This window comes from Micromonospora coerulea (assembly GCF_016598485.1).
GTDB lineage: Bacteria > Actinomycetota > Actinomycetes > Mycobacteriales > Micromonosporaceae > Micromonospora > Micromonospora coerulea.
On record NZ_JAEMUW010000033.1, the window covers coordinates 1 to 50511 of the forward strand.

Sequence of the window (50511 nt, forward strand, 5' to 3'; positions counted from 1 at the left end):
GTGGGCGTTGGGTGCCGTTGAGCGTTGGGTGCCGGTGGGCGTTGGGTGCCGTTCGGTGCCGTTGGGTGCCGTTGGGCGTTGGGTGCCGTTGAGTGCCGTTGGGCGTTGGGTGCCGTTGGGTGCCGTTGGGTGCAGTTGGGCGCCGTTCGATGCAGTTCAGCGCCGTTCAGCGCAGCCCGTTGCTCCCAGCCCGCTCCCCCATCAATCATCGGTGGACATACGGCGAGCGCCAACACGACCGCCGTCGGCCGTTGAGGTCCTCCATCCCACCTCGCCCACGCGCTCGTCAACGAGCAGCGTCAGATTCCGTCCGCTAGTGCAGGGGCGATTCCGCCGGTAGGCGCCGTTCGTCTGCCGTTACCCCGGCGGCAGCCCGGGCGAACGCCCTACCTCGATGGCGTGACCGGTCACAGCTGTTCGACGGCCTGCCTCAGTTCCGGGTTGAGTGTCCAGCCGTGCACCCCGAGCAGCCCGCGCAGCTCGGCCAGCGCGGAGCGCGCCGGTATGCCGGTGGCCAAGGTCGTGTAGCGGGCAGCGACCGCCGGCGTGCGACTCTGACCGGCGGCGCAATGCAGCAGCACCCCCCGGCCCTCCTTACGCAACTCGAGCACCATCCGGGCGGCCTGATCGACCACGACGTGCGGCTGCGCATTGGCGCCGGGCTGGTCGACCAGCCACGCCGACACCCGGTTGACGACGGCCACGTCGTCAAAGTCGTCACAGCCAACGCGACACAGGGAGACCACCGCGCCGGCGCCCTGCCCTTTAGTACGGCGGTCAGCGGCTCCAAGTGCCGGGCCAGCCGAAGAGGACCCGCGTCGACGCCCGGTTTGCCGGTCACCGTCGCGGCGAGCTCGATCACCCGCTGCTTGGCCTCGGTGTCGTCGCCACACACGAGGACGTCCTCGTGGTCGAGCATGTCTGCCTTACGGATGAGCGTCGCCGCTGAGAGGTGGTGGATGCGCCCACGACGTGGGAACTCGGCAGTAGGGCCTGGGCGCTCTCGGCGGCCGACGTCGGACCCAGGTCGAGCCCATACGGGCCTCGCTTGTCGAAGCCGAGCGGGTTGACGCAGCTGATCACTACCTTACCGCCCAGCTGTGGGGCCAGCGTGGCGACGAGGTCGTCGTGCCCGTCGTACGGGACGGCAAGGAGCACCAGGTCAGCCGTCTCGGCGGCGTCCGCATTGGTCGCACCGCGAACCGAGCCGGCCCCGCTGACGCGCTCGTCGAGCACGGCGGCCGCGTCGACGGCGCGCTCCTCCGAGCGCGACCCGAGGATCACGTCGTGCCCGCCCTTGGCGAACCGGTAGCCGTAGGTGGATGTCGAGCCGCTCCCGCTGCCGCCGTCACTGTGGCCGGCGTAGGCGCGCGCCCGCGCCGAAGCCGACCTCCACGCGAACGTACGCAACAGCCCGCGCCGGATGAGCCGAGCAGAAATCACGAGCCTGGTGACGGCGCTCGGCGACATCGCCGCCGCGCTCCGCAACGCCGACCCCGCCGACAAGTCCGAGGTCTACCGGCAACTCGGCCTCCGGCTCACGTACCAGGCTGAAACGCAAACGGTGCGCGCCGCATTGGATCTCAGCGCGCACCGTGGGGTAATGGTTTGTGTCCGAGGGGCGACACCGACCATTACCCCACCGCCGATGACGATCGGCAAGAGTTTGAAGCTCATGTAAGCAGAGCCGCCTTGGTGCCCCCTTCGGGTCCACGAAGGGGGCACCAGGCAGGAGGCCCGGCGGCGGCCCGGCCCGGCAGGGCCGGGCCGGGCCGGGCCGGGCCGGGCCGGTTGGTCGTCGCCGGTAGCGGCTCGGCCCGGCCATCGTCCGCGCGCGCTGGTTGGCCGGGTCGTAACGGGGAGAGGGTCCGGACGGCGGCGCAGGGTCGCCTGCGGGTGCCTGAATGCGGTCCGACGCGCCGCACCGGCTGAGAGTCTGACCCACCGGGAACGTCCTTGCCACCGGTCGTCACCGGTGGGCCCCATCAAAGCGTGTCCCCGCTGCCCGTGGTGGCGACTTGCCGGAGGAAGCGCACGCACGGGCGAGGGAGCCGGCCGTCACCGGGCCGGACCCCGCGGCGTCCTCAGACGCCCTCCATCGCGATGAAAATGGCTCACTGATTGGCCGAGACCAGCTGGCGCCAACGCCGACCCCGACGGCAGCGGCGGAAGGGATTTGCCACCAATTGCATAGCACCATGTCGATACCCTGTCTACCCCGTCCGACCTGGGAATACACGTCGGACGCAAACACAGAAGATCGAGGTCAGCCAAACAATCGACACCCGGCGACCTTGCCAGCGTCAGGGGTGGTCGCTACGATGATGTCGCTTCGGACGCGTGACGTCCGCATAGGCGAGCGACGCTCTGCACGGGGGTGCATTTTGGTTCAGATTCTGGGAATCCCTATACGGATGCTGCGGCTCAACGCAGCGCCTGCCGTCTCGTTCGACCATAGCGAGCCGATCGGCGGAGTTTAATCCCGCATTTCCTGCGTCGGCTCCCCGAACGATAATCTCGCCCTGCCTGCTTTCCTGCCTGCCTGCCGATAATTGGTGTCTCCGCGCGCCCGGTCCAGCATCGCGGCCCGGCCCACTCGCGCGACTTCGACGACCGGCATCCGGCGACACAGTTGACCTCTTTGGAGCAGAGAGCGAGGGTGGCGTCCGCACGCAACCCGGAACCGAACCCACGAGTTCTGAACAGTCAAAGGAATTCGAAGTATATGAGCGCGCTCTCGTCCAGAAAGTCATCGCCGCCCTGGCTACTCCGGGATCCTTCGGATTCCGCCCGGGCTCGGCTGTTCTGTTTCCGCTATTCCGGCGTCGGCGCATCCATGTTCTCACAATGGCCGCGACTCGTAGGCGACATCGAGATCTGCCCGATCCAGCTACCCGCCAGGGAGAACCGGCTGCGCGAGCCGCACTTCGGCACCTACGAGGAACTAGCCCGCAGCATCATCGATCCGCTGCTGCCCTACCTCGACCGCCCCTTCGCGTTCTTCGGGCACTGCGCGGCCGCCCTCCCGGCGTTCGAGGTAGCGCACCGGCTCCACGAGGAGGGCCTGCCGACCCCCGATTCCCTCGTCGTCTCCGCCCAGGTCGCCCCGCACCACTGCCCCTTCGACCGGTATCTCGAACTGGCCGACGAGCAGCTGCTCGTCGAGCTGGGAGCGCTGGTCCAGGCGCGGGGCGGCAAGCCACACCCGATGCTTCTCGGCATGATGCTGGACGTGCTGCGCCAGGATCTGGAGTCGAACCGGGTCTACCGGCGACCCAAACCGGTATCGCTGCCGACCCGGATTGTCGCGCTCCACTGGGAGTCCGACGTGGAGATCCGGCAGGACCAGTTGCTGGGCTGGTCTCAGTACGCCGAGTCGGTCTCCTTCGAGGTGCTCGACGGTGGGCACTTCGACTTCCTCTCCGCACCGGCCGAGCTCATGGACGTGCTGGCCCGCTCCCTCGGCTCGACCGCGAGCAGCATCGACGAGCCGGCGATGGGCTGACGACATGCCGGAGATCAGCGCGTCGGCCGCGCCACTCAAACCCACCCTGCCGCACCTGCGGCACACGTTGGGCCATTTCCCGACCGGCGTCACCGTGGTCACCACAATTGATGACGGCAAGCCGGTCGGAGTCTGCGCAAATTCTTTCGTGAGCGTTTCCCTCGAGCCGCCACTGGTCGGCGTCTTCCTGAAGAACACATCACGGACGTTGTCCTCCCTGCGACGGTCGGGGTCGCTGGTCATCAACATTCTGGCGGACCGTCAGGAGCACATCGCACGCGCATTCGCCGCCCCGGATGGCGACCGTTTCGCCAATGTCGATTGGCGCGTCTCCAGTCTTTCCGGCGCGCCCGTTCTCGACGGCGTCTGCGCCTGGCTCGATTGCCGCACCGATCGTATGATCATGTACGGCGACCACTATCTCATGCTAGGTTGTGTCGTGGATTCCGGATTCAACACCGACAGCATGCCCCTGCTGTTCCACCGCTCCCGGTACGTGAACATATCCGGCTGAGCAACCCGCGACCACCGAAGAACGAAAGCCTTCGTCAATTGCGCGCTACATCGCGTTCATGCAGCGCGCAATGAATCAGACCAATAAGGATTAGTGTGCTTACGCGGACCCCGGTGTCGTCTGATGACCTCGCGGATCTGAATCTTCTGGATCCGTCCCTGCACAGCAATTACGACCTCACTTCACTGTGGCGCAGATTGCGCGCCGAGGCACCTGTCTGGCGCCATCCGGCTGTCGGCTGCGCGCCCGGCTTCTGGGTGCTAAGCAAGCATGCCGACGTGCTGGCCGCCTACCGGAACAGCAAGCAGTTCACCTCGATGAACGGAAACATGCTCGGCACCCTGCTGCGCGGCGGCGACTCCGCTGGCGGGCGGATGCTCGTGGTGACCGACGGCGGACGGCACTCGGCGCTCCGCCGGCTCATGCAGACCGGCTTCGGCCCGCGCATCCTCGGAGTCGTCGGCGAGTTCGTCGAGCGCGCCACCGCCGAGGTGCTCGCGGCAGCGCTGGAACGCGGCGATTGCGACTTCGCCGCGGACGTCGCCTCCGCCATCCCGCTCGCCGCCATCTGCGAACTGCTGGCCGTGCCGGTCGCGGATAGGCCACGGATCCTCGATCTCACTCGGTCCGCCCTGGAGTCCGAGCACGACGCTCAGCCGTCGATCCGGTCCCGGCTGGCGCAGAGCGAAATCCTGCTGTACTACGCCCGGCTCGCGGCCAAACGGCGGGGCGACCCCGGCACCGACGCGGTCAGCATGCTCGCCACCGGCCTCGTCGAGGACCGGCCGCTGACGGACGAGGAAGTAGTGCTCAACTGCTACAACCTCATCATCGGCGGCGACGAGACCGCGCGGCTGTCTATGACCAGCGGGGTGCTGGCGCTCATGGAGCACGGCGGCGAATGGGAGAGGTTCAGCCGCGGCGAGGTCGCGGTCCCCGACGCTGTCGAGGAGATCCTGCGCTGGACCACCCCGGCGATCCACGTGGGGCGGATGGCCGGCACAGACGTGGAGGTCCGAGGCACCACGATCCGGGCCGGCGAGGTCGTCACGATGTGGAACGTGTCGGCCAACCGCGATGAAGACGTCTTCGACCGCCCGGACGAGCTGATCCTGGACAGGACGCCGAACCGGCATGTCACGTTCGGGCACGGACCGCACTTCTGCCTCGGCGCTCACCTGGCCAAAGTAGAGCTCCGGGCCCTCCTGGCGTATCTGCAACGCAATGTGGCGGCCATGGAGCCGAACGGCTCCGGGCACTGGCTCAGCTCCAACTTCCTCAACGGGGTGGAGAGCTTGCCGATAACGCTGAAAGCACGATGACTTCGCACCGGACACGGGGGTTCCAGTAGATGTTCGCCAGCAGGTCCCACACCGCCGGATCTTTCGACCCGGCGCTGACGGTGCCCGGCGCGTTTGACGCGGTCGCGGCGGCGGTTCCGGACAACGTCGCGCTCGACGGCGTCGCCGGCCGCCTGACGTACGCTCAGCTCCGCGCGCGCAGCGAGGTGTTGTCCGCTGCGCTGGGGCGGCGCGGCGTCGGGCTCGGCACCGTCGTCGGCGTCCACCTCGAGCGGTCCTTCGACTCGCTCATCACGTATCTCGCCATCCTCAAGGCCGGCGGCAGCTACCTGCCGCTCTCGCCGGAGTATCCCCCGTCCCGGCTGAAGCTCCTGCTGAGCGATGCGGGTGCGGTGTTCGTCGTGGCCGCCGAGCTACCGCCGTGGTCGGCCGAGGTGGACAGTCCGGTGGTCACGCTGGCCCGGCTCCGCTCCGACGGCGGCGGCAGCGGCGACGAATCGGCCGCCAGCCACCCCATGCCGGTTACCCCGGAGGACGTGGCCTACGTCATGTACACGTCCGGCTCCACGGGAACGCCGAAAGGAGTCCTGGTCACTCATCGCAACATCGTGCAGCTCGTTCGGGACCAGGATTATCTGGACTTCGGCGCCGGAGAGGCGTTCCTGCACCTGTCACCGACCGCGTTCGACGCTTCGACGTTCGAGATCTGGGGCGCGTTGTTGTCCGGCGCACGGCTGGTGCTCGCACCTTCCGGGCGGTCGGCTCTCGCCGATCTGCCGGTCCTGCTGCGGGAGCGCGGGGTCTCCGCGATGTTCCTGACCACGCCGCTTTTCCACGAGCTGATGGACAGCGACCCGGGCGCGCTGGATCCGGTCCGGCAGGTGCTGGTCGGCGGCGAACCCATGTCCGTCGAGCGTGCCCTGCTGCTGGCTCGGAGGCGCAGCGCAGCAACCGGCGGCACGGCACCGGCCAGCGTGGCCGCGAACGTCTACGGCCCGACCGAGACGACGACGTTCGCCACCGCGTTCCGGCTGGACCAGTTGGACGGCAACGACAAGAGCGTGCCGATCGGCCGGCCGCTCAGCCACACCAGCGTGTATCTACTGCGCGAGGACGGCTCACCCGCCGCCGAAGGCGAGTCCGGGGAGATCTACATCGGCGGCGCCGGGGTATCCCGGGGCTACCTGGGTCGTCCGGCGCAGACGGCGGAGCGCTTCCTGCCGGACCCGTTCTCCGGCGTACAGGGCGCGCGGATGTACCGGTCGGGGGACGTCGGTCGGCTGCGGCCAGACGGCGCGATCGAGTTCCTCGGTCGAATCGACAACCAGGTCAAGATCCGGGGGTTCCGGATCGAGCCGGTGGAGGTCGAGGAGGCGCTGCTCAACCACGCGGGCGTACGGGAGGCGGCGGTTGTCGCCGTGCCGGTACCGGACGGGGTGCGGCTGGCCGCGTACGTGGTGCCCGGGGCCGGTCAGAGCGCGGAGCTCACCCCGGTCGCGCTCGCGACCTACCTGCGCGGCCTGGTGCCCGGCTTCATGGTGCCGTCGTGGTTCGTCACCCTCTCCGAGCTGCCCCGCACCGTCACCGGCAAGCTGGACAGACGCGAGCTGCCCGCGCTGGACGAGGCGGATCTGCCCCGCTTCTCCGGTGGCCCCACTGGCGGGCCCGGTGACGAGGACGGCCCGCTGAGCCCGACCGAGGAGCGGCTGGTCGAGATCTGGAAGCAGATCCTCCAGGTGGAGACCGTCGGCATCGACGACGACTTTTTCAGCCTGGGCGGCGACTCGATCCGCATCCTGCGGGTCCTCGCCGAGGCCGAGGCTCGCGGCTTGGAGCTGAGCCTGGTCCAGCTGTTCGAGCACACCACGATCCGGGAGCTCGCCGCCTCCGTCCAGTGACCCCGCAGCAGCCGGACGACGTCCGCCACAGGCGGACGCCCGGAAGACCGCAATTCTCCCGAAAGGAAACGCAATGACGGACGCCATCAACTTCTTCGTAGTGATCAACGACGAGGAGCAGTACTCGATCAGCCCGACTCACCTGCCGATGCCCGCCGGGTGGCGGTCGGTCGGCGTCGAAGGCGACAAGCAGACCTGCCTCGACTGGATCGAGCAGAACTGGACGGACATGCGCCCGGCCAGCCTGCGACGTCGGATGTCCACGTCGGCCTAGCCAGCACGTCACCCCGAGCGAAACACCACCCCGGACGGAGTCACTGATGGCTGAGCCGAAGAGGCACGGCGCACGCCAGGACCTGCTGGCGAAGATGCTGGGCGAGCTGGGGCACGCCTCGGCCGCCGATGGGCGGCGGCGTCCGGCCACGATCCCCCGGGTCCTGCGGAGCGGGTCGCTGCCGTTGTCGTACGCCCAGGAACGGCTGTGGTTCTTCGAGCAGATGCGGCCCGGAACGGCCGTCTACCACATCCCGATGGTGTTCCGGCTGACGGGCCGGCTCGACGAGCCGAGGCTGCGCGCCGCGTTGTCCACGATGGTCGAGCGACACGAGGTGTTGCGGACCGTCCTCCGGTCGTTGGACAGCCGGGCTGCGCAGACCGTCCGGGATGCCATGGACCTCCCGTTCGAGACCGGCGAGGCGCCGACCGTGGCAGCCGCGCTGGAGCGTGTGCTGGCAGTGGCCAGCGCACCGTTCGACCTGGCCGACGGGCCGTTGCTGCGCGTGGTGCTGCAGCGGGTCGGGCCCGGCGAGTGGGTCCTTGGGGTCGTGCTGCACCACGTCGTCTTCGACGGCTGGTCGATGGGCGTGTTCGTACGTGAGCTGACCACCCTTTACCAGGGCGGTCAGCTCGACCCTCTGCCGATCCAGTACGGCGACTACGCGGTCTGGCAACGGGACTGGTTCGCGTCCGGCGTCCTGGACGAGCAGCTCGACTATTGGCGCCAACGGCTGGCCGGCGCGCCGGCGGCCCTGGAACTGCCGACCGACCGTCCCCGCCCGCCGGTGCAGTCCTTCCGGGGTGCCCGTGAACAGGTGACGATCCCGGCGCACCTGACCGCCGCTGTCCGGCGGCTGTGCCAGGACGAGGGTGTCACGCCCTTCATGCTTCTGCTGACCGCCTTCAAGGTGCTGATTTCCCGGTACACCGGCCAGACCGACATCGTGGTGGGCGCGCCGATCGCCAACCGCGCTCGGGTCGAGACCGAGGCGCTGCTCGGCTACTTCATCAACACGGTCGTGCTGCGCACCGACCTGTCCGGCGAACCCACCGGCCGGGAGCTGCTGGCGCGGGTCCGCGACACCGCGTTGGGCGCGTACGCCCACCAGGATCTGCCGTTCGAACGCCTCGTCGACGAGCTCCGGCCGGAGCGGGACCTCAGCCGCTCCGCCCTGTTCCAGACCCTGTTCGTGCTCCAGAACGCTCCCACGGGCAGGCTGGATCTGCCCGAGCTCGCCGTCGCGCCGCTGGCCGTGGACACCGGCATCGCCAAGTTCGACCTGACCTTCGACCTGCAGGAGGCCGGTGACCGGATCACCGGCGAAGTCGAGTACAGCACCGACCTGTTCGACCGGGACATCGTCCGCGGCCTCTTCGCCGCCTATATGACCCTGCTGACGGCCTTGACGGCCGACCCCGGCGCGCCGGTCTCCCGTCTCCCGGTTCTCGACGAGGGGGCCCGGCTGCGGCTCGACGAACCCAACGCGACCGAACGCGAGTGGACCGGCGCGCGGCTGCTGCACGAGCTGGTCGAGGAGCAGGCGGGCCGTACGCCGGAAGCCACAGCCCTGATCTGCGGCGCCGAGCGGCTCACCTACCGCGACCTGAACTCCCGGGCCGACCGCCTCGCCCACCGGCTCCGTGAGCGGGGAGTCGGGCCGGACGTCGTCGTCGGTCTCTGCGTGGAGCGCTCCGCCGATCTGGTCACGGGGCTCCTCGGCGTGCTGAAGGCCGGCGGCGCGTACCTGCCCATGGATCCGGATTATCCCACCGACCGGCTCACCTACATGGTCGAGGACTCCGGCACCCGGGTCGTGCTGACCGACTCCGCACACGCCGGCCGGTTCGCCGCCCCGCACGTGACGCTGCTGGACGACCTGCTCGACGGGCCCGCCGGGCCGGAGCGGCGACCGGCAAGCGGGGCCGGTCCGGGGAACCTCGCCTACGTCATCTACACCTCCGGGTCGACCGGCCGGCCCAAGGGCGTGATGATCGAGCACCGGACGATCGTCAACCACCTGCGCGGCACCATCGCACAGATCGGGTTCACCGCCGGGGACCGTCTGCTCGCGGTCACCACGGTCTCGTTCGACATCGCCGGCCTGGAGATCTTCGCACCGTTGTCGGTGGGTGCCACCTGCGTACTCACCGCGCCCGGCGAGTCGGCCGACGCGGCGGCGCTGATGCGGTTGCTGGACCGGCACGACATCACGCTGATGCAGGCCACTCCGGCCACCTGGCGGCTGCTGCTCGACTCGGGCTGGGCCGGCCGGCCCGGTCTGCGGCTGCTCTGCGGCGGTGAGGCCTTCCCGCCGGACCTGGCCGCCGAGCTGACCGCCCGCACCGCCGAGGTGTGGAACATGTACGGCCCCACCGAGACCACCGTGTGGTCACTGACCACGTGTGTCGAGCCACCGGGTCCGGCGACCACCACCGTACCGATCGGCTCGCCGATGGCGAACACCCGGGGTTACATCGTCGACCGGCTCGGCCGGCGGGTGCCGCCCGGGGTCACCGGCGAGTTGCTGATCGGCGGGCACGGCGTGGCCCGCGGCTACCTCGGCCGTCCAGGGCTGACCGCCGAGCGCTTCGTCCCCGACGTCCACGGCGGCCGGCCGGGTGAGCGGCTGTACCGCACCGGCGACCTGGTCAGGCAACGTCCGGACGGCCGGCTGGAGTTCCTCGGCCGCGTCGACCATCAGGTCAAGCTCAGGGGCTTCCGGATCGAGCTCGGCGAGATCGAGGCCGCGTTGAGCCGGCAGGAGCACGTCCGCGCCTGTGCGGTCGTGCTGCGTGAGGACAAGCCGGGCGACCGGCGCCTGGTCGGCTACCTGGTCGGCGACAACGTCGATCTCTCGGTCTCCGCCATCCGCGACGACCTCAAGCGGCAGTTGCCCGACTACATGATCCCGTCCGCCCTAGTGGTCCTCGACGCACTGCCGTTGACCGCGAACGGCAAGGTGGACCGCACGTCGCTGCCCGCACCGGCTACCGGACGCGACCAGCTCGGCACGCCGTTCACGCCGGCTGTCACCGCCACCGAACGGGTGCTGGCCGGGATCTGGGCGGAGGTGCTCGGCGTGCCCGCCGACCAGGTCGGTGTGCACGACAACTTCTTCGAGCTCGGCGGCAACTCCCTGCTCGCGGTCGCCTTGGTGTCCCGGATCTCGACGGCGGTGGACGTCCGGGTACCGCTGCAGGATCTCTTCGCGCGGCCCACGGTCGCCGCGGTCGTCGCAATGCTGGCCGCACGGCCGGGTGGGGCGGAGGAGGACGTCCCCACCGCCGCGCAGTGGAAGGCCGGCACCATTGCGAGGGTGCCTCGGGACGGGTCCCTACCGCTGTCGTTCGCGCAGGAGCGGCTCTGGTTCTTCGAGCAGTTGCGGCCGGGCACGGCGGTCCACCACGTCCCCGCGGTCTTCCGGCTGCGCGGCAGGCTGGACGAGCGGAAGCTGCGAGACGCACTGGCCGGTGTGGTAGCGCGGCACGAGGTGCTGCGCACCGTCTATCCGGCGGTGGACGGCAAGGCCGGACAGGTGATCCTGGACGACGTCGACCTGCCGTTCGAGACCGACGCTCTGTCCGGTCTCGGCGTGGCAGCGTTCGACGCCGCGCTTCGGCGCACGGAGTCGGTTGCCGCGGCCGGCTTCGACCTGACGACCGGTCCGCTGCTGCGCGCGCTGCTGCTCCGGATAGGCGCGGAGGATCACCTCTTCGCGGTCGTCATGCACCACATCGTGTTCGACGCCTGGACCATGGGTGTGTTCGTCCGTGAGCTGACCCAGCTCTACCAGGGCGATCGGCCTGCGCCGCTGACCGTCCAGTACGCGGACTACGCGGTGTGGCAGCGCCGTCTGCTTGAGTCCGGCGAACTGGACGCCGAGGCGGCGTACTGGCGGGAGCGCCTGGCTGGGGCACCCGCCCTGCTGGAGCTGCCCACCGACCGGCCGCGTCCGCCGGTGCAGTCGTTCCAGGGTGACCGCCGGACGTTGGTCCTTCCGACGCCACTGACCGCAGCAGTACGGCGTACGGCGCACAGCGAGGGCGTGACCACCTTCATGCTGCTGCTGACCGCGTTCAAGCTCGTCCTGTCCCGCTACAGCGGGCAGACGGACATCGTGGTCGGGGCGCCCATCGCCGGCCGCACCCACATCGACACCGAGCCGCTGATCGGCTTCTTCATCAACACCCTGGCGCTCCGCACCGATCTGTCCGGCGACCCCACCGTGCGAGAGCTGCTGGCCCGGGTGCGGGAGACCACGCTGGGCGGCCTGGCCCACCAGGAGCTGCCGTTCGAGCGGCTGGTCGACGAACTTCAGCCACGCCGCGACCTGAGCCACTCACCGCTCTTCCAAGTGCTGCTGAACTACCAGGACGAGGCGGAGATCGACGTACAGGCCGGGGGCGTGCACTGGTCCGTCGAGCCGGACTCGACCCGGGCGTCCAACTTCGACCTGACCCTGTACGCCCTGGAGAAAGCCGCCGGGCTGGAGCTGGCCGTCGCGTACAGCGCCGACCTGTTCGACGCCGACCGGATCCAGGTGCTGCTCGGCCACCTGGTGGAGGCGCTCCGGTTCGTCACCGCCGCCCCGGAGAGCCCCGTCTCGGCCCTGCACCTGACCGGGCCGGCCGGGACGGAGAACGCCCCGGCGGCCGGCGGCGAGGAGCTCGCGGCGGCGTTCGCGCGGCAGGCCGGCTTGCATCCCGGACGCGTCGCGCTCGTCGACCGGTCCGGCCCGCGCACCTACCGCCAACTGGCCGGTGACATCGAGGATCTGGTCGCCCGGCTCCGGGAGCTGGGCGTCGGCCGCCGCGATCGGCTGCGGATCACCTGCCGCCGCGACCACCGCATGGTGGTCGGCCTGCTGGCGGCCGCCGGCATCGGCTGCACAGCGGTGCTGGTGAGCGACAGGCTGCCGGACGGCCGGCTGGAGCGCCTCGACGCGGCCGCCCGCCCGACGGTCCGCCTGCTCCCGGACGGCGACTCAGGGCTGCGTATCGAACCGGCGGACGAGCGGGTGCCCGGTCCGGAGGGCTTCGGTTACGTGCTCTTCACCTCCGGCAGCACAGGCATGCCGAAGGCCGTCCTCGCCGACGGCTGGCCGCTGTCAGCGTTCCTCGACTGGTATCGCGAGGAATTCGCCCTCACGGACGCCGACCGGTTCGCCGTGCTCTCCGCCTCGGGTCACGACCCGCTCCTGCGTGACGTGCTGACGCCCCTGGTGGTCGGCGCCACCAGTTACTGGCCGGAGGAGGAGGTGCTGCGGGACCCGGCCCGGCTGCTGTCCTGGCTTGCCGGGCACGGCATCACCGTACTCAATCTCAGTCCCGCCCTGGGCGGCATGCTACGGACCGTCTCGGGCGCGCACCCGGTGCCATCGGTACGCCTGGTGGGCAGCGGGGGCGACGTCCTGACCGCTCCCCTGGTCCAGGATCTGCGCCGGCTGTTCCCTGCGGCAGAAGTAGCGAACTACTACGGCGCGACCGAGACACCGCAGGTGGTCAGTTGCCACCGCGTGCCCGGGGACGCCGCGACAGGCTCCGTGCCGCTGGGCCGTGGCGCCAACGGTGCGGTGCTGGAGATCCGCCGCCCCGACGGGGTGCCCGCGGGCACCAGCGAGCTGGGCGAGATCCATGTCCGCAGTCGGCGCCTGGCCCGGGGATACCTGGAATCCACCGTGGATGGCCTGGTCGTCCGCCCACTCGGCACCGCCGGAACAGACAGCTATCCGACCGGAGATCTCGGCAGGTACCGCCCGGACGGGCTCATCGACTTCCACGGCCGGCGTGACCGGCAGGCGAAGGTGCGCGGCTATCGCATCGAGCCGGCCGACATCGAGGCGGCGCTGGCCGCACTGCCGCACGTCGCCGAGTCGGCGGTGGCCGTCGAGCCCGGCACCGATTGGCTCTTCGCCTGTGCCGTGCTCGACCACCGACCGGCGGACGTGGACCGGCTGCGGGATGAGCTCCGCAATCAGCTACGGGCCCAGCTGCCCGAATACATGCTTCCACAGTTGGTGCTGACGCATGATCCGCTGCCGCGGCTGGCCACCGCAAAGGTGGATACCGCGTCGCTGGTCCCCTTCGCCCGGGAGCGTTTCGCCGCGGGCCGGGCAAAGGCCGAGCCGGGCAGCCCGCTGGAGCTGATCCTCGCCGAGGTGTGGACCAGCACGCTCGAGGTCGCGCCCGCGCGGCTGGACGAGAGCTTCTTCGACACCGGGAACTCGCTGCTGCTCACCCAGTTCGTGGCACGGGTCAACGCGGTTCTCGGGCCGCACCTGGCGGTGGCCGACGCGTTCCACAACCCCACCGTCGCTGCGCTGAGCAAGCTGCTGGCCGGCACCCCGGCCGAGCACGCCGCCCGGGAGCTCCTCGCCGACGTGCAGGCCGAACTGAAGCAGGAAGAGGGATCACCGCTATGACCGACCTTCGCCCCGACCGGACCGTCGCCCCGGACCGGCTGCGCGGAAAGCTGGCCGACCGGCTCTCCCATCTGATGGCCTCGGGCGGGCCGGCTCGGATCCCGCGCCGCCCCGCCGGGGCAACGCCACCGCTGACCAGCGGGCAGCGCCGGCTCTGGTTCTTCGAGCAGTTGGACCCCGGAACCGCCGCCTACCATATTCGGCTGGTGCTGCGGTTGCGCGGCGATCTGGACGAGCCGGCGCTGCGGGCCGCGCTGGACGGCGTGGTCGCCCGGCACGAGGTGTTGCGCACGACGTTCCCGGCGGTTGACGGAAGCCCGGTGCAATCCGCGGCGGACAAGGCCGACGTCCCGTTCGACGTAGCCGAGGTGCGGTCGGCCGAGGACGGGCTCGACTGGATTAGGGTCACCGCGGCGGAGCCGTTCGACCTGGCCACCGGGCCGCTGCTGCGCGCCCTGCTGGTGCGGGTGACCGGCGACGAGTGGCTGTTCGCGGTGACGATGCACCACATCGTCTCCGACGGCTGGTCCATGAGGCTCTTCGTCCGCGAGCTGACCGCCCTGTATGGGGGCGGCAGCCTGGAGCCGTTGCCTGTTCAGTACGGCGACTACGCCGCATGGCAACACCAATGGCTCGGCTCGGGCGTGACCGACCGGCAGCTCGAGTACTGGCGCAGCCAGCTGGCCGGCGCACTCGCCGTCCTGGAACTGCCGACCGACCGGCCGCGCCCGGCGGTGCGGTCATACCGGGGTGCCCGGGAGCCGGTCGAGATTCCCACGGCTTTGACGGCGGCCGTCCGGCAGCTGTGCCAGGACGAGGGGGTGACCGTCTTCATGCTGTTGCTGGCCGCGTACAAGCTGCTGCTGTCCCGCTTCAGCGGGCAGACGGACGTGGTGGTCGGCGCGCCGATCGCCGGACGGGCCCAGGTGGGCACTGAGTCCCTCATCGGCTTCTTCGTCAACACCCTCGTCCTGCGAACCAGCCTGGCCGGCAACCCCACCGGCCGGGAGCTGCTGGCCCGGGTCAGGAACACCGCGCTGGGCGCGTACGCGCACCAGGATCTGCCGTTCGAACGCCTCGTCGACGAGTTGCAGCCGGACCGCGACCTGAGCCATTCCCCCTTGTTCCAGGCACTGTTCGTGCTGCAGAACGCCCCCGGTGAGACACCGCAGCTGCCCGGCCTCGCCGTGGAACCGGTTCCGCAGGACGGCGGCACCGCCAAGTTCGATCTCAGTCTCGACCTGCAGGAGATCGGCGACCGGATCGTCGGCAGCCTCGAATACCGCACCGATCTGTTCGAGCGCGGCACCGTGCAGAACCTGCTGGCCTCCTACCTGACCTTGTTGGCCTCGCTCACCGAGACCCCGGACACGCCGGTCCTCCGGCTCCCGATCATCGAGCCGGGCCGGTACGCCGAGCTGACCGCCGCACCGCAGGCCCCGGCCCTGCCGGACAGGTGCCTGCACGAGGTGTTCGAGGAGCAGGTGGACCGCGCGCCGGAGGCGGTCGCCGTGGTATGCGGGAACGACCGGCTGACGTACCGAGAGCTGGACGACAGGGCGAACCTGCTGGCCCATTGGCTGCGCGAGCGGGGCGCCGGACCGGACACTCTGGTCGGGCTCTGCGTCGAACGTTCCGTCACGATGGTGGTCGCGGTGCTGGCCGTTCTCAAGGCCGGCGCGGCGTACCTGCCCATGGATCCGGCGCACCCGGCCGACCGGCTCACCTACACGGTGCGGGACGCCGGTGCCCGCCTCGTGCTGACGGAGGGGCACCTGGCCGGCCGGTTCACCGGATGTACGCAGGTCACCGTCCTGGAAGAGCTGCTGCCCACGCTCCCCGAGCAGTCCGCACGGCCGGCCGGGCAAGCGACCGCGGACAACCTGGCGTACGTTATCTATACCTCCGGGTCGACCGGCCGGCCCAAGGGAGTCATGATCGAGCACCGGCAGGTGCACGGCTTGTTCGCCGGCGCCCGCCGCCATATGGATCTGCGCTCGGACGACACCTGGCTGCTCGCCCACTCGATCGCGTTCGACGTGTCGGTCTGGGAGCTCTGGGGCGCCTTCCTGCACGGCGGGCGGCTCATGGTCGCCACTGCGGAGCAGGTCAAGGACCCCTTCGCGATGGAGGCGCTGGTCACTGGCGAGCGGGTGACCCGGCTGGGACTCACCCCGACCGCCTGCGCCAGCCTGGTCGCCACGCTGCCCGGGTTGGGGCCGCTGTCCCGGTCCCTGCGGTCGATCGTGTTCGCCGGCGAAGCGCTGTCGGCCACCGTGCTGGCCGCTGTCACCGCGCCGGACTGGTCACCGGAAGCACGCGTGGTGAACATGTACGGCACGACCGAGACGACCGTGCACGCGTCCTACTTCGAGGTCGACCCGGTGCACGCCCTGGCCGAGGTCAACCACGCCGGCGGTCCGCTGCCCGGCTACCGCTTCCACGTGGTCGACGCGCTTGGTCAACTGGTCCCGCCCGGGGTCGCCGGCGAGCTGCTGATCGGCGGCAGCGGCGTGGCGCGCGGCTACCTCGGCCGCCCGGCCCTGACCGCGGAGCGCTTCGTCCCCGACTCGTTCGGCGGACCGCCGGGCGATCGGCTCTACCGCACCGGCGACCTGGTCCGTCAACTTGCCGATGGCGGCCTGGAATACCTCGGCCGGATCGATCACCAGGTCAAGCTCCGCGGGTTCCGGATCGAGCTCGGCGAAATCGAGGCGGTGCTGGCTCGCCGCGCGGAGGTACGCGCCTGCGCGGTCGTTCTCCGCGAGGACACCCCCGGGGACAGGCGGCTGGTCGCGTATCTGGTCGGTGAGCCGGAGCGGATCTCGGTGACGGCGCTCCGTGACGAGCTGCGCCGGGAGCTGCCCGACTACATGGTTCCGGCAGCGCTGGTGGTTCTCAGTGAGCTGCCCCGGACCCCCAACGGGAAGATCGACCGGGCGGTGCTGCCGGCCCCCGAGACCGGCCGCGACCAGGTCGACACCCCACTGGTCGCGCCCCGCACCGAAGCGGAACGCACCCTCGCCGCGGTCTGGGCGCAGGTGCTCAACCTGCCGGTCGAGCAGATCGGCGTGCACGACAACTTCTTCGACCTTGGCGGCGACTCTCTGCGTACCGCCCGTGTCGTGGCGCTGCTGCGCAACGAGCGACTGGCCCTACCGCTGCGCGACATGTTCACCCAGCAGACCATCGCCGGTCAGGCGCTCCGGCTGGTCGCGGCAGAGCCGGAGGAGCGGCCCGCCACCGCCCCGTTCGCGCTGCTCGACCCCGCGGACCTGGCCAAGCTGCGGCACCGGGGTGCGCGATGACCTCGACCGCCCGAAATCCGTGGCTGTTCCTGCCACCGAACGCCCACAACGACGCCTTCCGGCTCTACTGCTTCCCGTACGCCGGCGCCGGCGCGCAGATCTACCGGCGCTGGACCGGGCTGCTGGGCGAGCGCGGCCGGGTCGTCCCGGTGACGCTTCCGGGCCGGGAGTCGCGGTTCCGGGAGCCGGCGTACACGGACCTGCGGTCGCTCGTCGACTCGCTGGCGGGCGGCGTGTCGGCGGAGTTGGACCGCCCGTACGCCCTGTTCGGACACAGCATGGGCGCGCTGATCGCCTTCGAGCTGGCCGCCGTGATCGCCGAGCGGGGCCTGCCGCTGCCGGAGGTGCTGTTCGTCTCCGGCCATCAGCCGCCCCACCTGCCCTCGGACCTGTCCGACTTCGACCCGACCACCGTGGCCTCCGCCCGCAGCAGCATGCGCCGGCTCGGCGTGCTCGGCCCCGACCTGGCCGACGGCTCGGACGTACTGGCCGAGGTGATGCTGCCGACGCTGAGCGCGGACATCTCGCTGTGCGCGAGCTACACGCTGCCCGCGCCCAAGCCGCTGCCGGTGGACATCGTGGCCCTCGGCGGCAACGCCGACCCCTCGGCCGGCCCGGCCGCGATCAGCGCTTGGTCCGCGTACACGACCCGCGATTTTGCCTGTCGCTTCTTCGACGGAGACCACTTCTTCATATCGAGCAACTTCGAGGAAGTGGCCACGCTGGTCTCCGCCTGGATCGACAGTCGGCCACCACGCTCGGCGACTACTACCACAGGACGTACAAGATGACGAACAAGATTGCAACCCCCACCGCCGCCAAGGAACCGGGGCTGCTGCGCACCAACCGGGACTTCCGCCAGTTCTGGTCGAGTCAGGGCCTGGTGGCCTACGGATCCCAGGTGGGGCTGATCGCCCTGCCCCTGATCGCCATCACCACGTTGCAGGCCGGCGCCGAGCAGGTCGGCGTGCTGGTCGCCCTGCAGCGGATCTCGTTCCCGCTGATCGGCCTGTTCGTCGGGGTGTGGCTCGATCGGGTCGACCGGCGCAAGGCGCTGATCTCGGGCGACATCGGGCAGGCCCTCCTGCTCACGGCCATTGTCGTCGTGTGGTGGCGGGGTCTGCTCAGCCTGCCAGTGCTGATCGGGCTGGCGGCGCTGGCGGGCGCGCTGTACGTGGTCTCCGAGATCGGGCACTTCGCGTTCTTGCCCGACGTGCTGTCCAGCCCTAAGGATTTGCTGAGTGCCAACACATACCTGCAGGTCACCGCGTCCACCGCAATGATCGTCGGGCCGAGCGCGGCGGGTCTGCTGGTCAGCTTGCTGGAGCCGACACCGACCCTGCTGGTCAACGCCGCCATGCTGTTCCTGTCGGCCATGCTGCTGACGCTGATGCGCACCCGGACAGCCGCCCGGACCGACGGCCCCCGGCCCGCCGAAGGGGTGTTGGCCGGCATCCGCGCCGGAATCGCCACGGTGTATCAGAACCCGACGCTGCGAGCGCTGGGCGAGATGGCCGGCATCTACATGTTCTTCTACACCGCCTTCCAGACGCTCGTGATCCTCTTCCTGGTCGAGACCCTGAAGCTCAGCAGCCTGCTGGTCGGCGTGTTCTTCGCGGCGTTCGGCGGCGGCTTCCTCCTGACCTCCCTGGTGGGCCGGCGGATCAGCGGGCGGCTCGGGGTCGGCCGCAGCATGGTGCTGGGCGCCCTGGTCGGCGACGTCGCGAGCGTGCTCGTCAGTGCCATCCCGGGCGGCTCGGTGACAGTCGCGGCCGTGCTGGCCGCGGCCTGTGCCGCCGTGATGGGCGCCGGCACGCAGATCAACACGGTCAACGCGGTGAGCATGCGGCAGGGCCTGACGCCGCCCCACCTCCAGGGGCGGGTCAACGCCACCATGCGGGTGATCGCCTGGGGTGTGGCACCGCTGGGCGGCCTGCTCGGCGGCGTGCTCGGCGGGCAGCTCGGCGTGAGGACCGGGCTGGCCGTGGCGGCCGCCGGCACGATCCTTGCCGCTGTCCGGCTCGCCGTCTCGCCCGCGGCACGCCTGCAGACGCTTCCCGACTAGCTGTCGAAGGGCGCGGCGCCGCCCGAAATCCCGTGCCACCCACGAAGCCCGAATCACTCTCCGCGTGAGCGAGGATGCCATGGACCTAGCCGCTGTCGACGACGCCTACCCGCTCGCCCGACTCCAAACGGGAATGCTCTACCACGCCGAGCTGACCCCGGAAGACGGCACCTACCACGACATACACGGCTGCTGCCTGACTGGCCCCTTCTCTGAGGATGCTCTCCGCGCCACCTTCGCGGATTTGGCCGGCACGCACGACGCGCTGCGCATCGGATTCAATACCACCGATTTCCAGGAGCCGGTCCAGGTGGTGCACCGGAGGGCCGACATCCCCGTCACCGTGGAGCGGGTGACGGACAGCCCGGACGACTTCGCCGCCGCGTACGCGCGCTGGATGGCGGCGGAACGGCGGTGCCCGTTCGACCTCGGCGAGGCACCGTTGCTGCGCGTCTTCGTGCACGTGCTCGAAGACCGGTTCTGGGTCACGCTGAGTTTCGCGCACGCCATTCTGGACGGCTGGAGCGTGCACCGGCTGGTCCAGCAGTTCATCGACGGCTACAGCGCACGGCTGCGGGGTGAGGTGCCGGCGTCGCGGCGCCCGACGACCCGGTATCGGGACTTCGTCGCCCTGGAGCGGGAAACGCTGGCCAGTGCCGAGGCGCGAGCGTTCTGGCAGCAGGCGCTCGGCCGGCTGCCGGAGCCACGCCCGCTCGCTCCCACCGCCGCCGGCACGGAGCCGCGAACGCTGAAGCTCGCCGCCACGATTCCGGCGGCGGTGGCACAACGCGCCGCCGAGCTGGCCGGCGCATGGGACGTCCAGCTGAAAAACCTGCTGCTCGCCGTTCACCTGCGGATCGTCGCCGGGCTGACCGGCGGCACCGGCGCTACGACCGGTGTGATCGTGAACGGACGCCCGGAGACCGTCGACGCCGAGGACGTGCTGGGCCTGTTCCTCAACACGCTTCCGGCGGCGGCGAGGTTCGCCGGCCGGTCGTGGGAAGAGGTGGCCCGCGACCTCTTCGCCGCCGAGTGCGACCAGCTGGAGCATCGCCGGTTCCCGATCGCCGAGCTGCAGGAGATGAACGGCGGCGCGCCGCTGTTCGACACGCTGTTCGGATTCAACGACTTCCGCACCCACCGCGGCCTCGGCGATGGCGCTCAGGTGCGGCTGGTCGACATGGCCGTGGCGGAGTCGACCAACTTCCCGCTGTACGCGTCGTTCAGCCGCGACCACGCTGGCGCCGAGATCCACGTCATCCTCTACGTCCGGGACGGACTGCTACCCGAGGTCGAGCTGCGGGACCTCCCGGACGCCTACGTCCGGGCCGTGACCGCGGCCTGCACCGAGCCGCAGACCCCGCCCGCGGCGTTCACGGTCGCCGGCCCGGCGGCTCAGAAACGCCTCGGCGCGGCCAACGGCACCGACCGGCACTGGACCGGGGGACGGCTGCTGCACGAGCTAATCGAGGAGCAGGCGGACCGCGACGCCGGGGCAATCGCGCTGATCTGCGGCGCCGAGCGGCTCTCCTACGGCGAGATCGAGGCCCGCGCCAACCGGCTCGCTCACTGGCTGCACGACCAAGGGATCGGCCCGGGCAGCATCGTTGGCCTCTGCGTCGAGCGCTCGGCCGCGGTCGTGGTCGGGCTGCTGGCGGTGCTCAAGGCCGGCGGCGCCTACCTGCCCATGGACCCCGGCTACCCCACCGACCGGCTCACCTACATGGTCGGCGACGCCGGCGTCTCGCTGGTGCTCACGCAGGCGGCGGAACTGGAACGGCTCACCGGCTGCCCGCGGGTGACCGACCTTGACGAACTGCTCCCCCAGCTGCCCGAGCGGGACGACCGGCTGGTCATCCCTGCGACCCCCGGCGACCTCGCCTACGTTATCTACACCTCGGGCTCGACCGGCCGGCCCAAGGGCGTCATGGTGACGCACGGCAACATCGTCAACCACGTACGCGGCAGCGTCCTGGGCGTCGGATTAACCGCCGCCGACCGGATGCTCGCCGTCACCACCATCTCGTTCGACATTGCCGGGCTGGAGATCTTCGGCCCGCTGTCGGCCGGTGGCACCTGCGTGCTCACCGCGCAGGACGAGGCAGCTGACGCCACCGCACTGATGGACCTGATGGACCGGCATCAGATCACCCTGATGCAGGCGACCCCGAGCACCTGGCGGCTTCTGCTGGACGCCGGCTGGACCGGCGATCCGCGGCTGCGCGTGCTGTGCGGCGGCGAGGCGTTCCCTGTCGACCTGGCAGCGCAGCTGACCGTCCGGGCCAACCAGGTCTGGAACATGTACGGACCCACCGAAACGGCCGTGTGGTCGCTCAGCACGCCCGTGGATCCGCCCGCCCCGGACGCCGCCGCTGTGCCGATCGGCGCGCCAATGGCGAACACTCGTGTGTACGTCGTGGACGAGTTGGGCCGGCAGGTCCCGCCGGGAGTCACCGGCGAACTGCTCATCGGCGGCGACGGGGTGGCACGCGGTTACCTCGGCCAGCCCGGCCTCACCGCCGAACACTTCATCCCGGACGCCTACAGCGGCCTTCCTGGCCGGCGGCTCTACCGCACCGGCGACCTGGTTCGGCACAACCCCGACGGGGGCTCGGAGTTCCTCGGCCGCATTGACCACCAGGTCAAGCTCCGCGGGTTCCGGATCGAGCTGGGCGAGATCGAGGCCGCGCTGAGCCGGCACGAGCACGTCCGCGCCTGCGTAGTGACCTTGCGCGAGGACACTCCGGGCGACAAGCGCCTGGTCGGGTATCTGACCGGCGACCCGGAGCGCATCTCCCTGGGTACGCTGCGGGACGACCTCAAGCGGCAGCTACCGGACTACATGGTGCCCTCCGCGCTGGTCGTCCTCGAGGCGCTGCCGCTGACCGCCAACGGCAAGCTGGACCGCGGCGCGCTGCCGGCCCCGGACACCGGCCCGGACAGGCGCGAATCCGCTCTCGTGGAGCCGCGTACGGCCGCGGAGCAGACGCTGCGGCAGATTTGGGCCGAGGTGCTCGGCCTGCCGGTCGGCAAGATCGGAGTGCACGACGACTTCTTCGAGCTCGGCGGCAACTCGCTGAAGGCGATCTTCATCGTGACCCGCGCCCGGTCCGAGTTCGACGCGCCGCTGCCGCTGGCCGCGTTCCTGGAGACGCCGACGATCGCAGGCATCACCCGCCTGCTGGTCGGCGAGGCCGGCGGCACCGGCGCCACCTCGGTGGTCACCATGTCCGGCGGCGAGCCGTCGCTGCCCGAGCTGGTGCTCGTGCACCCCCTGGGCGGGCACGTGTTCAGCTATCGCGACCTCGCCGCGGCGCTGAGCGGCCGGGTACGCCTGACCGCCATGCGCGCCCGCGGGCTGGAGGAGGGCGAGACGCCGTTCCGGTCGGTCGCTGAGATGGCCGCGTACTACGTCGACCAGCTCTCGCTGGCCCGGCCCGGCGGCGGCTTCTACCTCGGCGGCTGGTGCATGGGCGGCGGGGTCGCGCACGAGATGGCCGTGCAGATGCAGCGGTCCGGCGTCGAGCTGCCGGGCCTGCTCGCCATCAGCAGCAGCGCCCGCGATGAGGGTATGAAGGAGATCGCGCACGACCCGTTGGCGATCGCCGCATACGTGATGCTGGGCTACCGTCCCGGCGAGCAGGTGCACGCGCACGACTCTACCCTCCCGCCGGGCTGGTCGCTGGACCCGCTGCGGGAGCTGACCGAGGACGATCAGCTACGCGCGCTGATGGACACGGCAGCCAACAGTGGCAGGCTGCGCTCCGACGTGGACACGCTCGAGGACGCGAAGCGGCTGATCGCCATCTACCGGGCGCACCAGGCCGCGGTCTCCGCGCACCACCCGGACGTCTACGCGGGCCTGCTGCACGTGATCAGGCCGACCGGATGCCACCTGCCGGACACCCCCGAGAAGAACCTGGGCTGGAACGTCGCGGCCAGCCACATAGACGTGCGCGCCATCGAGGGCACGCATTACTCGATCCTCGCCCGGCCGACCGTGGACGAGCTCGCCGACATGATCGTCGCGCTGGTCAAGTAGGCCAGGCCGGCCAACCCAAACGACACCCAGGGAGGGTGGACAGTGCAGTACACCATCATGTTCTTCTCCAGCGAGCCGGACGCCGCCGACCGCTACGATCTGGTCTTCGAGGCCTCCCGGCTCGCCGACGAGCTGGGTTTCGGCGCGGTGTGGGTGCCCGAGCGGCACTTCGCAGCGTTCGGCGGCTTGTTCCCGAACCCCGCTGTGATGGGCGCCGCCCTGGCCGCGGTCACCGAACGGGTGGAGATCCGGGCGGGCAGCGTCATCACACCGCTGCACGACGTCATCCGGGTCGCTGAAGAGTGGTCGATGGTCGACAACATCTCCGGCGGCCGGGTGGGACTGTCGGTCGGCAGCGGCTGGAACGCCACCGACTTCGTCCTCGCCCCGGACAACTACGCGGACCGGCGCGGCGTGATGTGGCGGCAGCTCACCGAGCTGCGCGAGCTGTGGCAGGGCAAGTCGATTGTCCGAGCCAACGGGGTCGGCCGGGAGGTCGAGATCTCGATCAGGCCGCAGCCGGTCCGGCCGGAGCTGCGTGCCTGGGCGACCAGCGCCGGATCCACCTCGACGTTCCGCCTCGCCGGTGAACACGACGCGCACGTCCTGACCCACCTGATCGGCCAGGACCTGCCCGCGCTGAGCAATAACATCGCGGCTTACCAGACGGCCCGGCCCGGCTCGCCGGGCTGCGTGTCGCTGATGCTGCACACCTACCTGGGCGCGCCGGGCGAGGACGTCAAGCAGTTGGTGCGCACGCCGATGCGCAACTACCTGCGCTCGTCGGTCAAGCTTCAGAGCGGGGACCTGGTCGACCGCAGCACGACCGATCTCAGGCAGGTCACCGACGAGTCGCTGATCGAGGAGCTGCTGGACCTGACCTTCGAGCGCTACTACGCGGCCAGTTCGCTGCTCGGCGACGAGCAGAAGCTCCGCGCCACGATCGCCGAGGTGGAGGCGGCCGGAGTGACCGAGATCGCCTGCCTGGTCGACTTCGGCCTCCCCAAGGACGCGGTGCTGGCCGGGATGCGGCGGTTCGCCGACGCGTTCGTCACGCCGAGCCGGGGCTGACGACATGTCCGACGCTCACCCCGAGCTGGCCCTGCACGCACTGGTCGAGCAGCAGGTCAGGCGGACGCCCGAGGCCGTCGCGCTGATCTGCGCGGACGAACGGATGACCTACCGCGAGCTCGACGCGCGGGCCACCCGGCTGGCGCGCTGGTTGCGCCGCCGGGGTGTGCGGCCGGACGTGCTCGTGGGCCTGTCCCTGGAACGCTCCCCGGAGCTGGTCGTGGCGCTGCTGGCCGTGCTGAAGGCCGGTGGCGCCTACCTGCCGATGGATCCTGCCTACCCCGCCGAGCGGGTCTCCTTCATGGTGGCGGACGCCGGCGCGCGACTGGTGCTGACCCGGGCCATGGTGGCCGAGGCTCTGACCGGCCCCGACGATGCCATCGACGACGACTCGGCCGCACCGGCCGGCTCGGACGACCTTGCCTACGTCATCTACACCTCCGGATCGACCGGGCGCCCCAAGGGCGTCATGATCGAGCACCGGGCCATCGTCAACCACGTCCGGTGGATCACCGGCACGATCTGGCAGCGCCGGCCCCAAACCTTCCTCCAGATCACGTCCGCCGGCTTCGACGCTGCCGGATGGGAGTTCTGGGCCCCGCTGACCACCGGCGGGACACTGGTGGTCGCGCCCGCGGAGCTGCGGGTCGACGCCCGCTCGATCGAGCGGGTGGTGACCGGTCACGCTGTCACGGTCATCGGTTTCACCCCGTCGGTGCTGCGCGAGCTGCTGAACGACGGGTTTACGGCGCCGACCGTACGGTGGGTGTTGTGCGGTGGCGAGGCGCTGACCGGCGAGCTGATCAGCCGATGCCGGGCCCAGCTGCCTGCCACGGCCGTGTACAACCTCTACGGGCCGACCGAGACCTGCATCAACTCGACCGCCCTCGCCGTTGGCGGGGAGCTGCCCGACGGGCCGGTGCCGATCGGGCGGGAGATCGCGAACACCCGCCTGGTCGTGGTCGCGGAGACGGGCCGGCCGGCGGCGCCGGGTGAGCCCGGGGAACTACTCGTCGGCGGCGCCGGGGTGGCACGCGGCTATCGGAACCGGCCGTCGCTGACGGCCGAGCGTTTCGTCCCGGACACCTACGGCGGGCCGCCCGGGGCGCGCCTCTACCGCACCGGCGACCTGGTCCTCGAGCGTCCGGACGGAAATCTGGAGTTCCTCGGCCGCGCCGACCATCAGATCAAGATCCGCGGGTTCCGGATCGAACCAGGCGAGATCGAGGCGGCATTGGCCCGGCAGGAGGGGGTCCGTGGCTGCGTGGTGACAGTCCGCGAGGATCATCCCGGCGACCGGCGGCTGGTCGGCTACCTCGCCGGCGATCGGAACCGGATCTCTGTCGACGCCGTGCGGGAGCAGCTGAAGCGAATCCTGCCCGCGCATATGGTGCCGGCGGCCATGGTGGTGCTCGACGCGCTGCCAGTGACCCCCAACGGGAAGATCGACCGGGCCGCGCTGCCCGCGCCGGACCAGCTCCGCGAGCAGCTCGGCACCGCCTTCGCCGCGCCGCGCACCGCGCTTGAACAGGCCTTCGCCGAGGCCTGGGCGGAGGTGCTGCGGCTGCCGGCCGAGCAGGTCGGCGTGCACGACAACTTCTTCGACCTGGGTGGCGACTCGCTCCTGGCCACGCGGGTGCAGGCGATCGCACGCGCCACGGTCTGCCCCGATCTCGACCTGGCCACGTTGTTCACCCATCCGACCGTGGCCGAGCTTGCCGCATGGGTGGAGCGACGGCCCGGAGCGCCGGGCACCACCGGGATTCCGCGGGCAACTCGCGACGGGATCATTCCGCTGTCGTCCGCCCAGGAAGGACTGTGGTATTTCGAGCAGCTCCGCCCGGGCACAGCCGTCTACCACGTGCCGATAGTGTTCCGCCTGATCGGCGAAGTCGACGAGGCGGCGCTGAAGGCCGCGCTGGATCAGGTGGTCACCCGGCACGAGGTGCTGCGCACCACGTTCGCCGCCGTCAACGGCCGAGCCGGCCAGGTCGTTGCCGACCGAGTCGAGGTGCCGTTCGAGATACGCCGGGCGGCGCCCGGGGGCGGATTCGCGAACGCGCTGGCGCTGGCCCGGGAGGCCGCCGCCGTCCCGTTCGACCTGACGACCGGGCCGCTGATCCGGGCGCAGCTGATCCGGCTGCACCCGAGCGATGCCGTACTGGCCGTGGTTGCGCACCACATCGTGTTCGACGGCTGGTCGATCGGTGTATTCCTGCGGGAGCTGACCCGGTCGTACGCCGGCGACCCGCTCGAGCAGTTGCCGATCCAGTACGCGGACTACGCCGTCTGGCAGCGGGACCGGCTCGCCTCGGGTGACCTGGATCCGCAACTCGCCTACTGGCGGCAGCGGCTATCCGGCCGGACCGAGCTGCTGACGCTGCCGGCGGCGCGGCCCCGCCCCCCGGTGCGGTCGCTGCGTGGCGCCCGAGAACGGGTCGAAGTGCCGGCGTCGCTGACCGCGGCGGTGCACACACTCGCCCGCGCCGAAGGCGTGACCGTCTACATGGTGCTACTGGCCGCGTTCAAGGCGCTGCTGGCCCGGCACAGCGGCATGACGGACATCGTGGTCGGCACGCCGGTCGCCGGCCGTTCCTGGGCGCAAACGGCCCCGCTGATCGGCGACTTCGTCAACACGGTCGTTCTGCGTACCGACCTGTCCGGCGAGCCGTCGGTCCGTGACCTGCTCGGCCGGGTACGCGAGACCGCGGTGGCCGCGTACGCGCACCAGGAGCTGCCGCTGGAACGCCTGGTCGAGGAACTTCAGCCGCGCCGAGATCTCGGCCACACGCCGTTGTTCCAGGTCATGTTCGTGCTGCAGAACGCGCCGACCACCGCGGTGGAGCTGCCTGGCCTCGTGGTCAAGCCACACCGGCCCGACGACGGCGCCGCGCGGTTCGACCTCACTCTCGACCTGCAGGTGGTCGGCGACACCATCCGCGGGATGATCGAGTACAGCACCGACCTGTTCGGCCCCGAGGCGGTGCGGGAGCTGGCCTCCGACTACCTGGCTCTGCTGGAGACGATGACGGCCGACCCGACCGCTCCCGCCGTCCGGTTCGTCGTCCCGGCCGCCGCCTCCCCCGGCGACGGCACCAGCCCGGCGACGGCCGGCGAGCCCGTGGCCGAGGAGCCGGGCGGGGCGGTCGAGGAACTGCTCGCGCACCTCTGGTCGCAGGTGCTGGGCGTGCCTGCGGACGACATCCACCCGCACGACAATTTCTTCGAGATCGGCGGCCACTCGCTGCTGGCGATGCAGTTGCTCAACCACATCAACACCGCGTTCGGGTCCGAACTGGACCTGCGCACGCTGTACTGGGGGGCGACGATGTCGGAGCTGGCCGAGGCGCTGCGCGCGGCCGGCGAACCCGGTTATCTCGAGGACCGTGCCCGCGTGGTCCTGCAGATCGAGCGGATGACCGACGCGGAGGTCGCCGCCGAGCTCGGCTGACGGCGACCTCCGGGACGGGCCGGCGCCGGATTACCTGACGAGTTCGGCGCCGGCCACCTTCTGCTTGCCCCGGCGCAGGACAAGGAACCGGCCGTGCAGCAACTGGTCGGCCGGCACCGGGGCGTCGGCGTCGGTGACCGGCGTGTTGTTGATGTACGCCCCGCCGTCGGCGACCGCCCGGCGCGCCTCCCCCAAGCCGGCGACCAAGCCGGACTTCTCGAACAGCACCGCCGCGGAGGGCAGTTCGGTCACCGCCACCAGTCCCGCCTCGGCCAGCGCGGACCGCAGCATCCCCGGCTCCAGTTCGCCCAGCGCGCCCTGCCCGAACAGCGCCTTGGACGCGGCGACGACCTGCGCGCACTCCTTGTCACCGTGCAGCAGCGTGGTCAGCTCCTCGGCCAGCGCGCGCTAACCGGCGCGCAGAAACGGCCGTTCCGCGGTTTCCTGCGCCAGGTGCTCGATCTCCTCAGGCGACCGGAAGCTGAACACCTTCAGGTAGCGGACGATGTCGACGTCGGCCGTGTTGAACCAGAACTGGTAGAACGCGTACGGGCTGGTCATCTCCGGGTCCAGCCAGACGGCCATGCCCCCGGCGCTCTTGCCGAACTTGGTGCCGTCTGCGCGAGTGATCAACGGAGTGGTGAAGGCGTATAGGCCGCGCACGCCCTTTCGCCGGGCGAAATCGACACCGGCAACGATGTTGCCCCACTGGTCCGAACCGCCGTGCTGAAGCGTGCAGCCGTACCGCTGGTTCAACTGGAAGAAGTCGTGTGCCTGCAGGAGCTGGTACGCGAACTCGGTAAAGCTGATGCCCCCCTCCAGACGCGCCTTCACCACCTCGCGGTTCAGCATCTGGTTGACCGGGAAGTGCTTGCCGGTATCCCGCAGGAAATCGATCGCGGACGTCGGCGCCGTCCAATCCAGGTTGTTGACCATCCGCGCCGCGTTCGCGCCGTCGAACGCGAAGAACGGCTCGACCTGCCCACGGATCCGGTCCACCCAGCCGGCGACCGTATCGGCGGACTTCAGGATCCGCTCGCCCTCCTCCTTCGGGTCACCGATCAGCCCGGTCGCCCCGCCCACCAGCAGCAGCGGACGGTGCCCGGCGAGCTGGAGCCGGCGCGCGGTGAAGACCTGCACCAGGTTACCCACCTGAAGGCTGGGCGCGGTGGGATCGAACCCTACGTAATAGGTAACCGGCCCTTCGGCGAGATGATCCCTCAGCAAGTCCGGTCCGGTGGAATCCTGCAGCAGACCGCGCCACCGCAGATCCTCGAGCACATCCATCATGAGACCCATTGTTCCGTACCTGCGGCGGAAGCTCAGCTACGCCGACGGCAGCTCTGGGACGCCATCGCCAAGGCCCTCAAGTGGACGCCCTCGACGGCCTCGACCACCACCATGTATTCCACGCGGTGCGCGCCGATCTGCTCCACCGCCTCGGGCATGGCGAAGATGCCGCGGCCGCCTACGAGCGCGCCGCCGCGCTCACCGGCACCGCCGCCGAACGCCGCTTCCTCCACTCCCCCGCCGCCCTCTTAGCTTGAGCCACACCGCAGTTGACTCTGCAGATCCGGTCGTTACGCAACTCTGCAGCCGCCTACCAGTCGGGCATCGAAGTGAGTAGTCGCAGCCTCAGCCCGTCAGCTCGCCTCGGGACATCCGCACATCGGCACGTCCGCGCGTCGCCACCCGTGAGCAGCCGGCCGCGCTCCGTGACGCCCAGTCCGCGGCTGCCTGTTGACTGGTGGTACGACCGTAGCCCGGCCAGGCTCGGTCGAGGTGACCGGTGGGGTCGCTCTTATCGCGGCTGCCCACCGCTGTTTGGTGTGGCTCTCATCTGGCGTGCGTCCCGCCGGTCACCGCGGCGGAGAGAGGCTCAAGAGGGGACTGCCCGGCTCAAGGTGGCGCTGCCCTCCGGTCGACGAACACCGTCGGATCGAGGGAGGACACGATGGCCCAGGTCATCATCGGCGTGGACCCGCACCACACCCCCGCAACGTGTACCTACGCGAGGACGCCCTCACCGACCCGCTCGATACCTGGCTGGCCTCCGCCTTCGCGCCCCACCGCATCGAACAGACGATCACCGCGATGGCCGACGCCCAGCCCCTGGATCATCCGCCCGCGCCCGGCACAGCAGCCCAGACAATCATCACCGAGTGCGACGCCGAGTTGGAGTGCTAACGCGCCGCCCTCGACGCTGGTGCCGACCGGCAGTGGTCACCGGCTGGATCGCGCAGACCCAGGCCGAACGCGCCCGAGCGGGAGCAAATCTCCACGCGAACGCCGGCACCACCCCGCGCCGGATGAGCCGAGCAGAAATCACGACCCTGGTGACCGCGCTCGACGACATCACCGCCGCGCTCCGCGGCGCCGACCCCGCCGACAAGGCCGAGGTCTACCGGCAACTCGGACTCCGGCTCACCTGCCGACCTGAAACGCAAACGGTGCGCGCTGCAGTCGATCTCAGCGCGCACCGTGGGGCTATGATTTGTGTCCGAGGGGGGACTTGAACCCCCACGCCCTATACGGGCACTAGCACCTCAAGCTAGCGCGTCTGCCATTCCGCCACCCGGACCTGCTCGTCCAGCCTACCCTGTCGGCCGCCGTGACTTCATCACCCGTCGTCCGCCCTGGTGGGCCGCACGGGGCATTACTGTACACGGCACGGGTGGATCATGCACACCGCCGCCCACCGCCCTCGCGTACCCCAAGTTTCCGCAGCTCAGGGCGTCGCGCCAGCGGCTTCGGTCCGCCGATCCGCCGGGGCGGGTAGCGTCCGACCGCCGACTACCGGCAGCATTGCTCACGTGTCCCACCCCTCCCCGCTGACCGCCGCTGCGCACCAGGCCCAGGCTCTGCGGGCCGCCGGTGATCTGGCCAGCGCCCGCCGCCTGCTCACCGACGCGATCGCGGCGGCCCGGCCGGCGTACGGGGAGGACCACCCGGACGTGCTGGGCAGCGCTCACCTCTAGGCCCGGCTGCACCGGGAGGCGGACGACCCGGCCGCCGCCCGCCGCGTCCTGGAGGAGGCGTACGCGGCCGGCGAGCGCCGCCGCGGGGACGCCGATCCGCTGATGCTGGCGCTCAGCTTCGACCTGGCCGGGGTGGCGGAGGAGCTGGGCAACCGGCACGAGGCCCGCCGCAATTACACCCGCGTCGCCACCGCCGGGCCCGCGGTGCTCGGTCCCGATCATCCCGCCGTACGCGCGGCCCGCAGCTACCTCGGCGGCTCGGCCGCCGCCGGTCCGCTCCGCGATCCGGCCATGCTCGCCGGGCCGACGATGCCGCTGCCCGCCGTGCACCCGTCGCGGGCACCTCAGCTCCCGCCGCCGCCGGTGACCGGCGCGCCGCGGTCGGTACCGCCCGCCCCGGCGGTACCCGGGTCGGAGTGGGCGCCGCAGGCCGGAGCGCCCCGGCCGGTGCCGGCGCCGGCCCCGCCCGTGCCGCCGCCCGCGCCCCCGGCGTCGTCGGAGTGGGCGCCGCGTCCGCCGGCCGGCGGGCCGGCGGGGTCCAGTCCGCCGCCCGCGAGCATCCTCGGGCTGCCGGCCCCGGCGCCGCCGCCAGGCCCGGCGCCCGCCCGGGCCCCGGCCGGGTCACCGGCCCGGCCCGCCGGGCCGTCCACCCCGCTGCCCCCGGCCCCGGCGGTCCCGGGGCCGGCCGTCGCACCGCCCGCATCGGGCCTGCCCGTCCCGGTACCACCCTTGCCGACCGTGCCGGCGCCGGCGGTCCCGCCGAGCGACCCCACCGCGATCCGGGCCGGCGTGGGCGGGGGCGATCAGCAGCCGCCGCCCACCCCGCCGCCGGGCTGGACCAGGCCTACGATCCAGGTGCAGCAGATCGCGCCGCTGCTGCGCGAGGAGGCGGACCGGGTCGCCGCCGCACCAACCCCGCCGCCGGCCCCGCCGGTGCCCGCCGCCCCGGTGAGCGCGCCGCCGGCCCACCCGGTCGACGGGCCGCCGGTGTCGTACCCGCCGGTGAGCGCGCCGACGACGCCCCCGTACCCGGTGAGCGGGCCGCCGGCGGCCGCCTACCCGGTGAGCGGGCCGCCGGGGCACCCGGTGAGCGGGGCACCCGGCGGCGACCTGGGGTTGCCGTACCCCGGCGGGCCGGGTGGTGGGGCTCACCCGGTGGGTCCGCAGCCGGTGAGCGGGCCGCCGGCCGTGGCCCCGGTCAGCGCGTCGCCGGTACCGCCGTGGGGGCTGACCGCGCCGCCATGGAGCAGCGCCGCCCCACCCCAGCCGCTCGACCGACCGGCCGACCCGCCACCGGAGGCGTCGCCGGACGACGCTTACGAGCCGGACCGGCACCCGCTGCCCGGGCCGGCCCCGGCGGCAGAATCCGCCGTCCGGCAACCGCTGCCGGTCTACGACGACCTGCTGGAGTTTCCCGAGCCGCGGCCGGCCGAGCCCGCCCCGCAGGGGTACCCGGCGCAGGCGGCCTGGCCGGCGGTGCCGGCGCCGTTCCACCAGCCGCCCGCGTACCCGCAGGTGGCGGAGCCCGAGCCGCGCGGCCGCAACCGGGCGGTGATCGCCGTGGCGGGCGGCGCCGCGGTGCTGGCCGTGGCCGCCGCGGTCGGCGTGGGCGCGGTGGTGCTCGACCGGGACCCGTCGCCGCCGCCCGCGCCCGGGCCGGCCCGGGCGAAGCCGCTGGCGACCGGGGCGCCCCCGGGTCAACTGCGGTTGCGCGACGACACCACCACGATCACCATCACCTGGACCGACCCGACCGGCGGCGGGGTGCCGTTCATGGTGGCCGGCGGCCGGGCCGGCCAGAAGTTGGGCGTGATGGCCACGGTGGACCCGGGGCAGACCAGCTACACGGTCAACGGGCTGAACGGCAGGCTGGACTACTGCTTCACGGTGCTCGCGGTCTACTCCACCGACACGTTCGCCACCTCCGGCCAGGTCTGCACGGACCGGGAACGGCCGACCCCGCCGGGCTGACCGGGCGCCCAACGGCAACACGCTGCTCCCGTCGACCGCTACTCCGCCGCGCTGCTGGAGAACGGCACCTACGGCGACGCCGCCGGGCATGGGGGCGGCAGCGGTGGGGACAGCTCCTACTGATCCTCGGCGCGCAACCGGCGGACGAGTTTGCGCAGGCCGGCCTGCCAGCCGTCCGGGTCCTCTGCGCGCCGGCGGGCGTAGGCGGCGACCTCCGGGTGAGGCAGGATCAGGAACCGCTCCTCGGCCAGCCCGGCGATGGTCGCGTCGGCCACCTGGTCGGGGGTGAGCACCGCGCCGGAGGCGGCGATCACCCGGGCGCCGAGGTGGCCGTTGGCGAGGCCGTCGGCGAGCATCGGGGTGTCCACGCCCTGTGGGCACAGCGCGCTCACCCGGATGCCGGCGTCCCGGTAGGTGACGGCGAGCCAGTCGGCGAAGCCGACCGCCGCATGCTTGGTCGCGGTGTACGGGGCGTCGCCGACCGCGGTGAGCAGGCCCGCCGCCGAGCAGGTGAGCAACAGGTGCCCCGAGCCGCGCTTCAGCATCGCCGGGAGCACGGCCCGGGCGGCGTAGAGGTGGGCGAGGACGTTCACCCGCCAGGACCGGTCCCAGTCGGCGTCCGGGGCCTCCATTCCCCCACCGGTGGCCACCCCGGCGTTGGCGCAGAACAGGTCGATCCGGCCGTACCGCCGCTCGGTTTCTTCCACCAGGGCGCGGACCTGCTCCTCGTCGGTGACGTCCAGGCCGACGGCGTGCGCGGTCGGGCCGATCTCCGCGGCGACGGCGTGGGCCGCGGCGGCGTCCAGGTCGGCGACGACGACGGCGGCGGCGCCCTCGGCGACGAACCGCCGGGCCAGCGCGGACCCGATCCCGCCGGCCCCGCCGGTGATCACGGCCACCCGATCGGTGAGATTCATTTCAGCTCCGGTCCGCGTCGGCGACGCCCAGTCGGGGGATCAGCGTGGCCAGGGCCGCCGCGCCACCGGCGGCGAGCTCCGGGGTGGGTAGCAGCGCCAGCACCGGTACGTCCACTCCGGCGTCGGCGTAGCGGCGGACCTGCGCCGCGCAGTGTTCGGGCGAGCCGTGCAGCACCAGCGCGTCGACCACCTCGTTGGGTACGGCCGCGGCCGCGCCCTGCCGGTCCCCGGCCGCCCATGCGGTCCACATCGGACCGAGCGTCGCCTCGCGGCCGAGCCAGCGGTGGAAGGCGGCGTACGCGGGGACGGTGAGGTATCCGGTGATCAGCCGCCGGCCGAGCGTGCGGGCGTACCCGGCGTCCTCGGTGGGGCAGACGAAGATCCGGGTGGCCACCTCGAAGCCGGGCCGGCGCTCGCCGAGTTCGGCGAGCGCGGTCGGCACGTCGTCGGCGGCGAGCCAGTTGAGGATCACCCCGTCCGCCTCGGCGGCGGCGAGCCGGAGCATGCCGGGGCGCAGCGCGGCGAGCAGCACCGGCGGGGGCACGGCGGGTGGGCGTTCCAGCGCGAACCGGCGGATGGTGAAGGTGTCGTAGACCTCGTCGACGGTCTCCCCGCGCAGGGCGGCGCGCAAAAAGCGCAGCACGTCGCGGGTCCGCCGGAACGGCTCGTCGAAGCGGAGCGCGTTCCAGTCGCGGACCAGCACTGGTGAGGAGGCGCCGATGCCGAGGGAGAAGCGTCCGGGTGCGGCCTCGGCGAGCGCGGCGGCGCTCATCGCGAGCAGTCCCGGCCCCCGGGTGAAGACCGGGGTGATCGCGGTGCCGAGGCGCAGCCGGGGTTGCCAGGCGGCGGCCAACGCCAGCGGGGTGAACGCGTCGGTCCCGGCCACCTCCGACGACCAGACGTCGGTGAAGCCGGCCCGGTCGAGGGCCGCGTAGATCGCGGCGTGGTCGGCGAGCGGGATCCCGCTCAGCGGCACCGTCATGCCCCATCGATTCGTCACCGGTCGATCGTGCCCGGTCGTCGTCGTCCCGAGCAAGATCCGAAGCGGTCGCGGCGGCGGCGATCCGGGCGATACCGACCGATAGGCCCGGAAAGAAGCCCCCACCGCCGGCCCGGTGGCCGGACATTGAGGGCACGATGGGGCTCCGATCCAGCGCTACCATCCGCTCGTGACTTTCTCCATCGTGGCCCGTTCGGCCGACGGGCGCCTGCACGGCGTCGCCGTGGCCAGCAAGTTCCTCGCCGCCGGGGCGCTGGTCCCGGCAGCGGAGGCGGAGGTCGGCGCGATCGCCAGCCAGGCGCACGTCAACCTCGCGTACCGGCCGCAGGGGCTGGCGCTGCTGCGGACCGGCGTGGCCGCCGCCGACGTGGTGGCCGGCCTGGTGGCCGCCGACCCCGGCCGGGACGACCGGCAGCTCGGCGTGGTCGGCCCGGCCGGCGACGGGGCGACCTGGACCGGGCCGCGCTGCCACCCGTGGGCCGGTGGGCAGGCCGGCGACGGCTGGGCCGCGCAGGGCAACATCCTGGCCGGCCCGCACGTCATCGACGCGGTCCGGGACGCCTGGCTGGGCGGCGAGGAGCTGCCGTTCCCGCGGCGCCTGCTCACCGCGCTGCACGCCGGTGACCGCGCGGGCGGCGACCGGCGCGGCCGGCAGAGCGCCGGACTGCTGGTGGTCGAGCGGCGCGGCGGGTACGCCGGCACCGGCGACACCCTGGTCGACCTGCGGGTGGACGACCACCGCGACCCGGTGACCGAGCTGGGGCGGCTGCTCGACACGCACACGATGCTCTTCGGCAAGCCCGATCCGGCCACCCTGCGTGAGCTGACCGGGACGCTCGCCGACGAGGTCGTCACCCTGCTGGCCGCCGTCGGCCACCCGGTGGGACCGGCGGGCCCGGACGACGCGCTCGCCTCCTGGGCCGGGGTGGAGAACCTCGAGGAACGGCTGGTGCCGGGGCGCATCGATCCGATCGTCCTGGACCACCTGCGCCGCATCGCGCCGCACGTCCCCGCCGCCCGCGTCGGGGACTGACCGGCCCACCCCGACGCCGGGCCGGATCGGCGAGATCGGCTCCAGGCCGCGGATGTGTCGGTGTCCGCAGGGTGCGGACAGCCCGGATGGGCGCACCGGGATCGATCACTACGCGGGATGACGCCAGGTCGGCGGCCCGGCGTCGAGCACCGGGGTCGGCACCCGAGTCAGCCGAAGGAGAGCCAGCGGAACCCCGACTCCGCCACCAGGCGCCGCTCCCGCTCGGTGTGCGGCAGCCGGCCGGTGGTCTTGCGGATCAGGGTCAGCGAATCCCAGCCGAGTCCGGCCGGGACGGACCGGCCGGCGGTCAGCAGCGTGGCCACCACGTCCGCCGCCGTCGGGGTCAGCCACGGCTTGCGGTCCAACGCCTCGGCCAGGTCCAGGCCGTGCACGCCGACCTCCACCACCCGGGTCCGCAGGAACTCGGTCAGGGTCATCGCGTCGCCGTGCCGGGTGCGGACCAGCCGGCCCGGCGGCTGCGCGGCCACGGCCTCGTCGGTGGCCCGCCAGGCCCGCGCGAAGTCCGCCGCCACCGCCGGTACGCCGGGCCGCTGCCGCGCCTGCCGCCGGGCGCTGTCGATCCGGGCGGCGTCCACCTCCGGGGTGAACTTGGCGGCCCCGAAGTAGCCGGCCGCGTCCACCTCGGCCCGCTGCGGCGCGGGCGCGGCGAGCATGTCGACGAGGCGTCCGGCGCCGCTGCTGACGTGCGCCACGAGGTCCCGCACCGTCCAGGGCGCGCAGCGGGTGGGCCGGTCGAGGTCGGCCGCGTCGAGCCCGGACAGGATCTCCGCCAGCCGGGCGCACTCGTCCCGGAACGCCGTCCGTACCTGCTCCATCCGCGCTCCCCCGATCCGCCCCGGCCGCGGACGTACCCTCTCACGCGGCCGTTTCGGCCTCCGCCCGCCGGGTACCCGCCGACCGACGAAAGGGGGCGTCGAATGGCCGGCATCATGCTGCGCAGTACCGCGTTCACCGACCACGACCTGCTACCCGGACGGTTCGCCCGGGACGGGGAGAACCTCTCGCCGCCATTGCAGTGGTCCGACATCCCGGACACCACCGAGGAGTTGGTCCTGCTCGTCGAGGATCCGGACGCCGGGCAGGACCCGTTCGTGCACTGGCTGGTCACCGGCATCTCCCCGGAGTCCGGCGAGGTGCCGGAGGGCGGGGTACCGCCGGGGGGCCAGGAGTGGCCCAACAGCTTCGGCGAGACCGGCTGGAGCGGTCCCCAGCCACCCCGGGGCGCAGAGGCGCACCGCTACTTCTTCCGCCTCTACGCGCTGAACCAACCGCTGGACCTGCCCGGCACGCCGAAGGCCGCCGATGTGCACCGCGCGCTGAAGGGCCGGGAGATCGCCAGCGGCACCACTGTGGGCACCTACTACCGTTAGCCCTTGTACCGCGGCACCACGCGGTGCACCAGCGCGAGGACCAGCGCGGCCACCACGGCGATCGTCCCGACGATGCCGGCCGCGCTGCCCGCGTACCCGATGAACAGTGGGCGGCGAGCGAGCTCGTCGGTGGGCAGCTCCGGGAGGTCGACCAGCCAGGACAGCGCGAGCCCGGAGGCGACCAGGGCGAGCACCCCGCCGAGGCCGAGCACCGCCGCCGCGACGGGGTGCGCGTCCTCAGTGGATACCACGGCGCGTTCCCGCTGGAAGATGAGCAGCACCAGGCCGGCCGCCGCCGCCCACGCGCCGACCAGGAGGAACGCCGCCACGGCGTCGCTGGGCCGGTGCCAGCCGGCGGAGAGGGTGGCCACCCCGGCCACGGCCGCGTACCCGGCGCCGACGAACGCGCCGACGACGCGCACCCTGGACGGGAGCACGAGGATCAGCGCGACGGCCACCGACGCGGCCACCGCGGTGTGGCCGCTGGGCAGGCTGTTCCCCGCCGCGGCCCGCTCCGGGTCGATGCCGAAGTCCGGCCGGGTCAGGACGTGCTTGAGCAGTTGGGCGCTGCCGTTGGCGCCGGCGATCAGCAGAGTGGCGGTGACCGCCAGGGCCTTGCGACCCCGGATCAGCGCGATGAATCCGATCACCGCCGTGGCCACCAGCAGCGACACCACCGACATGGCGTTGAGGATCCGGTTCACCGGCCCGTCGATCCGGTCCTGCCCGATCCGGTTGCCGGTGAGCGCCACCGTGTCGATCCACTGGCCGACCTCGGTGTGCAGGGCGAAGCGCCACACCAGCAGGAAGGCCGCCGCCTGCGCCAGGGCCAGCACGACCAACCAGACCGCCGTCCAACCCCTCGCCGTCTCCCGCACCCGCACACCGTAGCGGCCGGCCCGCGCCGGCGCACGGCCTCCCTTGGGAGCGCTACGGAGCGGCCGGCGCCGGCGGCACCGCGCACGGAGGCGGCAACGGGGCCGGGACAAAAAAGGAGAGGCCGCCACGGGGGGAGCGGCCTCTCCGGTGATGTACGTTACTCCGTCCACCGCCGCCGCGTGATCCCACCCAGCCCCAATTTCGGGGGCATTTTCGCGGCAATCTCGTCTCCGGACGTCAGTGGTGGGCCGGCCGTTGCGCTGCGTCGGCCGGACGGCCGGCCCACCCGGCCTGACCGTGGGAATCAGGCCGTCCGCCGATCGGACCGCTTCAGTTCCCCAGGGCCCGACCGACTGGCGGACTCCGCCGCCCGGCCGGCCTCGCTCGCTATCGGGCCCACCCGGGAACCGTGGCACGGCAGCGCCCGCCTATTATGGGAGCGCTCCCGGCCGTCGGGTGGCCCTTATCCTCCGAGGAGAACCGATGTCAATGCTCACCCGACGGCGCCTGCTCCACCGCGCCGCGCCGTCCGCCACGGCCACCGGCGCGGCCCGCGCCGGGCTGGCGGGCGCCACCCCCGCCGTGGTGGCCGCCACGGCGGTCGATGGCGGCGACAGCGCGCCGGAGACCGACCGCGAGAGCAACCCCGACCCACGCGGGCCGCTGCGCTTCCCGCCAGGGTTCGGTTGGGGCGCGGCCACGTCGGCGTACCAGATCGAGGGGGCGGCGAAGGAGGACGGCCGGGGCGAGTCCGTCTGGGACACCTTCAGCCACACCCCCGGCCGCACCCGCAACGGCGACACCGGCGACGTGGCCGCCGACCACTACCACCGGTACCGCGACGACCTGGACCTGATGGCCGACCTCGGCCTGCGCAGCTACCGGTTCTCCATCTCCTGGCCCCGGATCCAGGCCGACGGCGCCGGCAAGCCGAACCAGCGCGGCCTGGACTTCTACCGCCGCCTCGTGGATGGGCTGCACGAGCGGAACATCGCCCCGATGGCCACCCTGTTCCACTGGGACCTGCCGCAGGCGTTGCAGGACGCCGGTGGCTGGGAGTCGCGGGACACCGCGTACCGCTTCGCCGAGTACGCCGACGCCGTCTTCCGCGCCCTCGGCGACCAGGTCCCGGTCTGGCTCACCATCAACGAGCCGAAGACCGTGGTGCAGAACGGCTACCTGTGGGGGCACCACGCGCCGGGCCGGCAGGACCCGGCGGCCGCCTACCTGGTCGCCCACCATCTGCAGCTCGCGCACGGCCTGGCCGTACAGGCGCTGCGGGCAACCGGTGGCGCCGGCCGGATCGGTCCCGCCTTCAACCTGCACCCCTGCTATCCGGCCGATGACAGCGCCGAGGCCGCCGCCGCGACCCGGCTGTACGACGGCTACGAGAACCGCCTCTACCTCGACTCCGTCCTCAAGGGCAGCTACCCGGACGACGTGCTGGCCGACCTCGGCCCGGACAGCCGGATGGTCTCCGGCATCCGCGACGGCGACCTCGACGTCATCGCCAGCCCGGTGGACCTGCTGGCGGTGCAGTACTACACGCCCTACTACGTCACCGCCAGCGGCGACACCACCCGCCGCTGGCCCACCTCCGAGGCGGACTGGCAGCAGATCCACCCCGAAGGGATGTACGACATCCTGACCCGGGTCACCCGCGACTACGGCCGGATCCCGATCACCGTCACCGAGAACGGCCTGCCCTGCCCGGACACCCTCGGCGCCGATGGCACAGTGGACGACTCCGGCCGGATCGACTTCCTCCATGACCACTTCGCGGCAGCGCACCGCGCGATCGCCGACGGGGTGCCGCTGGAGAGCTACCACGTCTGGTCGCTGCTGGACAACTTCGAGTGGGCCGAGGGGTACGACCAGCGCTGGGGCCTGATCTACGTCGACTACCCGACGCAGCGCCGGGTGCTCAAGCGCAGCGCCCACTGGTACCGCACGGTGATCCGGGACAACGGCTGCTGAGCGGGCGCGGCAATGGCCGGGCCGGGGGGCGTCACCCCGGCCCGGCCAGCGCCGTCAGCGCGGCAGGGCCTGTTGCAGCTCCGCGCGCAGTGCGGGGGTGAGCATCTCGCCGGCCTGCTTCGCCAGCCGGGCCATCTCGTAGCCGACCACGCCGATGTCGGCGTCCGCGGCGGCCAGGGTGGCCAGGATCGAACCGTCCCGGATCTGCATGACGAGGAAGTACCCGCGCCCCATCTCCACGACGGTCTGCTTGACGACGTCGCCGTCGAACATCTGGGCGGCGCCCGCGGTGATGCTCATCAGCCCCGAGGTCACCGCCGCGAGCTTGTCGGCGTGGTCGCGGGGCAGGTGCGCGGAGATCGCCACCAGCAGCCCGTCGGAGGAGACCACCACGGCGTGCGCCACCCCGGGGACCCGCTCGGCGAACGCGTTCACCAACCAGCTCAGGTCGCGCGCCTCCTGGCTCAACGTGATCATTGTTGTTCCCCTTCGCTCGGTACGCCCGGCATGAAAATCTCCCTGGTCTCCTCGGCCTCCGCGCGCCGCACGCCGCCGTAGTACCGGGACAGCATGCCGCCGACCGCGTCCGGATCCGGATCGTGGTGCGGCGCGGGCTCGTCGGGGCGAGCGGACCGGGTGACCGCGGCGAGCTGGGCCATCGGCACCCGTACCGGCAGACCCCGCTCGTTGGTCCCTCCGGTCACTGGCGTCTGAACGGGCGGCGGTGTCACACCGAGGGTCGACGACGACGACCCCTGCCGGGAGAACCAGCCGCCGCCGGCGCGCGGCCCGGCCGCCGGAGTCAGCACGTTCTCGGCCCGGGCCGGCCGCGGCGCCACCGGCGGCTCCGGTCGCCGGCCCGCCAGGGGCAGCTCCGTCGCCGGCTCGGCCGGCCCGCCCGCCACCGGCATCCCCGTGGGCGGCGCCGGCGGTTCGCCCGCCACCGGCTGCTCCGCGGGCCCGGCAGGCGGGCCGGTGGACGGCTCCGGCCGGCGCCCGGCCACGGGCAGCCCGGTCGGTTCCGGACGGCGCGGCGCCGGCACCGCCGCCACCGGCACGGCGGGCGGGGTGGCCGGCCGGGTGGCCGCGATGACCTGGGTGGTCAGCATCCGGGGCGAGGCCGGCGCGTCCAGCTCGGGGGCCGGCGCCGGCGCCAGCAGCTCGGCCGGGATCCGCACCTGGGCGACCAGGCCGTCCGGCCCGCCCTGAAGGCGGACCTGGACGCGGTGCCGGGCACCGAGGTGACTGATCACGAACAGACCCATCCGCTCCGAGGCGGCGACGTCGGCCGCCGGCGGCTCCGCCAGCAGGACGTTCGCTTCCGCCAGGGCGCTCGGACTCATGCCCAGCCCCTGGTCGGCGATCTCCACCAGTGCCCCGAGGCCCTCGGCGCGGGCGGTGACCGCGACGGTGGTGTCCGGCCGGGAGAACGCCGTGGCATTCTCCAGCAGCTCGGCGAAGAGGTGCACCAGGTCGCCGACGGCGTGCCCCACCACGTGCAGGTCCGCGCTGCCGGCGTGGCGGACCCGCTGGTACTGCTCGATCTCGGCACTGGCGGCGAGCAGGACCGCGCCCAGACCGACCGGCCGGTTCCACCGCCGGGTGGACTCCGTGCCGGCCAGCACCAGCAGGCTCTCGTCGTTGCGGCGCATCCGGGCGGCCAGATGGTCCAGCTTGAACAGGTTCTCCAGCTGCTCCGGGTCGCCCTCCTCGCGTTCCAGGTCGTCGAGGAGTTCGAGCTGCCGCTCGACGAGCACCTGGCTGCGGCGGGCCAGGTTGACGAACATGGCGTTGACGTTGCGGCGCATCAGCGCCTGCTCGACCGCGACGCTGACCGCGCTGCGGTGCACCGCCACGAACGCCTCGGCCAGCTCGCCAATCTCGTCCAGCGAGCGGACCACGGCGGGCGGCACGTCGATCCCGGTCACCGGGCTGTCCACCGCGCGCAGCCGGTCCAGGGCGTCGGGGAGCTCCACCTGCGCGATCCGCAGCGCCTGGCTGCGCAGCAGCCGCATGGACCGGGCGATGGAGCGACCGATGAGCAGCGAGGTCAGCACGGCCACCAGGAGCACCGCGAGGATGCCGCCGACCACCAGCAGGGTGTCTTGCAACTGCCCCGAGCTGGCGTCGTCGGCGCGGCGTACGGCGTCGTCGAGCACCTCGCCCTCGAGCTGCCGGAGCAGCTCCTGGCGCTCGTCGCTGGCCGCCCACCACTGTGGTGCGGGCAGCACCGCGGGTGCGGCGACGCCGGTGGGCAGCGTCCTCTCCTCCAGCCGGATCGCCGAGACGAACGCCGGGTCCACCGAGGTCTGGTCGTAGCGGCGGACCTGATCGGCGGTGGCGGCCACCCGGAACGCGCCCAGCGCGGTCAGCTGCTGGGCCCGCAGGTCGGTCAGGGTCACCTGGTCGTCCGGCTCGTACCGGCCGGCGCGGGCGGCGGCATAGAGCTGGCCGCGGATCCGCGAGGAGAGCTCCTTGACCCGGGAGAGCTGCACGTAGCGCAGCACGGCGTCGGTGAGCGCCCGCTCGTCGTCGCCGGGCGAGGGCTCGGCCAGCAGGTTGAGCAGCGCGTCGACGGCCCGGTGGTAGTTGCTCAGGATGGTGTCGCTGCTGAGCACCGCGGGCGGCACCGCGGCCCGGATGTAGATGACCTGGTCGTACGCCTCCAGGGCCTCTGAGTAGGCGACCCGCCAGGCGGCGTCGGCGTCGGCGAGCGGCTCGGCCGCGCCGCGCAGGTCGGCCAGCGCCTGGTCGGAGGCGGTCTGCAGCGGCTTCAGCGCGCTGATGGCGGCGTCCCGCTCGGGGCCGCCGGCGGACCGGTGCAGCGCCGCCAGCTCGCCCGCGGTCCGGTCCCGTTCCTGCTGGAGCCGGTCCACCGCGGCGGTGATCTGCCGACCGATGCCGACCTGCTGGGCGAACTCGCTCAACGCGGTGGTCTGCCCGACCAGTCCCCGGGTCTGGACGCCGGCCAGGACCAGGAAGGCGACCGTGGGGATGATCAGCACGGTGGCGAGCTTGGTACGCATTCGCCAGTCGCGCAGCCGGAAGGGGGAACGCCTGCGGTGGGGCACGACCCGGACGTCGAACCGGCGCCGGCGGTGGTTCGAGACGCCCCGATCCGCTTCGGGACCTGCGCCCACACTGCCTCCTCGGTCCCTCGCCTCCACCACCTCGGGGAGCGCAGTCCATCCAACCAGGCCGGTGGACGGTGTCAACGGCCCGGCGTGCCGGTGAAGGAGGAAGGTCAGCCCGGCCGGGGGCCGGTTACGGCGCGTCCGTCTCGTCCGTCCGGCCGATACCGCCGACCCGGGCGCCGTCGGCGACGCGGCCCAACGCCACCAGCGCGGCCCCGGTCGCGCCGATCTCCGGATGCCGCTGGTGCCGGACCGGTCGCGGCGCCAGTGCGGCGACGAACGCCTGCCGCCACCATGTCGAGGCGGCCATCGCGCCCCCGCCGAGCACCACCTCGGCCGGCGTCGCCACCTCGGACTCCAGCACCGTCAGGTCCTCGGCGACCATCTTGCACAGGCCGCTCATCAGCCCGGCGAGCATCTCCACGGCGGTGGTGCCGAAACTGAGGCCGCGCAGCTCGCCCGAGCCGGCCGGCGCCAGGCCGGGAGGCCGGTCGCCGCCGAAGCGGGGGTCGGTCCGCATCGGCTCGTCCGGCGGCACCCGGGCCAGCGCCGCGTGCAGCTCGGCGCCCTCGGGCAACCGCAGCTCCCGCTTCGCCCAGGTGAAGAGGTTCCCCCCGCTGGAGTACGCCGCCCCGGTCACCACGTGCTCGTGGTCCACCCGGTAGCGCCAGAGCTGCTCGGGCAGCGGCGGCAGCTCCGCGCCGGCCGGCACGGGCTGGATGAGGCGTACCGCGGCCGAGGTGCCCACGGTGATGGCGGCCCGGGTGGGGTCGACGCAGCCGGAGCCGATGTTGGACGCGGCGCCGTCGCCCACCGGCGCGGCCCACCGGGCCGCGGCCAGTTGCGGCCACCGGCGGGCGTGCTCCGGTCGCAGCCGGCCGTGCCACCCCTGCGGGGCCAACCCGGGCAGCTCACCGGGGCGCACGTCGGCCAGCGCGCAGGCCTCGGCATCCCACACCAGCCGACGCAGGTCGAGCAGCCCGGTGCCGGAGGCCATCGACATGGACATCGGCGCCTCGGCGAGCAGGGTACCGAGGACGTACTCGGCCAGACCGGCGAAGCGGGCCACCGGGCTGCCCGCGCGCCCGCGCAGCCAGGGCAACCGCATCGTCCAGTAGCAACGGTGCCACCAGGCGCCGGTGCGCTGGTGGAAGGCGTCCGGGTCGGCCGGGCCGGCCGCGCCGGCGGGTGGCATCGCCCGGGTGTCCAACCAGGTCAGCACGGGGCCGAGCGGCGCGCCGTCGACGTCCAGCGGGACCACCGAGTGCCACTGCGCGGAGGTGGCCACCAGCTCGATGTCGCGCAGGTGACCCGCGGCGGCCAGCTCGTCCAGGCACTCGACCAGGCAGGCCAGGTAGCCGGGGCCGTCCAGGGTGCCGCTGCCCTCCTCGCCGGTGGCCAGCCGCACCTTCCGCCGGGCCAGCGCGCCGGGCCGCGGGACGGCGTCCCCGTCCAGCACCAGTCCCCGTACCGACGAGGTGCCCAGGTCGAGAGCGAGAATGTTCATCGCCGGTCAACCTACCCGGCGAGGCGGTCGGGGAAGCCAAGATCCGGACTCGGGCGGGGCGGGACGATCGGGTTCCCGGCGGCCCTCGCGTCGCGTACAGTGATCGCCATGCTCGCGCACCTGTCCTGCTGGTGGCCCGCCGACGCGGCGGCCCATCCCCGCGCGTAGCTTCCCCACGCGGCCGCCCGACGAGGCGGCCGCCGGTCTCTTCCCGGCATCCCGGGTCGCCCCGCTGGCGGCTCCCGGCCCGAGGAGACCCCGATGACCCGCCCGCACGACCTGCTCGCCGCCGTCGCCGACGGCGCCGACCCCGGCCCCTTCGCCCTCGTCCGCCGCGAGGGCACCGACCACCTCGAACTCTTCACCGGCACCGTGGGCACGGCCGGCCGGCTCGCCGACATCCCGCTGCCCGACGGCCCGCCCGGGCCGCGCACGCTGGCCCTGGTCCCGTACCGGCAGATCAGCGAGCGGGGCTTCGCCTGCATCGACGACGGGGCACCACTGGAGTGCCTGGCGATCACCGGGCACCACCGGATCGGCCTGGTCGACGCCCTCGCCGTGCTGCCCGACCAGCCGGTACGGACCACCGGGGCGGGCTTCGACAGCACCGACGACGAGTACGCGGCGACCGTCGGCCGGGTCCTCGCCGACGAGATCGGCCGGGGCGAGGGCGCCAACTTCGTCATCCACCGCACCATGCGCGCCACCGTGCAGGGGCCCCCGCTGGTGGCGGCGCTGGCCGCGCTGCGCCGGCTGCTGCTGCGCGAGCGCGGCGCGTACTGGACGTTCGTGGTGCACACCGGCACCCGGATCCTGGTCGGGGCGAGCCCGGAGCGACACGTCAGCGTCGACGACGGCCTGGTGATGATGAACCCGATCAGCGGCACCTTCCGGCACACCGGCACCGCGGCGGACCGGGACGCGCTGCTGCGCTTCCTCCACGACCCGAAGGAGGTCGAGGAGCTGTACATGGTGCTCGACGAGGAGTTGAAGATGATGGCGACGGTCGCCGAGCACGGCGGCCAGGTGGTCGGGCCGTACCTGAAGGAGATGGCGCATCTCGCGCACACCGAGTACCTGCTCGCCGGCCGCGGCTCCCGGGACGTCCGCGAGGTGCTGCGCGAGACGATGTTCGCCCCGACGGTCACCGGCAGTCCGATGGAGAACGCCTGCCGGGTGATCGCCCGGCACGAGCGGACCGGGCGCCGCTACTACGCCGGGGTCCTCGCGCTGCTCGGCCGCGACGACGCGGGCCGGCAGACCATGGACGCGCCGATCCTGATCCGCACCGCGGAGATCTCCCCCACCGGCGCGCTGCGGGTACCGGTCGGGGCGACCCTGGTCCGGCACTCCACCGCCGCCGGCGAGGTGGCGGAGACACACGCGAAGGCGGCCGGGGTGCTGGCCGCGCTCGGCCTCGGCCCGGACGCGCCATCGGCCGGCCCCGGCGCGGCGGTCGGCCACGACCAGTCCGGCTCGGCGGGTCCGGCGCCGCGTCGCGACCCGGCGGGGTCGCTGGCCAACGATCCGGAGGTGCGCGCGGCGCTCGCCGCCCGCAACGCCCCGCTGGCCCGCTTCTGGCTCGACCAGCGCACGCCCCGCGCGGCCGCGTTGCCCGGGCTGGCCGGGCGGCGGGCGCTGATCGTGGACGGCGAGGACACCTTCACCGCGATGCTCGCGCACCAACTCGGTGCCCTCGGCCTGCGGGTGGACCGCCGCGACTGGCGGGCACCCGCCCCGGTGGACGGGTACGACCTGGTGGTCGTCGGTCCCGGGCCGGGTGACCCGGGCGACCTGGGCGCACCGAAGATGGCGGCGATGCGGGCCCTGCTGGCCGGCCTGCTGGACGCCGGCCGGCCCACGCTGGCGGTCTGCCTCGGGCATCAGCTGCTCTCCGGACTGCTCGGGCTGCCGCTGCACCGGCGGGAGGCGCCGTACCAGGGGTTGCAGCGGGACGTGACGGTCTTCGGCGCGACCCGCCGGGTGGGCTTCTACTCCACCTTCACGGCACTGGCCGACGCCGACCGGGTGGCCACCGCGTACGGGCCGGTGGAGCTGTCCCGGGACCCGGCGGACGGGTCGGTGCACGCGCTGCGCGGACCCGGCTTCGCCGGGGTGCAGTTCCACCCGGAGTCGGTGCTCAGCCGGGACGGCCTGGCCGTACTGGCCGACCTGCTGGGGCACCTGCTCGCCCAGGCGGCCCTGACCGGGCATGGACCGGCCGATCGGGGGTAGGGCGGAGGGCGGCCGGTGGTCCGGACGGGTCGAGAGCCCTCGTCCGGCCACCGGTCGCCACGGCCGGGGTCAGCCGGCCAGGCCCTTCTTCAGCGCCGTGCCGATCTGCACCGCCCGGCGGACCGTCAGCGAGGTCGCGGTGCGCGCGATGTCGTCCGGCGCGGTCTCGCCGTTGTTGCTGGTGTGCGAGGCGCCGTACGGGTTGCCGGAGGTGTACTGGCTCGGCTCGGTGTAGCCGGGGGTCACCACGATGCCGCCCCAGTGGTAGAAGATCGTGAACATCGAGAGCAGGGTCGACTCCTGGCCGCCGTGCGAGGTGGCCGTCGAGGTGAAGCCGGAGTAGACCTTGTTGGTCAGCGAGCCCTGCGCCCAGAGCGGGCCGGTGGTGTCGATGAACTGCTTGAGCTGGGCGGCGATCATGCCGTACCGGGTGGGCGAGCCGAAGATCACCACGTCGGCCCAGGTGATGTCGTCGAGCTGCGCCTCGTCGACCTCCTGGGTCTCCAGGTGGTGGGCCTGCCACCCCGAGTTGGAGCGGATCGCCTCGTCGGGCGCCAGCTCACGTACCTTGCGCAGGCGCACCTCGGCCCCCGCCTCACCGGCGGCCTCGACCGCCGCCTGCGCCATCTGGTAGGTGATGCCGGTCGCGCTGTAGTAGATCACCGCGACCTTGGTCCGACCATCCATCAGACGTTCCCCTCCTCAAATCGGATCAGCTTCGGCGACTACCCGTTACTTGCACCGTCAAACAGTCATCGAAGCCGGTCACTCCGCGGCGGCTCAAGATTTGCGCAAGTTCCCATCGACACCGGTGCCCGCGCTCCGCCGGCCGGCGATCCTGATCGCACCGGTGCCGGCCGAACCCCGCCGCCGCCCCGCGCCGGAGGCCTGAACGGGGGATCGCGCTCCGCCGGCAAGGAGGCTGGCGTAGCGCGATCAGGGGTCAGCGGACCAGGGTGTCCATCAGCCGGTCAAGCTCCGCCGCCGGATCGTCGGTCAGCCCGGTGTGCACCGGACCGGCCTGGATCATCGTGCTCTTGGGCGCGGCCAGCCAGCGGAACCGCTCCCCCGGCTTCATCGTCCGTGCCGGGCCGTCACCGCCGCAGGTCCGGTCCCAGGAGTCCAGCGCCGCCGCCACCGCGTCCAGGTCGACGTCGGGGGCCAGGGCGCGGGCCCGGTCGGCGTCCAGGTGGGTCCGCGCGCCCAGGAAGCCCCGGCCCTGGCAGTACAGGAGCACGCCCACGTTGATCTGCTCGCCGCGTTCCACCCGGGGCACCAGCCGGATCACCGCGTACTCGAAGGGCTCTCTCATGCCGCGCTCCCGGTGGGCAACCAGGCGTCGGTCCGGGCGACCCGGCGGACCAGGTGGTCCAGGTACGCCGCCCGGGCCGCGTCGGGGGTGTCGAAGTCCGGACCGGTCAGCCACTCCCCCGGCACCAGCGCCAGCACCTCGGTGAGCAGCTCCCGGTCGACCCGCGGGGCCAGCTCCGCGTCGGCCTCCGCCAGCCGGGTGGCGTACGGGGCGAGCACGTGGTCGTCGGCCCGGTAGGCGCGGTGCACGGCGGCCTCGGCGCGCGGCCAGTTGTGGTGGAAGTACAGCGTGGCACCGTGATCGATCAGCCACAGCTGCCGGTGCCACATCAGCAGGTTGGGGTTGCGCCAGCTCCGGTCGACGTTCTCGGTGTACGCGTCGAACCAGAGCACCCGGGAGGCCAGGTCCGCGTCGACCGGGTGGGCGACCGGGTCGTAGCCGAGGGCGCCGGGCAGGAAGTCCATCCCCAGGTTCGCGCCGCCGCTGTTGCGCAGCAGCTCCTGCACCTCCTGGTCGGGCTCGGCCCGGCCAATGACCGGGTCGATGGTAAGCACCACCAGCCGGGGCACGGCCAGCCCGAGCCGGCGGGCCAGCTCGCCGCAGATCACCTCGGCGACCAGCGCCTTGGGCCCCTGCCCGGCGCCGCGGAACTTCGCCACGTAGGTGCCGAGGTCGTCGGCCTCCACCACACCGGGCAGCGAGCCGCCCTCGCGCAGTGGGGTGACGTACCGGATGCCGGTGACCTGACGGAGCACGCCGCCCACCCTAGTCCGGGCCGACCGGCGCTCCCCCGGGCCGGTCGATCAGTCGTTGAGCTTGTCGCGCAGGTCGGTGACCCGCTTCTCCAGCCGGTCCACCGCCTGCTCGTTGTTGAGGAAGGTGCTGACGCCGGCGGCGAGCGCCAGCCCGATCAGCACCGCCAGGGCGCTGAGCACCAGGCCACCGATGGCCACGCCGCGTCCGGTCACCCCGGGACGCCGGCTCATCTTCAGCCCGAAGATGCCCAGGATGACGCCGATGATGCCGAGCAGCAGCCCCACCGACGCCAGGATCGCGGTGAGCACGCTGAGCAGCGCGGCCACCCCGAAGACCAGCGCGAAGGTGGCTGCGGCGCTGGTTTTGGCTGGTGTCCCCTGAGCGCCCGGGCTCCCCGGGTTCATGGGACGGGCGGACCTACCGGCACCGGGGGCCGGCTCACTTGACGCTGTCATTCCCACACCTCGCATTCCTCGCGACGGTCGCGGCCCTCGCATCCCCGTTGCTCCGGCACTTATGCGTCGGGTCAGGTCCAGTTCCGGCACCGCCGCTCCTCTTCTCCTGCTGCTCCTATTCGTCCCGGATCCCGTGCATGACGCTGGCCGCCTAGGGGATCCAGGTCGTGACCCACGAGAGGAAGGACGAACCATGCGACTGACGGAGCAGCAGGTCCGTTCGCTGTACGGCCAGGACGTCCAGGACCGCTCGGGCGCGAAGATCGGCAGTGTGGGCCAGGTCTGGGCCGACGCCGCCGGCGAGCCCACCTGGGTCAGCGTCAAGACCGGGGTGATGGGCCACCACGAGTCGATGGCCCCGCTTCAGGCGGCCCGGATGCAGGATGACGGACGCCTCCAGGTGGGGTACGACAAGGCGACGGTACGCAGCGCGCCGAGCGTGGAGACGGGCACCGACCAGCCGCTGACGGCTGATCAGCTCACCCAGCTCTACCAGCACTACCAGCTTCAGCAGCAGGCACCGACCCGGCAGCCGGAGCAGCCCCCGCAGCGGATGCGCGGCGGGCCCGAGGTGGTCCGGTCGGAGGAGCGGCTGCGGGTCGGCACCGAGACCGAGCCCGCCGGCGCCGCGCGGCTGCGCAAGCATGTGGTCACCGAGAACGTGCACACCGCGGTCCCCGTGGAGCACGACGAGGTGAACGTGGTGCACGAGCCGATCACCGCGGCGAACCGGGGTGACGCGCGGCCGGACATCCGCGACGACCAGCGGGAGATGGAGCTGCGCGCCGAGCACCCGGTGGTCGCCAAGGAGCAGGTCCCGGTGGAGCGGGTCCGGCTCGACAAGGACGAGGTGGTCGAGGAGGAGCCGGTCAACGCGCAGGTCCGCCGCGAGCTGGTCGACGCGGACGTGCCGGACCGGGCTCGTCGGAACCGCTGACGGCACTGCCGTTGCACGCGGGCAACCCGGGCGGGTGGGCGAAAGCCCACCCGCCCGGTCGCGCTCCCGCCCGGACACGTCGGCCCCGCCGCCTATGCTGGCCGTCCGGTACCGGGGGAAGGCGGCTCGTGGACGTGCGGCTCACCGGCGCGCAGGCGCTGGCCCTGCGGATGACC

At 72.3% G+C, this 50511-nt stretch carries 35 protein-coding genes, 1 tRNA gene and 1 pseudogene; 22 read left to right on the plus strand and 15 right to left on the minus strand.

Annotated elements, in window-relative coordinates; translation table 11 throughout:
• Positions 1–407 precede the first annotated feature (407 nt).
• Both I8N68_RS28460 and I8N68_RS28465 read right to left on the minus strand, forming a co-directional pair.
• A complete protein-coding gene (locus tag I8N68_RS28460; RefSeq protein WP_200215640.1) occupies positions 408–704 on the minus strand; it encodes a protein-tyrosine phosphatase family protein in 297 nt (98 codons plus the stop codon).
• A 154-nt stretch (positions 705–858) separates the two neighbouring features.
• Positions 859–1410, minus strand: coding sequence for an NADPH-dependent F420 reductase (locus tag I8N68_RS28465; RefSeq protein ID WP_200215642.1), 552 nt, complete (start codon positions 1408–1410; stop codon positions 859–861).
• A gap of 13 nt (positions 1411–1423) precedes the next feature.
• Between I8N68_RS28465 and I8N68_RS28470 the strand changes: the two genes are divergently transcribed.
• The 13 genes from I8N68_RS28470 to I8N68_RS28530 all read left to right on the plus strand — a co-directional run bounded on the left by I8N68_RS28470 (position 1424) and on the right by I8N68_RS28530 (position 27853).
• Positions 1424–1681 (plus strand): hypothetical protein, encoded by a 258-nt coding sequence (locus I8N68_RS28470; RefSeq protein WP_200215644.1) that lies wholly within the window; start codon positions 1424–1426, stop codon positions 1679–1681.
• Between the two features lie 1044 nt (positions 1682–2725).
• Entirely contained in the window at positions 2726–3505 is a 780-nt protein-coding gene (locus I8N68_RS28475) for a thioesterase II family protein (RefSeq protein ID WP_200215646.1), read from the plus strand.
• 4 nt (positions 3506–3509) lie between these two features.
• A complete protein-coding gene (locus tag I8N68_RS28480; protein ID WP_200215648.1) occupies positions 3510–4019 on the plus strand; it encodes a flavin reductase family protein in 510 nt (169 codons plus the stop codon).
• A gap of 257 nt (positions 4020–4276) precedes the next feature.
• Positions 4277–5341, plus strand: coding sequence for a cytochrome P450 (locus I8N68_RS28485; protein ID WP_307813012.1), 1065 nt, complete (start codon positions 4277–4279; stop codon positions 5339–5341).
• A gap of 29 nt (positions 5342–5370) precedes the next feature.
• On the plus strand, positions 5371–7218 hold the full coding sequence (locus I8N68_RS28490; RefSeq protein ID WP_200215652.1) for a non-ribosomal peptide synthetase: 1848 nt from the start codon (positions 5371–5373) through the stop codon (positions 7216–7218).
• Between the two features lie 73 nt (positions 7219–7291).
• Entirely contained in the window at positions 7292–7492 is a 201-nt protein-coding gene (locus I8N68_RS28495; protein WP_200215661.1) for an MbtH family protein, read from the plus strand.
• Between the two features lie 46 nt (positions 7493–7538).
• Positions 7539–13916, plus strand: coding sequence for a non-ribosomal peptide synthetase (locus I8N68_RS28500; RefSeq protein ID WP_200215663.1), 6378 nt, complete (start codon positions 7539–7541; stop codon positions 13914–13916).
• Positions 13913–17224 carry a non-ribosomal peptide synthetase gene (locus I8N68_RS28505; protein WP_200215665.1) on the plus strand — a complete coding sequence of 1104 codons (3312 nt, stop codon included), beginning with the start codon at positions 13913–13915 and terminating at the stop codon, positions 17222–17224. The genes I8N68_RS28500 and I8N68_RS28505 overlap by 4 nt, the downstream gene beginning before the upstream one ends.
• Positions 17221–18015 (plus strand): thioesterase II family protein, encoded by a 795-nt coding sequence (locus tag I8N68_RS28510; RefSeq protein ID WP_200215667.1) that lies wholly within the window; start codon positions 17221–17223, stop codon positions 18013–18015. The genes I8N68_RS28505 and I8N68_RS28510 overlap by 4 nt, the downstream gene beginning before the upstream one ends.
• A complete protein-coding gene (locus I8N68_RS28515; RefSeq protein ID WP_200215669.1) occupies positions 18012–19289 on the plus strand; it encodes an MFS transporter in 1278 nt (425 codons plus the stop codon). Before I8N68_RS28510 ends, I8N68_RS28515 begins: the two co-directional genes overlap by 4 nt.
• 79 nt (positions 19290–19368) lie before the next feature.
• On the plus strand, positions 19369–23331 hold the full coding sequence (locus I8N68_RS28520; protein ID WP_200215677.1) for a non-ribosomal peptide synthetase: 3963 nt from the start codon (positions 19369–19371) through the stop codon (positions 23329–23331).
• A gap of 42 nt (positions 23332–23373) precedes the next feature.
• Positions 23374–24402 (plus strand): MupA/Atu3671 family FMN-dependent luciferase-like monooxygenase, encoded by a 1029-nt coding sequence (locus I8N68_RS28525; protein WP_200215679.1) that lies wholly within the window; start codon positions 23374–23376, stop codon positions 24400–24402.
• Positions 24403–24406: 4 nt separating this feature from the next.
• Positions 24407–27853, plus strand: a complete 3447-nt coding sequence (locus I8N68_RS28530; RefSeq protein ID WP_200215681.1) for a non-ribosomal peptide synthetase — start codon at positions 24407–24409, stop codon at positions 27851–27853.
• A gap of 30 nt (positions 27854–27883) precedes the next feature.
• Here the strand turns inward: I8N68_RS28530 and tyrS are convergent.
• Positions 27884–29140 (minus strand): annotated as a pseudogene (tyrS, locus tag I8N68_RS28535) (tyrosine--tRNA ligase).
• A gap of 83 nt (positions 29141–29223) precedes the next feature.
• Here tyrS and I8N68_RS28540 point away from each other — a divergent pair.
• A complete protein-coding gene (locus I8N68_RS28540) occupies positions 29224–29400 on the plus strand; it encodes a hypothetical protein (RefSeq protein ID WP_200215683.1) in 177 nt (58 codons plus the stop codon).
• A 454-nt stretch (positions 29401–29854) separates the two neighbouring features.
• Positions 29855–30040: a hypothetical protein gene (locus I8N68_RS28545; protein ID WP_200215685.1), complete on the plus strand. Its 186-nt coding sequence runs from the start codon at positions 29855–29857 to the stop codon at positions 30038–30040.
• Positions 30041–30350: 310 nt separating this feature from the next.
• On the opposite strand, the gene I8N68_RS28550 is transcribed toward I8N68_RS28545, so the two are convergent.
• Positions 30351–30434 (minus strand) — tRNA-Leu (locus I8N68_RS28550).
• A 232-nt stretch (positions 30435–30666) separates the two neighbouring features.
• Between I8N68_RS28550 and I8N68_RS34370 the strand changes: the two genes are divergently transcribed.
• A complete protein-coding gene (locus I8N68_RS34370) occupies positions 30667–30831 on the plus strand; it encodes a hypothetical protein (RefSeq protein WP_372433881.1) in 165 nt (54 codons plus the stop codon).
• Between the two features lie 102 nt (positions 30832–30933).
• Entirely contained in the window at positions 30934–32802 is a 1869-nt protein-coding gene (locus I8N68_RS33270; RefSeq protein WP_372433883.1) for a hypothetical protein, read from the plus strand.
• Positions 32803–32918: 116 nt separating this feature from the next.
• Here the strand turns inward: I8N68_RS33270 and I8N68_RS28565 are convergent, their stop codons facing one another.
• Both I8N68_RS28565 and I8N68_RS28570 read right to left on the minus strand, forming a co-directional pair.
• The gene (locus I8N68_RS28565; protein WP_200215687.1) at positions 32919–33719 is read right to left on the minus strand and encodes an SDR family oxidoreductase; all 801 of its coding nucleotides are present in this window, start codon (positions 33717–33719) and stop codon (positions 32919–32921) included.
• Position 33720: 1 nt separating this feature from the next.
• Complete coding sequence (locus tag I8N68_RS28570; RefSeq protein WP_200215715.1) at positions 33721–34701, minus strand: LLM class F420-dependent oxidoreductase; 981 nt, start codon at positions 34699–34701, stop codon at positions 33721–33723.
• A gap of 187 nt (positions 34702–34888) precedes the next feature.
• Here I8N68_RS28570 and I8N68_RS28575 point away from each other — a divergent pair, with 187 nt between their 5' ends.
• Complete coding sequence (locus tag I8N68_RS28575; RefSeq protein WP_200215689.1) at positions 34889–35752, plus strand: DUF1028 domain-containing protein; 864 nt, start codon at positions 34889–34891, stop codon at positions 35750–35752.
• Between the two features lie 167 nt (positions 35753–35919).
• Here the strand turns inward: I8N68_RS28575 and I8N68_RS28580 are convergent, their stop codons facing one another.
• Positions 35920–36588: a maleylpyruvate isomerase N-terminal domain-containing protein gene (locus I8N68_RS28580; RefSeq protein ID WP_200215691.1), complete on the minus strand. Its 669-nt coding sequence runs from the start codon at positions 36586–36588 to the stop codon at positions 35920–35922.
• Positions 36589–36690: 102 nt separating this feature from the next.
• Here I8N68_RS28580 and I8N68_RS28585 point away from each other — a divergent pair, with 102 nt between their 5' ends.
• A complete protein-coding gene (locus I8N68_RS28585) occupies positions 36691–37143 on the plus strand; it encodes a YbhB/YbcL family Raf kinase inhibitor-like protein (RefSeq protein WP_200215693.1) in 453 nt (150 codons plus the stop codon).
• Here the strand turns inward: I8N68_RS28585 and I8N68_RS28590 are convergent.
• Positions 37140–38027 carry a phosphatase PAP2 family protein gene (locus tag I8N68_RS28590; RefSeq protein WP_200215694.1) on the minus strand — a complete coding sequence of 296 codons (888 nt, stop codon included), beginning with the start codon at positions 38025–38027 and terminating at the stop codon, positions 37140–37142. The two genes, I8N68_RS28585 and I8N68_RS28590, sit on opposite strands and share 4 nt — an antisense overlap.
• 478 nt (positions 38028–38505) lie before the next feature.
• Between I8N68_RS28590 and I8N68_RS28595 the strand changes: the two genes are divergently transcribed.
• Complete coding sequence (locus I8N68_RS28595; RefSeq protein WP_200215695.1) at positions 38506–39999, plus strand: GH1 family beta-glucosidase; 1494 nt, start codon at positions 38506–38508, stop codon at positions 39997–39999.
• Between the two features lie 54 nt (positions 40000–40053).
• Here I8N68_RS28595 and I8N68_RS28600 read toward each other — a convergent pair whose 3' ends face one another.
• The 3 genes from I8N68_RS28600 to I8N68_RS28610 form a co-directional block, all read right to left on the minus strand.
• Positions 40054–40476 (minus strand): roadblock/LC7 domain-containing protein, encoded by a 423-nt coding sequence (locus I8N68_RS28600; protein ID WP_109804767.1) that lies wholly within the window; start codon positions 40474–40476, stop codon positions 40054–40056.
• Entirely contained in the window at positions 40473–43139 is a 2667-nt protein-coding gene (locus tag I8N68_RS28605; protein WP_200215697.1) for a sensor histidine kinase, read from the minus strand. The genes I8N68_RS28600 and I8N68_RS28605 overlap by 4 nt, the downstream gene beginning before the upstream one ends.
• 124 nt (positions 43140–43263) lie before the next feature.
• Positions 43264–44640 carry an FGGY family carbohydrate kinase gene (locus I8N68_RS28610; protein ID WP_200215699.1) on the minus strand — a complete coding sequence of 459 codons (1377 nt, stop codon included), beginning with the start codon at positions 44638–44640 and terminating at the stop codon, positions 43264–43266.
• Positions 44641–44901: 261 nt separating this feature from the next.
• Here I8N68_RS28610 and I8N68_RS28615 point away from each other — a divergent pair, with 261 nt between their 5' ends.
• Positions 44902–46875, plus strand: a complete 1974-nt coding sequence (locus tag I8N68_RS28615; protein WP_200215701.1) for a chorismate-binding protein — start codon at positions 44902–44904, stop codon at positions 46873–46875.
• A gap of 69 nt (positions 46876–46944) precedes the next feature.
• Here I8N68_RS28615 and wrbA read toward each other — a convergent pair whose 3' ends face one another.
• From wrbA to I8N68_RS28635, 4 genes are all read right to left on the minus strand, one after another.
• Positions 46945–47562 carry an NAD(P)H:quinone oxidoreductase gene (gene wrbA, locus I8N68_RS28620; protein ID WP_200215703.1) on the minus strand — a complete coding sequence of 206 codons (618 nt, stop codon included), beginning with the start codon at positions 47560–47562 and terminating at the stop codon, positions 46945–46947.
• Positions 47563–47818: 256 nt separating this feature from the next.
• Positions 47819–48187, minus strand: coding sequence for a DUF3037 domain-containing protein (locus I8N68_RS28625; RefSeq protein ID WP_200215705.1), 369 nt, complete (start codon positions 48185–48187; stop codon positions 47819–47821).
• A complete protein-coding gene (locus tag I8N68_RS28630) occupies positions 48184–48942 on the minus strand; it encodes a HipA family kinase (protein WP_200215707.1) in 759 nt (252 codons plus the stop codon). The genes I8N68_RS28625 and I8N68_RS28630 overlap by 4 nt, the downstream gene beginning before the upstream one ends.
• A gap of 48 nt (positions 48943–48990) precedes the next feature.
• Positions 48991–49347 (minus strand): DUF4190 domain-containing protein, encoded by a 357-nt coding sequence (locus I8N68_RS28635; protein ID WP_234040768.1) that lies wholly within the window; start codon positions 49345–49347, stop codon positions 48991–48993.
• Positions 49348–49591: 244 nt separating this feature from the next.
• Here I8N68_RS28635 and I8N68_RS28640 point away from each other — a divergent pair, with 244 nt between their 5' ends.
• Positions 49592–50335: a YsnF/AvaK domain-containing protein gene (locus tag I8N68_RS28640; RefSeq protein ID WP_200215711.1), complete on the plus strand. Its 744-nt coding sequence runs from the start codon at positions 49592–49594 to the stop codon at positions 50333–50335.
• Positions 50336–50511: the final 176 nt, after the last annotated feature.

Excerpts from the sequence above, each read along its gene's own strand:
- I8N68_RS28625 (WP_200215705.1), bottom strand. The coding sequence starts at position 48,187 with ATGAGAGAGCCCTTCGAGTACGCGGTGATCCGGCTGGTGCCCCGGGTG.
- I8N68_RS28595 (WP_200215695.1), top strand. The coding sequence starts at position 38,506 with ATGTCAATGCTCACCCGACGGCGCCTGCTCCACCGCGCCGCGCCGTCC.
- I8N68_RS28570 (WP_200215715.1), bottom strand. The coding sequence starts at position 34,701 with ATGACGGTGCCGCTGAGCGGGATCCCGCTCGCCGACCACGCCGCGATC.
- I8N68_RS28635 (WP_234040768.1), bottom strand. The coding sequence starts at position 49,347 with ATGAACCCGGGGAGCCCGGGCGCTCAGGGGACACCAGCCAAAACCAGC.
- I8N68_RS28615 (WP_200215701.1), top strand. The coding sequence starts at position 44,902 with ATGACCCGCCCGCACGACCTGCTCGCCGCCGTCGCCGACGGCGCCGAC.
- I8N68_RS28505 (WP_200215665.1), top strand. The coding sequence starts at position 13,913 with ATGACCGACCTTCGCCCCGACCGGACCGTCGCCCCGGACCGGCTGCGC.
- I8N68_RS28530 (WP_200215681.1), top strand. The coding sequence starts at position 24,407 with ATGTCCGACGCTCACCCCGAGCTGGCCCTGCACGCACTGGTCGAGCAG.
- I8N68_RS28520 (WP_200215677.1), top strand. The coding sequence starts at position 19,369 with ATGGACCTAGCCGCTGTCGACGACGCCTACCCGCTCGCCCGACTCCAA.
- I8N68_RS28580 (WP_200215691.1), bottom strand. The coding sequence starts at position 36,588 with ATGGAGCAGGTACGGACGGCGTTCCGGGACGAGTGCGCCCGGCTGGCG.
- I8N68_RS28640 (WP_200215711.1), top strand. The coding sequence starts at position 49,592 with ATGCGACTGACGGAGCAGCAGGTCCGTTCGCTGTACGGCCAGGACGTC.
- I8N68_RS28490 (WP_200215652.1), top strand. The coding sequence starts at position 5,371 with ATGTTCGCCAGCAGGTCCCACACCGCCGGATCTTTCGACCCGGCGCTG.
- I8N68_RS28610 (WP_200215699.1), bottom strand. The coding sequence starts at position 44,640 with ATGAACATTCTCGCTCTCGACCTGGGCACCTCGTCGGTACGGGGACTG.
- I8N68_RS28480 (WP_200215648.1), top strand. The coding sequence starts at position 3,510 with ATGCCGGAGATCAGCGCGTCGGCCGCGCCACTCAAACCCACCCTGCCG.
- I8N68_RS28565 (WP_200215687.1), bottom strand. The coding sequence starts at position 33,719 with ATGAATCTCACCGATCGGGTGGCCGTGATCACCGGCGGGGCCGGCGGG.
- I8N68_RS28585 (WP_200215693.1), top strand. The coding sequence starts at position 36,691 with ATGGCCGGCATCATGCTGCGCAGTACCGCGTTCACCGACCACGACCTG.
- I8N68_RS28495 (WP_200215661.1), top strand. The coding sequence starts at position 7,292 with ATGACGGACGCCATCAACTTCTTCGTAGTGATCAACGACGAGGAGCAG.
- I8N68_RS33270 (WP_372433883.1), top strand. The coding sequence starts at position 30,934 with ATGCTGGCGCTCAGCTTCGACCTGGCCGGGGTGGCGGAGGAGCTGGGC.
- I8N68_RS28600 (WP_109804767.1), bottom strand. The coding sequence starts at position 40,476 with ATGATCACGTTGAGCCAGGAGGCGCGCGACCTGAGCTGGTTGGTGAAC.
- wrbA (WP_200215703.1), bottom strand. The coding sequence starts at position 47,562 with ATGGATGGTCGGACCAAGGTCGCGGTGATCTACTACAGCGCGACCGGC.
- I8N68_RS28470 (WP_200215644.1), top strand. The coding sequence starts at position 1,424 with ATGAGCCGAGCAGAAATCACGAGCCTGGTGACGGCGCTCGGCGACATC.
- I8N68_RS28500 (WP_200215663.1), top strand. The coding sequence starts at position 7,539 with ATGGCTGAGCCGAAGAGGCACGGCGCACGCCAGGACCTGCTGGCGAAG.
- I8N68_RS28515 (WP_200215669.1), top strand. The coding sequence starts at position 18,012 with ATGACGAACAAGATTGCAACCCCCACCGCCGCCAAGGAACCGGGGCTG.
- I8N68_RS28510 (WP_200215667.1), top strand. The coding sequence starts at position 17,221 with ATGACCTCGACCGCCCGAAATCCGTGGCTGTTCCTGCCACCGAACGCC.
- I8N68_RS28475 (WP_200215646.1), top strand. The coding sequence starts at position 2,726 with ATGAGCGCGCTCTCGTCCAGAAAGTCATCGCCGCCCTGGCTACTCCGG.